The organism is Achromobacter sp. UBA4530, from assembly GCF_002388205.1.
Lineage (GTDB): Bacteria > Pseudomonadota > Gammaproteobacteria > Burkholderiales > Burkholderiaceae_B > Achromobacter > Achromobacter animicus.
The window spans coordinates 226,417-282,956 of sequence record NZ_DGMA01000002.1 but is presented as its reverse complement, the minus strand read 5'-3'; the positions used below and the strand labels follow the sequence as shown (position 1 = coordinate 282,956).

Below are 56,540 nucleotides of genomic sequence, written 5' to 3'. Positions count from 1 at the left end.
CGTTCCAGCCCGTGGCTTGAATTCGTGCGGGCCCAGTCTGGTAACCGGGTCCAAAAAAACGCAAGGCGCGACACGCCTTGCGCTTTATTATCGGACTTAAGCTAGCTCAAAGTGACTAGTCAAATCGAATTCAAACGAAGTCGGCCATCCCCGCCAAGGAAATCAAGTCGCTGATCGAAGCGTCGGCCGACTCGGTGGCGCGCGGCAGCCAGCGGGTGGAACAGGCGAGCGCCACGATGGGAAGCGTGCTGGAATCGGCAGCCACCAGCGCGCCGCTGATGAGCGAGATCGCCACGGCGTCCGGCGAACAGAGCGCGGGCATCGAGCAGATCAACCAGACCGTGACGCATCTGGACGAAGCGACCCAGCAGAACGCCGCGCTGGTAGAGGAGTTTGCGGCGTCTGCCGCCGCGCTGCACGGTCAAGCGGGCGATCTGGCCCGCGCCGTGTCGATCTTCAGGCTGTCTGCAGCCGCTCAGCCGATGCCGGGATAAGGCTCATGGCCCGCCGCAGTTTCGCGCCCAGGTCGCGGCTGGCGGGCATCATCGGCATGCGCAGCTCGTCGGCGATGAGGCCCTGCATGGCCAGCGCGCGCTTGACCGGCGCGGGATTGGGCTCGCTGAACAGCAACCGGATCAGGGGGCGCAATGGGTCGAAGCAGTCGCGCGCGGCCTCGATGTGGCCGGCTTGTGCAAGCTGCATCATCTCGACGAAGCGCTCCGGAAACAGGTGCGCGGCAGCGGGAATGGCGCCGCGTCCGCCCGCCAGGAAGTGATCCAGCAAGGCCAGGTCCTCGCCGCAAAGGGCATTGAGGCGGCCCCGCGCATTCAAGGCGCCCAGCACGGCGGGATTGCATTCCTTGACCGCCCCGAAATTGGGCAGCGCCGCCAGCGCTTCCATGGTTTCGACCGTCATGGCGACACCTGCGCGCTTGGGGATGTTGTACAGGATGATGGGCCGCTCGGTGGCCCACGCGATCTGCCGGTAATGCCACAGGATGCCGGCCTGGGATGGCCCCAGATAGTACGGCGGGGGAACCAGGTAGCCGGCGGGTGCGTAGCGGTCCAGTCGTCGCACCGCGGCGGCCACGCCCCGCGTATCGACGCCGCCCGCGCCCAGCACCAGCGGCAGCGCATGCGCGTCGCTGGCGATGGCTTCGATCATGTCGGTTTTCTCGGGCATGCTGAGCAGGTTGCCCTCGCCGGTGGAACCAAAGAGGACCAGGCCGGCGATGCCGGCGTTGCGGTAGTAGCGGGCCAGCGCCTGTGCGGCGTCCAGGTCCACATGACCGCGGCGCAGGGGCGTCACCAGCGGCAGCCACAGGCCTTCGAATGCGGGTTTGGCAAGGGTGTCCATGGCTCATCGCTCCGTGAGGGCGGCGGCCGGGCGCGCCGTACCGAATTCAGCGCAGGGCAGGCCGCGCATGATCGCGGCCATCATGGCGTCCAGTTCGCCGCGTTCGCATTGCAGTTCGAGGGTGCTTTGGGCGTGCGCATGGTCGACCGACAGCAGGTAGACCCCGATGCGATCGCCCAGTGCGCGGTGCAAGGCCAGCCGCACGTTCAAGGCGTCCAGCGTATCGATGCGCACGGTCAGCGCGATCAGGCTGCATTGCGGCGGCGGCGCGGGCTGGGCAGCAAGGGCGGCGTCGAGGGTGGTCGGGCGGCGGTGCGATCGGGGAATCATGGCGGTGTGGGGGCGGGGCCGAAGACGGCGACCCGCGAATCCGGTGGTTGACGACGATTCCACTATAGGAATGCCGCCGTAAATCCCGCCGATAAATGCGGGGGCGCCGTATAAAAACGGCGTCAACGCCCGCCGCTGTCAGAACGTCTTGGTCACCGACAGGAGGCCCGTGGCGCGGCCCATGTCACGGCCGCGCGTGTTGGTGTAGACGGCACGGTCGGCGTTGGTGTCCAGATAGGCCAGCGAGACCGACAGCCCCTGCCCGAAGTCCTTGGTCACGCCCAGCTTCCAATCCGTGTAGGAGCCGTTATCCACATTGCGCACGATCTGGCGTCCCGCATGGACGTTGACGACGAGACCCCAGACGCCGGTATCGAAGTTGCCCGACAGGTCGAAGTATTGGCTGTACTTGCTGTCGGCAAAGCCGAACAGGTTGGTCAGCGCAAGGGAGTACTTGAACATCACCGGGCCGTAGCCGATGCCGGCGTAGAGTTCGGTGGTGTCGGGGCTGGTGTAGCCGGACGGATAGTCGCCCGGGTAGTAGTACTGCAGCACGCCCAGGTCGACGGGCACGTTGTCCGTGAGGTTGCCCTTGTAGCCGCCGTAGAAGTCCATCTCGACGGGCGCGGACACGTCGCTGTTGCTGTCGTTCAGCCAGCTGATGTTGGAGTTCCAGTTGCCCAGGTAGAAGCCGCTGGCGTGCGTGAGGTCGAAGCCGCCCTGGATGGCGGGCTGGTTGTTGGTCTGCATGAGGCCGCGATAGCGGTACTGGCTGGCGAGCGTGACGTTGGCCGTCAGCGAGTACGGCGATACGGCATCGGCGGCGCTGGGGGCGTCGGCGGCCTGTGCCGCGGGGATGAGGGAAAGCAGCGCCAGCGCGGCGAGGGTGTTGCGGGGCATGTGAAGCCTCCTGGTGTTGAGCGGACCGCAACAATAGGAGGATCGGCATAAAGCGCGAGACAAGACCCGCGCCCTGCGCGTAAAGGGCGCATCAAAAAGCGGGCTTCAAAAGGCGGGCTTTGAAATGGCGTCTATCGAAGCCGGTGTTGAACGCGTTTGCTCAGCCCGCGAAGCGATAACCTACCCCGATCTCCGTCAGCAGGAACACCGGTTGCGCCGGGTCGGCTTCGAGCTTCTGGCGCAGATGGCCCATGTAGATCCGCAGGTAGTGGTTGCTTTCGACGTGGGACGGGCCCCACACTTGCCGCAGCAGCTCACGGTGCGTCATGACCTTGCCGCGATGAGCCAGCAAGGCGGCAAGCAGGCGGTATTCCATGGCGGTCAGGTGCACGTGCTGGCCAGCGCGTTCGACCACGCGCCGCGAGAAGTCCACGCGCACGTCGCCAAACACGATCTCAGCCGCGTTGCCCGCGCCGCCGCGGCCATGCCGGCGCAGCAGCACGCGCAGGCGCGCCAGCAGTTCGCTCACGCCGAAAGGCTTGGCCAGATAATCGTCGGCGCCCGCGTCCAGCGCCGCCACCTTGTCGGCCTCGGCGCTGCGCGCGGACAGCACCAGCACCGGCACCTCGGTCCAGCCGCGCAGCTCGCGGATCAGGGTCATGCCGTCGTCGTCGGGCAGGCCAAGGTCGAGCACGATCGCGTCCGGCTGGCGGGTGCCGGCTTCGATCAGGCCGCGCTTGACCGTGTCGGCCTCGTGCACCACGCAGCCTTCGCTTTCCAGCGCCTGGCGGACGAACCGCCGGATGTTGGCGTCGTCTTCGATGATGAGGACTACGGGCTGAAAATCGAACATGTCGCGGACTCAGGCGGTTTCGGGTTGGATTGAGGGCGGGGCGCCCAGCGGCAGGCTGAAGACGAACTGCGCGCCGCTGGCCTGGCCCGGCGCGTGTTCGACCCAGATGCGGCCGTGATGGGCGGCGACGATGGCTTCGCACACGGCCAGGCCCAGGCCGACGCCGGGCGTGGCGGACTCGCGTTCGCCCCGCGTGAATTTTTCGAAGATGCGGCGCTCGGCGCCCGGCGCGACGCCCGGACCGTTGTCGGTGATGGCCACGCGCATTTCGGCATGGTGCGGCACAGTCGTGTGCGTTGCAGCCGTGTGTGTTTCAGCAGTTTGCGTTGCTGCCGCGTGCACTTCGGCCTCGTGCATCCCGGCCTCGCGTATCCCGTCTTCATGCACGTAGGCATGGATGCGCAACGTGCTGCCGGCGGGCGTGTACTTGGCCGCATTCTCCAGCAGGTTGCACAGCACGCGTTCGATCAGCACGCCGTCGCACTCCACCAGCGGCAGCGCCGACAGGGGCGAAACGTCGACCTTGCGGCCCGCCAGCGGTTCGCGCATGGCCGCCAGCGCGGCGCCGACCAGCTCCTCGATGGATTGCCACTCCATACGCAGCGGCGCGTCGCGGCTTTGCAGCCGCGCCATGTCCAGCAGGTTGACGACCAGCGCGTGCATGCGCTGCGCCTGATCGCGCATGGCGCGCACGGTGTCCTGCACGCCGTCGGGCAGCGCGTGCTGCTGGCGCATCAGCGTATCGGTCATGCCGACCAGGCTGGTCAGCGGCGTGCGCAGGTCGTGCGACACCGCGGCAAGCAGCGAGTTGCGCAGCTTTTCGGATTCCATGCTGACCACGGCCTGCTGCGCGACTTCCACGTAGTGCAGGCGTTCCAGCGCAATGGCGATGAGCGTGGCGTAGGCCTCGACCTGGCGGCGCGTGTCGGGATTCGCGTAGAGGCTGCGGCGGGGGGCATCCAGCACCAGCACGCCCCGCGTGCGCATGGGCGCCTTGAGCGGCAGGTACAGCAACGCGCTGTTCGACAGGGTGGCGGTGCCCGCGCCTGCAGGCTGGCCGTGGTCGTACACCCACTGCGCCAGCGCCGATTCCGGAGCGGTCGTGTCGCCGCTTTCGGGCGAGGCGAGTTTCAAGCGGTCGTCCAGGCCCAGGATGTAAAGCGAGCAGCGCGCGCCGAACGTGGCATGCACGAACGAGCCGGCGAGCGCGACGATCTGCTCGGGCAGCAGGGCGGACGACAGTTCGCGCGCGAATTCGTAGAGGCTGCGCGCATCGGCCTCGCGCTTGACCGAGGCCTGCGCCTGCAGCCGCAGGCCGGCGGTAAGTTGGCCGATCAGCAGCCCCACGCCCAGCAGCACGCCGAAGGTCAGCAGATACTGCACGTCAGACACGGCGAACGACGACAGCGGCTGCACGAAGAAAAAGTCGAACAGTCCCACGCTGACGACGGACGCCAGCGCGGCGGGCCCGCGCCCGTGGCGCAACGCAACTGCGGCCACCGCCAGCAGAAAGAGCATGACGATGTTGGTCTGGTGCAGCGTCGGGAACGCAAGCGCCGACAGCGCCGTGGCCACGGCGCAATAGCACAGCGCCCACGCATAACCCGCCAGCGGCCGCGCCCCGCGTTCGTCATCGGACGGGCGGGCGCGGCGTCCCAGCGTGAACGGGTCGCGTCCGGGCGGCGCCTGCGCGGGCAGGGGTGGCGCGCCCAGCCGGATGATGTCGATCTCCGGGCAGCCGGCGGCCAGCATGTCGGCAAAGCTGTGGCGCCGCCACAGCCATCCCGGCGACATGACGGCGGTAAGCAGCGCGGTCAGCGACAGCCGCAACCGCTGCCAGCCGCCCGCGCGGGTCCGGCCCACGATCGCCTTGGTAATGTTGTGGCGGCGGACGTAGCGGACGACGGCATCGACCATGTCGCCACCCGCCAGCGTTTCGGTGCGCGCGCCCAGCGCGTCGGCGAGCGCCAGGCTGTGCTGCAGCCGCTCGACGTCGGCCGCCGCGGGCGGCGCGGCGCGCGGCGTGTCGATGGTGACGACGTGCAGATCGCAATCGAGCTGCTGGCTCATGCGATGGGCGCTGCGGATCACGTAGTCGGCGTCGGTATCGGACCCGACGCAGGCGACGATGGCTTCGCGCGTGCGCCACACCGAATCTATGGCGCGGTCGCGGCGATAGGCCTGCACGTCGTCGTCCACGTGCTCGGCGGTGCGGCGCAGCGCCAGTTCGCGCAGCGCGATCAGATTGCCCTTGCGAAAGAAATTGCGGGCCGCGTGGCGCGCCTGTTCGGGCAGGTAGACCTTGCCTTCCTTCAGACGGCGCAGCAGTTCGTCGGCCGACAGGTCGACCAGCATGACCTCATCGGCCGCGTCGAACACGTCGTCGGGCACCGTTTCCCAGACGCGCACGCCGGTGATGCTGCCGACGGCCTCGTTCAGGCTGTCCAGATGCTGCACGTTCAGTGTCGTCCAGACGTCGATGCCGGCCGCCAGCAGTTCCTGGATGTCCTGCCAGCGCTTGGCGTGGCGCGAACCCGGCGCGTTGGAATGGGCCAGCTCGTCGACCAGCACGAGCGCGGGGCGGCGCAGCAGGGCGCCGTCCAGGTCGAACTCTTTGAGGGTGTGACCGCGGTAGGCCACGTCCTTGAGCGGCAGGACCGGCAGGCCGTCGAGCAGCGTGGCGGTCTCGCGGCGGCCGTGGGTTTCGACGATGCCGGCGAGCACGTCCGTGCCCTGCGCCGCCTGCGCGCGCGCCGCGGCCAGCATGGCGTAGGTCTTGCCCACGCCGGCCGACGACCCGAAGTACACGCGCAGCTTGCCGCGCTCCGCCTGGCGCTCGGCGGCGTCCAGGGTCTTCAATAGCGCGTCCGGATCGGGACGCTCGCCAGCGATGTCAGCCATGAACGCGCAAGGGAGGGGAGGAAACGGCTGGCAATACTATACGCCGCCGCATCAGCGCGCCACGCGCAGCTTGTCCAGCGCCAGGTTCAGCGTCAGCACGTTGACGGCGGGGTCGCCCAGCACGCCCAGCGACGGGGCGGCGGTGTGCGCCCGGATCAGCGCATCGACCTCGCCACGCGGCAGGTTGCGGGCGCGCGCCACGCGGTCGGCCTGGTACGCCGCGGCCGCCGGACTGATGTGCGGATCCAGCCCGCTGCCCGATGCGGTGATCAGGTCGACCGGAACGGGCGCGGCATTGTCCGGGTCGGCCGCCTTCAGGGCCGCGATGCGCGCTTCGATGGCTTCGGCCAGCGCGGGGTTGCGCGGGCCGAGATTCGAGCCGCCGGAGGCCGCCGCGTTATATGGCATGGGCGCGGTGGCCGACGGGCGGCCCCAGAAGTACTGCGGCGAGGTGAACGATTGGCCGATCCATTCCGAACCGATCACCTTGCCGTCCTGCTGGATCAGCGAGCCGGCGGCCTGGTGGGGAAACACGGCGGACGCGATGCCGGTGGTCAGGAAGGGATACGCCAGGCCGCTGATGAGCGACAGCGCGGCGAAGAGGGTCAGCGCGGGGCGCAGGATGCCGCCTTGGCGCGGCGTGGAGATTGCTGAGTTCATGAGGATTTCCTTTGCGTAGGGGCTTGATCGCGGGCGGGCATCACACCCAGCCCAACGCGGCCAGCACCATGTCGACCAGCTTGATGCCGGCAAACGGCACCAGGAGGCCGCCCAGGCCGTAGATGAGCAGGTTGCGGCGCAGGAGCACCGAGGCGCCCAGCGGGCGGTAGCGCACGCCCTTCAGGGCCAGCGGGATCAGCACCACGATGATCAGCGCATTGAAGATCACGGCCGACAGGATGGCCGAGGACGGCGTGGCCAGCCCCATGATGTTCAGCACGTCCAGCTGCGGATACACCGTGGCGAAGGCGGCGGGGATGATGGCGAAGTATTTGGCGACGTCGTTGGCCACGCTGAAGGTGGTCAGCGCGCCGCGGGTCATCAGCATCTGCTTGCCGATCTCGACGATCTCGATGAGCTTGGTCGGGTTGGAATCCAGGTCCACCATGTTGCCGGCTTCCTTGGCGGCCTGCGTGCCGGAGTTCATCGCCACCGCCACGTCGGCCTGCGCCAGCGCGGGTGCGTCGTTGGTGCCGTCGCCGGTCATTGCGACCAGACGGCCTTCCGACTGGTAGTTGCGGATGAGCTTGAGCTTGGCCTCGGGCGTGGCTTCGGCCAGGAAGTCATCGACGCCCGCTTCGGCCGCGATGGAGGCGGCGGTCAGCTTGTTGTCGCCGGTGATCATCACCGTCTTGATGCCCATGCGGCGCAGCTCGGCAAAGCGCGACTGGATGCCGGGCTTGACGATGTCCTTGAGCTCGACGACGCCCAGCGCGCGGTTGCCGTCGCTGACCATCAACGGCGTGCTGCCGCGGCGCGCAACGTCTTCGGCCAGGCGCAGAGCTTCGGCCGGCACGGTGGCGCCCTGCGCGGCAAGCCAGGCCTGGATCGCGTCGACCGCGCCCTTGCGGATCTGGCGTTCGCCCAGGTCGACGCCGCTCATGCGGGACTGCGCGGTGAACGGCACGAACTCGACGCCGGTCATGCGCGGGGCCGGCGCATGGATGGCCTTGTCCGCCAGCGCCACGATGCTGCGGCCTTCCGGCGTCTCGTCGGCCAACGACGCAAGGCGCGCGGCGTCCGCCAGTTCGCGCGCGGACACGCCGGGCGCGGGCAGGAAGGTGGAGGCCTGGCGGTTGCCGAAGGTGATGGTGCCGGTCTTGTCCAGCAGCAGCACGTCGACGTCGCCGGCCGCTTCGACGGCGCGGCCCGAGGTGGCGATCACGTTGGCGCTCATCATGCGGCTCATGCCCGCCACGCCGATGGCGGACAGGAGGCCGCCGATGGTGGTGGGGATCAGGCAGACCAGCAGCGCGACCAGCACGGTCACCGTGACGGCCGCGCCGCCGCCGGCGGCCGAGACGGCGTACAGCGAGAAGGGCATCAGCGTGACAACGACCAGCAGGAAGACCACGGTCAGGCCCACCAGCAGAATGGTCAGCGCCAGCTCGTTGGGTGTCTTCTGGCGCTTGGCGCCTTCGACCATCGAGATCATGCGGTCCAGGAAGCTCTCGCCGGGATCGGCGGCGATGCGCACGAAGATCCAGTCCGACAGCACGCGCGTGCCGCCGGTGACGGACGAGAAATCGCCGCCCGACTCGCGGATGACGGGCGCGGATTCGCCAGTGATGGCGCTTTCGTCGACCGAGGCCACGCCGGCGATGACCTGCCCGTCGCCGGGCACCGTGTCGCCGGCTTCGACCAGGACGACGTCGCCGCGGCGCAGCAGGCCTGAAGGCTGGCTGACCGCCTGGCCGCGCCATTGCGCGGGGTCGGCATCAGCCGCATCGGCGTCGCGAAAGCCTTTGAGCAGGCGCGCGTCGATGGTGGTGCGCAGGCCGCGCAGCGTGGCCGCCTGCTGCTTGCCGCGGCCTTCGGCCAGCGCCTCGGCAAAGTTGGCGAACAGCACGGTGAACCACAGCCACACGGTGATACCCAGGATGAATCCCGGCGGCGCTTCGGCCTGCCCGCGCAGGGCCATGATCCACAGCACGGTGGTGAGCAGGCTGCCCACGTAGACCACGAACATCACGGGGTTCTTGAGCTGCGCGGCGGGCGACAGCTTGCGCAGGCTGTCGACGATGGCGGGGCCGACCAGCGCGCGGGACCACATGCCGAAGGCGGGCGCCGCCTCGGGGCCGGCTGCGTCAGGCCGCGCCGTGACAGGCTGCGCGCCCGCAGCGGGCGCCCGGGCCACGCTGCCGCCCGAGCTGGTTGTTTCCATTTCAATCTTGGCCATGTTCTTTCCTAGCCTGTTGCATCAGGGTTGCAGGTGTTCCGCGACCGGGCCGAGGGCCAGCGCGGGCACGTAGGTGAGGGCGCCGACCAGCAGCACCGCGCCGATCAGCAGCGTCACGAAGAGCGGGCCGGTGGTCGGCATGCTGCCAGGGCCGGCGGGCAGCCGGCGCTTGGCGGCCAGCGAACCCGCCATGGCCAGCACCGCGACGATCACGGCGAACCGGCCAAACCACATCGCGATGCCCAGCAGCATGTTGTAGAAGGGCGTGTTCGCCGACAGCCCGGCGAAGGCGCTGCCGTTGTTGTTGGCGGCCGACGAGAGCGCGTAGAGGATTTCCGAGAAGCCGTGGATGCCCGGATTGAGCACGCCGGCCTGGCCCGCCGTCACGGACACGGCCAACGCCGTGCCGCCCAGCACGAGCAGCGGGGTGGCCAGGATGACGATGGAAACCATCTTCATGTCGAAGGCCTCGATCTTCTTGCCCAGGTACTCGGGTGTGCGCCCGATCATCAGCCCGGCGATGAAGACGCCCAGGATCGCAAAGGCCAGCATGCCGTACAGCCCCGAACCCACGCCGCCGTACACGACTTCGCCCAACTGCATCAGCAGCATGGGCGACAGGCCGCCCATCGCCGACAGCGAGTCGTGCATGCCGTTCACCGCGCCGCAGGAGGCAGCGGTGGTGACCGTCGCAAACAGCGAGGTGGCGGCGATGCCGAAGCGCGTCTCCTTGCCTTCCATGTTGCCGCCGGGCGTCACGGCCCCGGCCTGGACGGCCATCGGATTGGGCTGCTGCTCGAAGTACGCGGTGGATAGCGCGAAGACGGCAAACAGTGCCGTCATCGCCGCCAGGATCGCGATGCCCTGGCGCCGGCTGCCCACCATCTCGCCGAAGGTGAAGCACAGGGCGGCGGGGATGGCCAGGATCGCCAGCATCTGCAGGAAGTTCGACAGGGGCGTGGCGTTTTCAAAAGGGTGCGCCGAGTTGGCGTTGAAAAAGCCGCCGCCGTTGGTGCCCAGCAGCTTGATCGCTTCCTGCGACGCAACCGGCCCCATGGCAATCGTCTGTGTGCGCGTCGTGACCGGGTCGGTGACCGCCGCGCCGGCTGCGTCCAGCACGGGCTGGCCCTGCGCGTCCAGGCGCGGTGCGTCGTAGCGCACCGCTTCGACCGTCTGTACTTCCTGGTAGGCGCTGAAGTTCTGGATCACGCCCTGGCTGACCAGCGCCACTGCCAGGACCAGCGACAAGGGCAGCAGCACATACAGCGTGCAACGGACCATGTCGGCCCAGAAGTTGCCCACCGTGGCCGAACAGTGCCGCGCCAGTCCGCGGATCAGCGCGAACAGCACGGCAATGCCGGTCGCGGCGGACACGAAGTTCTGCACCGTCAGCGCCAGCATCTGCGTCAGGTAGCTCATCGTGGATTCGCCGGCGTAACCCTGCCAGTTGGTGTTGGCGACGAAGCTGATGGCGGTGTTCAGCGCGGAATCGGGCGACACGGCGCCAAGGCCCGCGGGGTTCAGCGGCAGCAGCCCCTGCACGCGTTGCAGCGCGTAGACGGCGGCAATGCCCACCAGGTTGAAGACCAGCACGGCGGCGGCATAACGCTTCCAGCCCATTTCTGCCTGCGGGTCGATGCCCGCCAGCCGGTAGATGCCGCGCTCGATCGGCCGGCCCCAGGCGGTCAGCCGGGATCGGCCGTCTTCCATGGCGATGCGGATGTAGCGGCCCAGGATGGGCGCGATCGCAAGCAGGACTGCCAGGTACAGGACCAGCAGCCCGACGAATTCGGGGGTCATCAGAATTTCTCCGGTTTGAACAGCGCGACCAGCAGGTACACGAACAGGAATGCGGCCGTCAGGCCGCTCAGCCAGTAGAGCCAGTTCATGGCTGGTCTCCGGCGGACAATGCGTCGCAGAACCGGACAAGGGCCCAAGTCAGCCCGGCCATTACGGTGAAGATGGCGATATAAATGAGATCCACGTTTTTTCTCCCCGGGAGGCTTGCTCCCTTCGAACAGGCCTGCGCGGCAGAAAGCGGACGCGCGCCGGGCAGGCGAGGTGACCCTTCAGGACACCGGCAGGTTACGGAGCGGGGGGTAAAAACGGGGTATAGCTTGGCGAGCGGGGTGTAAACGGCGCGTAAAGATGATCTGGAATGCTGTGGGTTCCATGCCCGGAATCGGGCGCTTCGCGATGCACGGACTTGGACTGCCAGCGCCATCGGCCATGATCACTAACTGAGCACTGCTCAAGTATTAGGCGGTACGATGGGCCGATTTGCCGGAAAAATCCCAATATTTAGTACGGCGACCCCAAAATGCACTCATATGGTGCACGGAATATGTAAATGAATGCTCCGTCTTAGGGCATTCCCCTAGTGTGGCATTCCCGCATCTGGTGCAGAATCTCTTCCCATGCAGGTGAGGAGACAAAGCCCTGCATGGGCAAATACCGGCGGCACCGGTACATAAAAAAAGTAAAGCAGTACTCAAAAAAAGCAAACGCACAACGGCTGGCACCAGGAAGTGCCAGCCGTTGTCGCATAAAAAGCCGGCAAATCAAGCTTCAGGGCTTTTCAAGCGCTGCGTTTGGCGATATTCAGATGGGATCTGCTTATCCACGCTATGCCGCAAACGCGCCTTACTCCGTCCCGGACATACATCACGCCCTACTGGCGCCGCAATCTGCGGCTGATCGTGCTGCTGCTCGCCGTCTGGGCGGCGCTGACTTTCATCCCCTCATACTTCGCACGCAGCCTCTCCTTTGACTTCATCGGTTGGCCCTTCGCCTTCTGGATGGCCGCCTATGGCGCTCCGCTGGCCTACCTGATCATCATCGCCGTCTACGCCCGGGTCATGAATCGCGCCGATGAGCGCGCCGACGAAACCGGGGAGCCGCGCTGATGCCGTTTTTCACCGGAGACACCCCGCAGGAGTTCCGCATCCGGCTGCGGCGCATCTATGTGCTGTACACGGCCGGCTTCGCGCTGATGATCCTGCTGATGGCGCTGGCCGAGATCCTGGGCATGCCGCGCAACTGGATCGGCTATGTGTTCCTGCTGGTCACCGTCAGCCTGTACGCCGGCATCGGCATCGTCTGCCGCACGTCCGACCAGGTCGAGTACTACGTCGCGGGCCGGCGGGTGCCGGCCATCTACAACGGCATGGCGACGGCGGCCGACTGGATGTCGGTGGCATCCTTCATCGGCGTGGCGGGCACGCTGTACCTGACCGGCTACGGGGGGCTGGCCTACATCATGGGCTGGACGGGCGGCTACGTGCTGGTGGCGATGCTGCTGGCGCCGTACCTGCGGCGCTTCGGCCAATACACCATTCCCGATTTCATGGGCGCGCGCTACGGCGGCAACCTGCCTCGGTTGGCCGGGGTCTTCTGCGCCATTCTGTGCTCGTTCACGTATCTGGTGGCCCAGATCTACGGCGTGGGCATCATCACCACCCGGATGACCGGCATCTCGTTCGAACTGGGCATCTTCGTGGCGCTAGGCGGCATGCTGGTGTGTTCGTTCCTGGGGGGCATGCGCGCGGTCACGTGGACGCAGGTCGGGCAGTACATCATCCTGGTGATCGCGTATCTCGTGCCGGTGATCTGGCTGTCGGTCAAGCACACCAACATGCCGTTGCCGCAACTGTCGGGCGGGGCCGTGCTGCAGCAGGTGACTGAAAAAGAGGTCTACCTGCAGAACGATCCTTCGGAGATCGAGGTGCGCAGGATCTGGCAGCAGCGCGCCGACGAAATGGGGCGCCGCCTGCAGGCGCTGCCCGAGTCGTGGACGCTGGAAAAGGACAAGCTGCGCAGCCGGCTGGCCCAGTTGAACGCGGGCGATGCGCCCATGGTCGAGATCCGGTCGGCCGAGCGCGAACTGGCCGCCTATCCGCCGACCGTCGAGGATGCGCGCGCCACGTGGTCGCAGGCCAAGGCGACCTTCGAGGCCCGGGCCGCGCCGCCCACGCCACATGCCGAGCCGTTCCCTGCGAAGGACGCCGAGGAACGCAGCAACATGCGCATCAACTTCCTGGCGATGGTGCTGTGCCTGATGCTGGGCACCGCGGGCATGCCGCACATCCTGATGCGCTCCTACACGACGCCGTCCGTCATTGAGGCGCGCAAATCGGTGTGCTGGTCGCTGCTGTTCATCCTGCTGTTGTATTTCATGGCGCCCGCGCTGGCGCTGCTGGTCAAGTTCGAGATCTATACGCAGGTCGTTGGATCGAACTTCCTCAGCCTGCCCAACTGGGTGCATGCCTGGAGCGCGGTCGACACCAATCTGCTCGACGTCAGCGACATCAACCGCGACGGCGTCGTGCAGCTCAGCGAAATCAGCATGGGGGCGGACGTGGTGGTGCTGGCCATGCCAGAGATCGGCGGGCTGCCTTATGTGATTTCGGGGCTGGTTGCTGCGGGCGGGCTGGCGGCGGCGCTGTCCACGGCCGACGGCCTGTTGCTGACGCTGTCCAATTCCCTGTCGCACGACATGTGGTATCGCGTCGTGTCGCCGCGCATGTCGGCGGCGCGGCGGGTGATGGTGTCCAAGATCCTGCTGCTGGTGGTGGCGTTTGGCGCGGCGTGGGTCGCGGCGCGCAAGCCCGCGGACATCCTGTTCATGGTGTCGGCCGCATTTTCGTTCGCGGCCTCGTCGTTCTTTCCGGCGCTGGTCATGGGCGTGTTCTGGCGGCGCGCGAACAAATGGGGCGCCACACTGGGGATGGCGGCCGGGCTGGCCGTGACGTTCGCCTACATGACGCACACGCATCCGTGGCTGCGGGAATCGGTGCTCGGCATCGCGCGCACGCAGCCGGTGGATCTGTGGTGGGGCATTCAGCCCATCGCGGCTGGGGTGTTTGGCGCGCCGGTGGCGTTCCTGACGATCGTGGTGGTGTCGCTGCTGACGCCGCCGCCCGATCGGGCCACGTTGGCGCTGGTGGACTACCTGCGCAATCCGGACGCGCGCCACCCGCAGCCGGACAACACCTAGGGGGCGGGGCAGGCGGCCGGACTGCGGTCTTGGGGATCGGCGCAGGCGGCCCAGGCGGCGCCGGGCATCGCCTGCAACAGCGTCAGGACCTGACCCGGCGCCCATAGCCATTGCACACCGCCGGGCGCGCGGCCCGCTGCCTTCCAGATACGTTGGCGGGCGTCGGCGCTAAGGTCGAAGCGCCCATTGGCGCCGCTGTTGCCGCTGGCCAGCACGGACGAAGGATCGCGCTTGGCGTCGTAGACATCGGCGTCGCCGCGCGGCTGCACGATGGCCCAGTCGTAGTGATGGGAGTCCAACGCCGGCGGCTGCCAGCCAGCGCCGGGCAGCACGAGGATCGGGTGTTCGCCCTGGATGGCGCGGTATGGCAATGCCGCCTGCGCGCTCAGGCCGTCTTCAGTGTCGCGGACCGGCCGCAGGTAGCGCTGGGCGGCTCCGCCTTTTGCGTCATGCACGATGATCTCGTTCGCCTCGCCGGTTTCGGGCGCGTGGTGGATGGTCCGTAACAGGCGGCCTGCGGCGTCATGCACGTAGCGCACTTGCGGGCGCGTGGCGCCGTCGCAGGCGCCGTCGGCCAGTTCCGCCAGCCAGCCATTGGCGTCGTAACGCAGGCAATGCCGCACCGGGCGATTCTGCCGGCCGTCCCAGGCGCGGGAGCGGAGGTCATAGCCGGTCAGCCTGCCGGCCGCGTCGTAGCGAAAGCGGGTTTCGTTGTCTGGCGGCGGCAGGGCGGGGCCGGGCTGGGCGCGCGCCTCATCCACCGTGTGCGGGCTGTATTGGGCGATGCCGCAAAGATGCTGGCGGCCGTCTACGCCGTGTTCGAAGCGCAGCACGGTGACGCCGATGCGCGCGCCGGGTTCGGCTGCATAGACGGACCAGTCCACGCGTTCGGCCCACAGGACCGGTGTGGCGCGCGGGCCGTCTGGCACCTGGACAGGGGGCAGCCAGCTCCGGATGCGGGAGCCGTCTTTGCCCAGCAACGTGTTGGTGTCGTCGAGCCGGACGTCGGCGACGACGGTCAGCTTGTCGCCCGCGGCCAGCGGCTGGCACAGGGCCAGCGCAAGCCTCGGCGCCGCGGAAAGCGCGGCAAGGGCAAGCAGGTGCAGGACGCAATCAGTTCGCGGCATTGTGCAGCCATGCAACGAGGCCCCACAACTCGGCGCTGACACCGCCCAGCCTCAGCGTCCCGTCGCGCGACTCCATCAGCAGGAAGGGATAGGCCTTGCGCTCGAAGGTGCCGGCGGGCGGCAGTCGGTAGGGGGTGAAGTGGCCGGACGACAGCAGGTAGGTGTTGGTCATGTCGCCCACGTCCACATGCAGATACCAGACGATCAGATCCGTGCCTTTGAACGCGGCATCGGATTCGGGATACGTGCCGCCTTGGCCGGCGGGAATGCCGCTGGCCAGCACGCCCAGGAAGACCGAGCGCGGTCCGTATTGCGGGCGGTAGTCGCCGTCGCCGGATTGGCGGGTGAAGGCCTGCCGGATGAAGCCGGCGGCTCGCGAACCGGGCACCACGGATTTGTCGAACATCGCATCGAGCTGCGCGTCGTTCAACGGGCCCCGCGCGGCGGCCAGCCGGTCCATGTCCTGCGTGAAGACGGTCAGCCAGGCCCGGTAGCGCTTGAGCTCGGCCGCGCGGTCAAAGTCGTGGGCGAATGCGCTGCCGGCGAATAGGCAGGCCAGGCACAGGAAGGCCGCCAGCGCGCGGCGCAACGAGCCCTGCGCGAGGAAGCCCTGCGCCAGGAAGCCCTGCGCCAGGAAGCCCTGCGCCAAAAAGCACCGCGCGAGGACCGCGGCGACGGCCGTCAATGCGAGACGGATTTGGAGAAAACGTTCATCACCACTACTCCGGCGATGATGAGGCCGATGCCAATGAGCGCGGGGGTGTCCAGATGCTGCTTGAACAGCACCGCGCCCACGATGGAGATCAGCACGATGCCGACGCCGGACCAGATCGCGTAGGCAATGCCCACGGGGATCTCGCGCAGGGTCAGCGACAGGAAATAGAACGAGATCAGGTAGCCGAAGACGGTAATGACGGACGGCACCAGCCGCGTGAAGCCTTCGGACCCCTTGAGGGCGCTGGTGGCGAAGATCTCGGCGACGATCGCCACGCCCAGGTACAGCCATTTCATTTGCGCGGACCCTCAGACTGCCGCAGCAGCACCAGCAGGGCGCCCGCGCCGCCTTCGCGTTCGGGGGCCTCGGAAAACGCCATGACCTCGGCCTTCTGGACCAGCCACGTGCGCGCCTTGTCCTTCAGGACCGGCTCCAGGCCTTCCGAGTTGTAGCCCTTGCCGTGCACGATGCGCACGCAGCGGATGCCGTGTTCCTGGCATTCGTCCAGGAACGACAGCAAGGCATGGCGGGCCTGCTCGACGCGCAGGCCATGCAGGTCGAGTTCAGCCCCGGCGCGCCATTGGCCGCGGCGCAGGTTGCGCGCGGTGTCGGGCGCCACATCGCCGCGCACGAAGGCGGTGCCGCCTTCGGACAGCAGATGCGTGATCTCGCCGCCGTCCGAGACACCGGCATCGGCGCGGCTGGGCGTTTCGCCCAGCGCGTTGGCGCGGCGCAGGGCGGGCGCGGGTTCCGCGGGGGGCTTGTGCGTGACGCGTTCCGTGTGCCGGATCGGCGTGACGGACTTCATCGAACGCTTGAACGCCGCCAGATCGTCCTCGGGGGGCGATGCCGCGCGCGCCGGCGCTGCTGCCGCCCGTTGCGGGGCAAGGGCGGCGCGCTCGCGTTCTTCCTGCAGGTCTTTCTTCAGGCGTTTCAGGTCGGCCACGCCGACCTTATTGCCCCGCATTCTCCAACCACCGTTGGGCGTCCAGGGCGGCCATGCAGCCCGTGCCGGCGCTGGTGATGGCTTGGCGGTAGACGTGATCCTGCACGTCGCCGGCGGCAAACACGCCGGGCACCGAGGTCATGGTGGCCATGCCGGACAGGCCGCTCTTGGTGACGATGTAGCCGTCCTTCATCTCGAGCTGGCCCTGGAAGATTTCCGTGTTGGGCTGGTGGCCGATGGCGATGAACGCGCCGGTGACGGCCATGTCTTCAGTCGCGCCGGTGTCCACGTGGCGAACACGCACGCCGGTCACGCCGCTGTCGTCGCCCAGCACTTCTTCCAGCGTGTGGAAGAGCTTGAGCTCCATGTTGCCGTTTTCGACCTTGCTCATGAGCTTGTCGACCAGGATGGGCTCGGCGCGGAACTTGTCGCGGCGGTGGATCAGGGTGACCTTGCGGCAGATGTTGGACAGGTACAGGGCTTCCTCGACGGCGGTATTGCCGCCACCGACCACGACCACGTCCTGGTTGCGGTAGAAGAAACCGTCGCAGGTGGCGCAGCCGGACACGCCGCGGCCCATGAAGGACTGTTCGGACGGCAGGCCCAGGTATTTGGCCGAGGCGCCGGTCGCGATGATCAGGGCGTCGCAGGTGTAGACCTTGCCGGTGTCGCCGGTCAGGGTGAAGGGGCGCTTGGAGAGGTCGACCTTGGCGATATGGTCGAACAGCATTTCCGTGTTGAAGCGTTCGGCATGCTTCTGGAAGCGCTGCATCAGGTCGGGGCCCTGCACGCCATCTGCGTCGGCCGGCCAATTGTCGACGTCCGTGGTGGTCATGAGCTGGCCGCCCTGGGCCAAACCTGTAACAAGAACAGGGTTAAGATTGGCGCGTGCCGCATAGACGGCCGCCGTGTAACCGGCGGGGCCGGAACCGAGTATCAAAACTTTAGCGTGCGTAGGCGTGGACATGGGCAGGTATCTTTAGGGTAACGCCCAATTATAATGAGCCGCATGCCGCGTATCTCGACTGCTTCTCCGCGCGCCTCGCGCAACACCCGCAACGGACCTTCGCCGCTGCAAACGCGCATTTCCGCGCTGTTGCGTGAAGCCCGCTGGATCCTATTTGCCGCCCTGGCGGCCTGGCTTACCCTGGTGCTCGCCACCTGGAGCGCGTCCGACCCTGGCTGGTCGCACTCGGTTCCGGGCGATGTCGTGCGCAACCAGGGGGGACGCCTGGGCGCCTATCTGGCCGACATCCTCCTCTATCTATTCGGTTTTTCCGCCTGGTGGTGGGTCATCCTGCTGCTGCACCGCGTCCGCGCCGGTTATCGGCGGCTGGCCGCGCAGTTGCGCGTCGCCAACAGCAAGCAGCCCGAAGTGCTGCCGCGTGTCCATTGGGAAGAGGGCATCGGCTTCTTTCTGCTGATGGTGGGCTCGCTGGGCATGGAAGCCCTGCGCCTGGCCAGCCGCGGCACGCATCTGCCGGGCGCCTCGGAAACGGCCAGCGGCGCTGGCGGGGTCATCGGCCAGATGCTGGCCGGCCTGATCGGCAGCAGCATCGGCTTTACCGGCGCCACGCTGGCATTCCTGGTCATGCTCGCAATCGGGCTCAGCCTGTTTTTCTCGTTCTCGTGGTTGGCGGTGGCCGAGCGCGTCGGTTCCTGGCTGGAAGGCCTGGTCCGCAAGATGCGCAATTCCTATACGGCGCGTCAGGACCGCAAGGTCGGCGAAGTCGCCAAGGCCGTGCGCACCGAACAGGTCGTGGCCAAGCAGGAAAAGCTGGTCCACGAGCAGCCGGTGCGTATTGAACCGGCCATCACCGTGGTGCCCAAGTCCGAGCGCGTCGAAAAGGAAAAGCAGCAATCGCTGTTCTTCCCGCCCACCGGCGGCGCCGAAGGCGACCTGCCCACCCTCGGTCTGCTTGATCCCCCCCTGAACAACCAGGAAACCGTCTCGGCCGAGACCATCGAATTCACCTCGCGCCTGATCGAAAAGAAGCTGGCCGACTTCGGCGTGTCGGTCACCGTGGTCGCGGCGCAGGCCGGCCCCGTCATCACCCGCTACGAGATCGAACCGGCCACCGGCGTGAAGGGCAGCCAGATCGTCAACCTGGCCAAGGACCTGGCGCGGGCGCTCAGTCTGGTCAGCATTCGCGTGGTCGAGACCATTCCTGGCAAAAACCTGATGGGGCTGGAACTGCCCAATCCGCGCCGCCAGATGGTGCGCCTGTCCGAGATCCTGGGTTCGCAGACCTATCACGCCAGCCATTCCGTCGTGACCATGGCGCTGGGCAAGGATATCGCCGGCAACCCGGTGGTGGCCGATCTGGCCAAGATGCCTCACCTGCTGGTGGCGGGCACGACCGGCTCGGGCAAGTCCGTCGGGATCAACGCGATGATCCTGTCGCTGCTGTACAAGGCCGACGCCTCGCACACCCGCCTGATCCTGATCGATCCCAAGATGCTCGAAATGAGCGTCTACGAAGGCATCCCGCATTTGCTGGCGCCGGTCGTCACCGACATGCGCCAGGCGTCCAACGCGCTGAACTGGTGCGTGGGCGAAATGGAAAAGCGCTATCGCCTCATGAGCAAGATGGGCGTGCGCAACCTGGCCGGCTACAACACCAAGATCCGCGACGCGATCAAGCGCGAGGAGCCGATCCCCAATCCGTTCTCGCTGACGCCCGACCAGCCCGAGCCTCTGTCGCCGCTGCCGACCATCGTGGTCGTCATCGACGAGCTGGCCGACCTGATGATGGTCGTCGGCAAGAAGATCGAAGAACTCATCGCCCGTCTGGCGCAGAAAGCGCGCGCAGCCGGCATCCACCTTATCCTGGCCACGCAGCGTCCCAGCGTGGACGTAATCACCGGTCTCATCAAGGCCAATATTCCGACCCGCATCGCGTTCCAGGTGTCGTCCAAGATCGACTCCCGCACCATTCTTGACCAGATGGGCGCGGAAACCCTGCTGGGTCAGGGCGACATGCTGTACATGCCGCCGGGCACGGGCCTGCCGGTGCGCGTGCACGGCGCGTTCTGCAGCGACGACGAAGTCCATCGCGTGGTCGAGAGCCTGAAGTCGCAGGGTGAACCCAATTACGTCGAGGGCCTCCTGGAAGGCGGTCTGGACGGCGACGGCGCCGAGGGCGCCAGCAGCGTCACGGGCATCGGCGGCGACGCGGAATCCGACCCGATGTACGACCAGGCCTGCGAAGTCGTGCTCAAGCACCGCCGCGCGTCGATCTCGCTGGTGCAGCGTCACCTGCGGATTGGTTACAACCGTGCGGCCCGGTTACTCGAGCAGATGGAGCAATCGGGTATGGTGTCGGCGATGCAATCCAATGGGAACCGCGAGATCCTGGTTCCCGCAGCCGCCGCCCGAGAGGAAGCATGATGAAGACGTTTCGCCACCTGGCCGCTGTTGCGGTCCTGGGCCTGTCGCCGACTTTGGTGCTGGCCGCCAGTGCGCAGGAGCAATTGCGCGCTTTCGTGAGCACGGTCACCTCGGCCACCGGGTCGTTCTCGCAGTACACCGTGAACGATCAGGGCCGGACGCAGCCCGCGCAGACCGGGGTGTTCTCGTTCCAGCGGCCCGGCAAGTTCAAGTGGGCGGTGCAAAAGCCTTATGAGCAGTTGGTGATTTCCGACGGCCGTCAGGTGTTCCAGTACGACCCGGACCTGGCGCAGGTCACCGAGCGCAAGGTCGACGCCGCCATCGGCACGTCGCCTGCGGCCATTCTTTTCGGCTCCGGGTCGCTTGAGCAATCGTTCGACGTATCGGCGTTGCCCGCCAAGGACGGCGTGGACTGGCTGCGCGCCAAGCCGCGCACGGCCGACGCCGGGTTCTCGCGCGTGGACATCGGCATGAAGAACAACCTGCCGGTGCGTGTGGAGCTGCTGGATTCGTTCGGCCAGACCACTCGCGTCGACCTGTCTGGCATTCAGGCCAATCCGCAATTGCCCGCCAAGGAATTCCAGTTCACCGCGCCCAAGGGCGTGGATGTGGTGAAGATGTAGCGCGGTGCTGGCTCCAGCCCAATGCAGAATGCCCGCTGAAAACCGGGCATTTTCTTTTTGACGGCGGAGTCAGACACCTTCCGTTAGCATGCGCCCCGCCGCCGGGCCGCCCCAAGGCGGGGCAGCCCCCTTGGGGGGCAGCTAGACCACGTTAGTGGTCGCGGCGTGGGGGCTCCTATACGCCACGCAATCGACTTCCACTTTCGCATCCACGACCAGACTCGACTGCACGCAGGCACGCGCCGGCGGATTCGCGCCGAAATACTCCTTGAACACCTTGTTGAACGACGCGAAATCCCGCGCGTCGTCCAGCCAGACGCCGCAGCGCACGACGTGTTCGGGACCGTAGCCGGCTTCCTGCAGGATCGCCAGCACCTGCTGGATGGCCTTGTGGCTTTGCGCGACGATGCCGCCTTCGATCACTTCGCCGTTGTCCATCGGCACCTGGCCGGACACATACAGCCAGCCGTCCGCAGCGACGGCGCGGGCGAAGGGCATGTGCGAGCCGCCCTGGCCGGTGCCACCGGCCACGCCGTAGCGGGTGATGCCGTTGTTGTCGGGAGTGGGGGTAGCGCTCATGGGATGGTTCTCCTTGAAGATGTCCGGATGCCGCCGCAGTCAGGCGGCCGAAAGATCGGGGTAAGACTTTCGCAGGTCGCCGCTGCGCGGCAGCCAACGGCCGGCGCGCACGCCGGTGGCCTGGCCCTTGCGGTAGGACAGGACGCCATTGACCCACACCGCCTCGATGCCCGCCGCAGTCTGTACGGGCTCAGCGAAAGTGGCGCTGTCGATGACGGTGTCGGGGTTGAACAGCACCAAGTCAGCGTGATAACCCTCGCGCACGAAGCCGCGCTCGGCCAGGCCGAAGCGGGCGGCAGACAGGCCGGTCATCTTGTGCACGGCCTGGGCCAGCGGAAACAGGCCCACGTCGCGGCTGTAATGACCCAGCACGCGGGGAAAGGCGCCCCACAAGCGCGGATGCGGCATGGGATCGTTCGGCAGGCCGTCTGATCCGACCATCGTGAGGCGGTGCGACAGCACGCGTCGCACGTCGTCCTCGTGCATGTTGTGATACACCGCACCGGCCGGTTGCAGCCGCTTTGCCGCCTCCAGCAAGGTCACGCCCCAGTCGGCCGCGATGGCCGCGAGCTTGCGGCGCGCCTGTTCCGGATGCGGCTCGGACCACGTGATGTCGATGTCGAATTCGTCAGTGACCTGCTTCAGATCCAGCGTCGACGAACTGGCCGAGTACGGATAGCAGTCGCAACCCACGTGCTGCATGCGCCCCGCGTTTTCCAGCGCGAACAGCACCTCTTTCGTGCGGCCCCAGTTGCCGGCCCCCGCGCATTTCAGGTGCGACACCACCACCGGCACGCGCGCATGCAGGGCGATGTCGAAGGCTTCCTGCATGGCCTCCAGGATGGCGGCGAACTCCGAGCGCAGATGCGTCGTGTACAGCGCGCCGAACTCGTCCAACGCCTCGGCCAGCAGCTTGACCTCGGCCGTATCCGCCTCGAACGCCGACGCATAGGCCAGGCCCGTGCTCAGGCCGATCGCGCCGTGCGCCAACGCATCGCGCAACTGTTCGCGCATCGCCAGCACTTCTTCCCGCGTCGCCGCCCGGTCCAGCCGGTCCATGTGATTGCTGCGCAAGGCGGTATGCCCGACCAGCGCGGCCACGTTGACGGCGGGCTGCGCGGCTTCGATGGCGCGGGTGTAGTCGGCAAAGGTGGTGTAGCGGAAGTCCTCGCGCTTGCCCAGCAGGTTCATCGGGTCGGGCGGATCGCCGCGCAGCGTCACCGGCGAGGCGCTGATGCCGCAATTGCCCACGACTACCGTCGTCACGCCCTGCGACAGCTTGGGCAGCATGTCCGGCGTGCGGATGACGTTGGTGTCGTCGTGCGTGTGGACGTCGATGAAGCCGGGCGCCAGCGCCAGGTCGGTGCCGTCGATGATCTGGCGCGCAGGGGCGCCGGGCAGGTCGCCGATGGCGGCAATGCGGCCGCCTTCCAGCGCCACGCTGGCGCGGATTTCCGGGCCGCCGGAGCCGTCCAGAATCCGGACGTTGCCTATGAGGGTGTCGTACATCTTGGTTTCCAGATCAATCGCCCAGCGGCAGGCGGTTCGGCCCGCCGCGGTGCTCGTCCAGCGCCAGCTTGATGCGGCGCAGGCGTTCGCGGTTTTCTTCCTGGTTCAGCATGGCCAGTTCGGTCGACAGCAGGTCGATGGCCAGCATCATCGCGTAGCGCGAGGCGGAGGGCTTGTAGATGAAGTCGGTTTCGTCGGTGCGGATGGGCAGGACGACGTCGGCCAGTTTCGCCAGTTCGGACGAGGCGTCCGTGATGGCGACGATGCTGGCGCGGTACTGCTTCACGATGCGCGCGGCGCCCACAATTTCAGGCGTGAGTCCCGAGGCCGACAGCACCAGCACGGCGTCGCGCTCGTCCAGGGTTGCCGCCACCATGCGCAGCAGCACGGCGTCGCTGTAGACGGCGATGGGATAGCCCAGCCGCACCAGGCGCGACTGCACTTCCTGCGCCAGCACCGCGGATGCGCCGCCCATGCCGAAGACATAGATCATGCGTGCGCCATCGACGATGGACGCGGCCGCTTCGAACAGCTGCTCGGTGAAGGCCGGCAGGTGCGCGCGCAGCGTGCTTTCGATGTCGGCGTAGATGCGGGCGTAAAACGTGCTTTCTTCGGCCGGCGCGCTGGGATCCAGAAAGCGGCTGCCCACCGTGCTGGCCTGCGCCAGCTTCATCTTCAGGTCGCGCGTGTCGTCGCAGCCCACCGTGCGCGCAAAGCGCGAGATGGTGGCGATGCTGACGCCGGCCTTGGCGGCAAGCTGGTCTACCGTGGCGCTGGCGCTCCAGATGATGTCGTCCAGAATGGCGTCGGCCACCTTGCGTTCGGTCACGCTCAATGCGTCCCGCCGACTGCGTATCTGGAAGACGATGTCGCGGATGATGTTCATGTGTGATTCCTGGATCAATTCGGGCGGGCTCAGGCCGCGAGCGCGGGGTCGTCGAGGCGGATGCAGGACACGTAGTGGTCCGCGCTGACGCCGACGGCCGGCGGCACGGCCGCGGCACAGGCGTCGATGGCGTGCGGGCAGCGCGTGCGGAACACGCAGCCGGAAGGCGGGTTCACCGGGCTCGGGATATCGCCCTTCAGGAGGATACGCGAACGCGGGGCGCGCGGATCCGGCACGGGCGCGGCGGATAGCAGGGCGCGCGTGTAGGGATGGCGGGGGCGGGCGTAGACCTCGCTGGTTGGCCCGCGCTCCATGACGCGGCCCAGGTACATCACCACGACGTCGTCGCACAGGTAATCCACCACGGCAAGGTCGTGCGCCACGAACAGCATGGTCAGGCCCAGGTCGCGTTGCAGGTCCTGCAGCAGGTTCAGCACCTGCGCCTGCACCGACACGTCCAGCGCGGATACGGGTTCATCGGCCACGATGAAGTCGGGCTCAACCGCCAGCGCGCGCGCGATGCCGATGCGCTGGCGCTGGCCGCCGGAAAATTCGTGCGGATAGCGGCGGCTGTGGTCCGCATTCAGGCCCACGCGTTCCAGCAGTTCGCCGATCCGCTCGGCGCGGCGGTTCTGCGCCAGCTTGTGCGTGTCCAGCGCCTCGCCCAGGATCTCGGCCACCGTCATGCGCGGATTCAGGCTGGCGTACGGGTCCTGGAACACGATCTGCATGCGGCGGCGCCACGGCAGCATCTGCTTTTCATTGAGCGTGGTGATGTCCTGTCCGTCGAACACGATGCGGCCGGCAGTGGGGGCAAACAGGCGCAGCAACGCGCGGCCGGTGGTGGTCTTGCCGGAACCGGATTCGCCGACGAGGCCGACGATGGTGTTGCGCGGCACGTCGAAGCTCACGCCGTCCACGGCGCGCACGACGGGGGCGTTGCGCGCCTGCGAGGTCGGAAAGTGGACCTTCAGGTCGTCGATGCGCACCAGCGGCTCGGCGGCGCGGGGAGTCGGAATGCTCGTCATATCGGGTTCACCTTGATGCAGCGGGCGCGGTGTTCGGCCTGCACCGTCACTAGGTCGGGAACGCCCGCGCGGCAGTCGTCCGCGGCCAGCGGGCAACGCGGCGCGAACGTGCAGCCTGCCGGCAGCGACAGCACGCTGGGCACGTTGCCGGGAATGGCGCGCAGGCGCTCACCGGATGCCAGCAGCGCGGCGGTCGGCAGACAGGACAGCAGGCCGCGGGTGTAGGGATGCGTGGGCTTTTCGAACAGGTCATAGACGCCGGCGTCCTCGACCACGCGACCCGCGTACATAACGGCCACGCGATGCGCGATCTCGGCCACCACGCCCAGGTTGTGCGTGATGAAGAGGATGCTCATGTTCATCTCGGCCTGCAGGCGGCGCAGCAGGTCCAGGATCTGCGCTTGCACCGTCACGTCCAGCGCCGTCGTGGGTTCGTCGGCGATCAGCACCGCGGGATTGCACGCCAGGGCCAGCGCAATCATCACGCGCTGGCGCATGCCGCCCGACATCTGGTGCGGGTATTCGTTGACGCGGCGGTCGGCCGCCGGAATCTCGACGCGCTCCAGCATCTCGCGGGCGCGCTTCAATGCCGCGGCGCGCGAGCCGCCTTCGTGCTGCAGCACCGCTTCGGCAATCTGGTCGCCCACGGTGTACAGCGGGTTCAGGCTGGTCATGGGCTCCTGGAAGATCATCGCGATCTCGGCGCCGCGGATGCGTTGCAGCGTGGCCGGCGTGGCGTGCGCCAGATCGTGCTGGACGCCCTGGCGGTCGCGGAACAGGATCCTGCCGGCCTCGATGCGGCCGGCCGGTTTGGGCAAGAGCCCCATGATGGACAGGCTGGTCACGGATTTGCCGGAGCCGGATTCGCCGACGATGGCCAGCGTTTCGCCGCGGGCCAGGTCAAAGGTGACGCCGTCCACCGACTTGGCGATGCCGTCGCGGCTGTGGAACCAGGTTTTCAGGCCTTCCACCGACAGCACGATGTCTCGGGTGCTTGCGGTCATGTTTACAGCTCCTTGCGCAGGCGCGGATCGAGAACGTCGCGCAGGCCGTCGCCCACCAGTTGCAGCGACAGCACGGACAGCACGATGGCGATGCCGGGAAAGATCATGATCCAGTCGGCCGAGCCCATGTACTGCTGGCCGGCGTTGATCATGGTGCCCCAGGTCGGAATGTCGGGCGACACGCCCACGCCCAGGAACGACAGGCCCGCCTCGGCCAGGATCGCGTACGCGAAGATGAAGGTACCCTGCACCAGGATGGGAGACACCAGGTTGCGCAGCACGTGCACGGTGACGATGCGCCACGTGGGCACGCCCAGCGCGCGGGCCGCTTCCACGAAGGGCAGCTCGCGGATCACCAGTGTCGAGGCCCGCACGATGCGCGCCAGGCGCGGCGTGTACACGATGCCCAGCGCGATCACCACGTTGACCAGCGACGGCCCCAGCGCGGCCACCAGCGAGATCGCCAGCAGGATGTCCGGGAATGCCATCATCGCGTCGATCAGCCGCGACACGAACTTGTCGGCGGTGCGGAAGAACCCGGCGATCAGTCCCAGCGCAATGCCCAGCACGCTGGACAGGATGACAACGGAAAAGCCCACCATCAGCGACAGCCGTCCGCCGTGGATGACGCGGCTGAAAACGTCGCGGCCGAAGTCGTCGGTGCCGAACCAGTGCGCGGCGCCCGGCGCCTTCAGGCGGTTCATGATGGACAGCTTGAACGGATCGTAGGGGCTGATCCACGGCGCCAGCAGCGCGGCGGCCGCCAGCACGACGATCACGATGAGGCTGATCAGCACCGTCTTGCGCGACACCAGCAGGCGCAGGACCTGCCAGCGGTCCGAGCCGGGATTCATGGAAGTTGCAGTCGTCATGTCGATGGCTCAGTAACGCACGCGGGGGTCGACCACCAGATACAGCAGGTCGATGAACAAATTGATCAGCACATAGATGGCCGCGATGATCAGCAGCGCGCCCTGGATGACCGGATAATCCCGCCGCAGCACGGCCGACACCACCAGGCTGCCCACGCCGGGCAGGCCGAACACGGTCTCGGTCACCACCGCGCCGCTGATGAGCAGCGCCGTGGTCAGGCCCAGCACCGTCAGGATCGGAATCAGCGCGTTGCGCACCGCGTGCTTCAGGATGACCTTGCGTTCCGGCAGGCCCTTGGCGCGCGCCGTGCGCACGTAGTCGTCGCGCAGCACGTCCAGCATGCTGGCGCGGATGAAGCGGGTGATCAGCGCCGAATTCACCAGTCCCAGCACGACCGCAGGCAGGATCAGGTGCGACAGGCGCGTGGCGAGCGAGGCGTCGGGGCCGCCATAGCCGGCCACCGGCAGCCAGCCCAGCTTCACGGAGAACACCTGCATCAGCAGCAGCCCCAGCCAGAAGCTGGGCACGCTGGACGTGAACATCGAGAACGACAGCACCGATTGGTCCAGCGTCGTACCGCGCTTGACCGCCGACAGAATGCCGACCGGCAGCGCGATGGCGCTGGCGATCAATAGCGACATCAGCGTCAGCAGGATCGTCGGTTCGGCGCGGTCAGCCAGCGCCGCCAGCACCGGCTTGTTCATAAAGATGGACTGGCCCAGGTCGCCCTGGAGCAGCTTGCCCAGCCACGACACGTACTGCATCGCCACGGGCTGGTCCAGCCCCAGCTGCGCGCGCAGGGCGGCGATGTCCTGCTGGCTGGCCTGCGGGCCGAGCATCACGGCGGCCGGGTCGCCGGGCGTGAGGCGGATGATGACGAACACGATGGTCGCGACGATGAACATCACGGCCACCAGCCCGACCAGCCGATTCAAGAGATAACGCAACACGGTGGAGTCCTGGAAATCATTCTCGTGGGCGCGAGCGGATCGCGCGGTCTGCGGTGGCGGGCGGCAGCGGCCGCCCGCCAGGGCAGGGGCTTACTTGGCCGCCTTCCAGGCGTTCCAGAAGTACGGCCACGGCACCGCCTGCGTGCCTTGCAGCGATGGCGAGCGCGCAGCCTGCGCGTTGAAGTCGCCCACCTTGATGAACGGCACTTCGTCGTACACGGCCTGCTGCACATCGGCCCAGCGCTTGACGCGCTCTTCCTGCGACCCGGCCTGGTTGAAGGCGTCCAGCACCTGATTGCGGCGCGGCGTGTCCCACCAGCCCGGCGCGTCCTTGGACGGGAAGTCGATCAGCGCGGGTTCAGGCAGGAAGGGGCTGTGGGTAATGAAGATGTCCCACACGGCCGGATCCTGGCGGCGCTGCGTCAGCGTGGCCCAATCCACGACCTGCATGTCCACTGTGAAGCCGGCGGCCTTCAGGTATTCGGCGGCAACCAGCGCCATCTTGTAATGGAACTCGTACTGCTGACTGGTCAGGATGCGGATCTTGCGGTCCTGCACGTTGGCGCTGTCGACAAGCTTCTTGGCCGCCGCGGCGTCGCCCTTGTTGTAGACCTTGCCGCCCAGCGACGTGGCCCACGGGAAGCCTTCCGGATACAGGTCGCCGTTGAGCTTGTAGAAGTTCTTGTCGCCGAACGCGGCGAACAGCATGTCTTCTTCGTTCAGGGCCAGCTGCACCGCCTGGCGCACGGCCTGGTTCGACATGATGCCCTGCTTGGTGTTGAGCACCAGGCGCGGCCAGCCGAAGGGCTTGAGCATGACCGGATCGGAGCGGCCGTTCTTCAGCTTGGGCAGCGACTCCACCGGCAGCGAGTCCACGTAGTCGAACTGGCCTGCCACCGCGCTTTCCACGCGGGTATTGGCGTTGCTGACCGGCACGAAGCGGATCTCGTCCAGGTATTGCTTGCGCGCGCCGCCGTAGCCGTTGGGCTCGCCTTCGCGCTGCTTGTAGCCGTCAAAGCGCACCAGCTGCACGTACTGGTCGGGCACGCGGGCCTTGAGCTGATAGGGGCCGGTGCCGACGAATTCGGTCAGGGACGGCGCGATCTTGCCCTTGGGCATGACGACCGCGGCGCTGTTGTTCATGGCCAGCAGCGCGGTCAGCGGCGCGTACGGTTGCTTGAGCGTGATGCGGATCGTGTTGGCGTCCGGCGCCTCGATGCCGCTGATGATCTTGGCGGCCATCTTGCCGCGCGTGGCGGTCTCGGTCCAGCGCTTCAGCGACGCCAGCACGTCCGACGAATCCATCTTCGAGCCGTCATGGAACGTGATGCCCTGGCGCAGCGGGATCGTATAGACCAGCCCGTCGGCCGACACTTCCGGCATCTTGTCGGCCAGCAGCGGCGTCAGGTTCCACTTGGCGTCAAAGGTGTACAGCGTCTCGAAAAAGTGCTGGGTCAGGATGCCAACCAGGTCGGCCGTGCTGGTCATCGGATCCAGCGTCGGCGGCTCGCCGATGGTGGCGACAGAGATCGTGCCTCCCTTGACCGGCGTGGCACAGAGGGCGGGGGGCGACAAAGCGGTCAAGCCAATTGCGCCGGCCGCGAGCAGGCTCTTCAGCCCACCGCCTCGCCGGGAGGTACGGAAGTTCATGATTCTCTCTCCAGAGGAACAGAAACAGGTTGTCGCGTGAAATCGGATGCGCGCCGGTGCCCGGATGCTGCGGTCCCCTTTGGGCCTGGCGCGGTGCCGCGGGCTGGGGGACTAGAAGAAGGTCTCGGCTACGCCGGTGACGCCGTAGTGCTCGTTCACCAGCAGCACCTGACGCCATTTGTCGAACGTCAGGCAGGGATGCGAAATGTCGAAGGCGATCATGTCGCCGACCTGGATGTCGTCGCCGTCGCTCACCTGCATGAAGGCGTGCTGGTCCATCATCGCGGACAGCTTCCAGTGCGACGGCGCGGCGCCGGGCTGCACCGAGCCGGGCCGGTACAGCAGGGCGGGAGTGGGCAGGCCCGCGTCGAAGGCGGCGTCGCGCTTGCCCATCGCGATGATGGCGCGGCCGGGTTCGGGCAGCGACTGCACGTAGGCCCAGACCTGCAAGGCGGGCTGCAAGCCGGGCTCCATCTTGCGCGCCACCGGGTTCTGCGCATTGATGCGCTCGGCCGCGGTACGGTAGATGCCCACGTCGTGCGACAGGTAGCAACCCGGACGCAGCACCACTTCCAGGGCGCCGCCGATGTCCAGTTGCGAAAATTCCTCGGCGACCACATCGAACCAGGCCGAACCGGCGCCGGAGATGATGGCCGGACCGTTCTTGCGCAGCCGGCCCGCGGCCGCCAGGCCGCGCAGCGCATCGGTGGCGCGGCGCAGAAACGCGCGGATGGCGCCTTCTTCCTGTAGTACGCCTTCGTAGACTTCGATGCCGGCCAGCGCCAGGCCGGGCCAGCGGGCGATCTCGTCGGCCACGGCCTGCAACTGTGCGTCATCGCGCACGCCGGTGCGTCCGCCGGCCGGACCCAGTTCGATCAGCACGGGCAGCACCTTGCCCTCGTCGCCGAAGAACTTGCCCAGTTGCGCGGCGTTGGCGACCGAATCCACGATGCAGAAGAACGTAAAGGCGGGATCCTGCAACAGTCGCGCGATGATGGCCATGTTTGCGCGGCCCACGAGCTGGTTGGCCATCAGCACCCGGCGCACGCCGTGCTGGTAGGCCGCCAGCACCTGCGGCGCGGTGGCCAGGGTGATGCCCCAGGCGCCGTTGTCGATCTGGCGCTTGAACAGCGCCGGGCTCATCGTCGTCTTGCCGTGCGGCGCCAGCTTGACGTGATAGGCCTCCATGAACTGCTGCATCCACTGCAGGTTGTGGCGCACACGCGCTTCGTACAGCACGGCCACCGGCAGGCTCACGTCTTCGTTCAGCAGATTCCAGTTCAGCGCCGCCACGTCGGCCGTGGTACAGGACTCGGGAAACGCGCCCAGGCCTTTGCCGTTCACGTCCAGCGGCGCTGCGGGGGAGGAGGAGTTGGTCATGGCGGCGGTCCGGTATGGAAAATATTTACGTCAAAACTGGTTTTTTTCATTATCGTGAAAGAAATTTACAAGCGGGAGCTAGGAGTTTCCCGTAGCCCCGGCCGCGCCGACGGTGGGAAAATAGGTCCATGCTGCGCGCCCCACAGGGCGCGCCCGTGCTTCGACAAAGGAAAAGCCATGCTGAAAGTCGCCCTGGGCCAGTTCGCCGTCAGCCGCGTCTGGGAAGAAAACGCGCAGGTCTGCGTGGACCTGATGGAACGCGCCCGCGCCGGCGGGGCGGGGCTGCTGGTTCTGCCCGAAGGCATCCTGGCCCGCGACATCACTGACCCGCAGATCGTGCTCAAGGCCGCGCAGCCGCTGGATGGCCCGTTCATCACGCGTCTGCTCGACGCCAGCCGCGGTTCGGACCTGGCCACGATGATGTGCGTCCACGTGCCGACGGGCGAGGGCCGCGTCTGGAACACGCTGGTCACCATCCGCGACGGCCAGATCCTTTCGCAGTACCGCAAGCTGCACCTGTACGACGCCTTCACCATGAAGGAGTCCACCAATGTCACCCCCGGCACCGACATCCCTCCGTTGCTGGATATCGGCGGTCTGCGCGTGGGCCTCATGACCTGCTACGACGTGCGCTTTCCCGAACTGGCCCGCCGGCTGGCGCTGGACGGCGCCGACCTGCTCGTGCTCCCGGCCGCCTGGGTGCGCGGTCCGCTCAAGGAAATGCACTGGGAGGTCCTGGTGACCGCGCGGGCGTTGGAAAACACCTGCTACGTCGCCGCCACTGGCGAATGCGGCGAACGCAATATCGGGTGCAGCATGGTCGTGGATCCGCTGGGGGTGGTCACGGCGCGGGCCGGCGAAGCGCCTGCGTTGGTCTTTGCGGACATTGACCCCGAACGGCTGGCCCATGCCCGCAAGGTCTTGCCCGTGCTGGCCAACCGACGGTTCGGTCCGCCCGAACTGGCGTAGGCCTGGCGTGCTGCCGCCGAGCGGGGCGGCTGGCAGGCAAGGGGGCCGAGCCGGACATGGTGTAATGCAGGCTTGAAATCCTTGCTGTATTCCTTCATCTGCTGCCAATGAGCAACGATCTCTTCGCGGCCGATCCTGCGCATCGGCCTTACGTTCCCCTGGCCGAACGCCTGCGTCCCCGCACCCTGGCCGACGTGGTCGGCCAGTCGCATCTGCTGGGACCCGACAAGCCGCTGCGCGTCGCCTTCGAATCCGGCCGTCCGCACTCCATGATCTTCTGGGGGCCGCCGGGCGTGGGCAAGACCACGCTGGCGCGTCTGATGGCCGACGGCTTTGACGCGCAGTTCATCGCCATCTCGGCCGTGCTTGGCGGCGTGAAGGACATCCGCGACGCCGTGACGGTGGCGCAGATCGCGCAGGGCCAGGGCCGCCGCACGATCCTTTTCGTTGACGAGGTTCACCGCTTCAACAAGGCGCAGCAGGATGCTTTCCTGCCGTATGTCGAAAGCGGGCTGTTCACGTTCATTGGCGCGACCACTGAAAACCCTTCGTTCGAAGTCAATTCGGCCTTGCTGTCACGGGCACGCGTCTACGTGCTGCAATCGCTGACGGCCGAAGAGCTGCAGCAGCTGGTCGACCGCGCCGTGCAGGCGCTCAACGAAGGACAAGACGACGGCGCGGCGATCCGCATCGAACCCGACGCGCGCGAGCAGCTTGCCGCCTGGGCCGATGGCGATGCGCGCCGGCTGATCAGCGCGGTGGAAGTCGTGGCCGAATCGGCGCAGTCCGCCGGACGCGACACGGTGGATGCGGCCTGGCTGGAAATCTCCCTGTCGCAGAACCTGCGGCGCTTCGACAAGGGCGGCGACGCCTTCTACGACCAGATCAGCGCGCTGCACAAGTCGGTGCGCGGCTCCAATCCGGACGCGGCGCTGTACTGGTTCTGCCGCATGATCGACGGCGGCGCCGATCCCAAGTACCTATCGCGGCGCCTGGTGCGCATGGCGGTCGAAGACATCGGCCTGGCCGACCCCCGCGCTACGGACCTGGCGGTGAACGGCGCCGACATCTACGAACGTCTCGGTTCCCCCGAAGGCGAGCTCGCGCTGGCGCAGGCTGTGGTCTACATGGCGTGTGCCGCCAAGTCCAACGCCGTCTACAACGCGTACAACCAGGCCCGCAAGTTCGCGGCGGAACACGGCAGCGCGCCGGTGCCCATCCACCTGCGCAACGCGCCGACCAAACTGATGAAACAGCTGGGCCACGGCAAGGCCTATCGCTATGCGCACGACGAGCCCCACGGCTACGCCGCGGGCGAGCAATATTTCCCTGACGGACTCAAGCCTTCCTTCTATCGGCCGACCGATCGTGGCCTGGAGGCTAAAATCCAGCAGAAGCTGGCATTCCTGCGCGAGCTGGACGCGCAGGAACGCGCCAAGAACCGGTGACGGGCAAAGTCCCGCCACCTTTTTTGCAACCTCACCGACCTCACCATGCTAGACCCGATACTGCTGCGCAAAGACCTGCAAACCGTCGTAGACCGCCTGAAGACCCGCGGCGTCGCCTTCGACACGGAACGGTTCAACGACCTGGAGTCTCGCCGCAAGGCCGTCCAGACCGAGACCGAGTCCCTGCAAGCCCGCCGCAATGCGCTGGCCAAGCAGATCGGCCAACTGAAGGCCAAGGGCGAGGACGCCAGCGCCGTCATGGCGGAATCGCAAGCCGTGCCCGAGCGCCTGAAGCAGCTCGAGGAAGAGCTGGCCGCGCTGCAGCAGCCGCTCAACGACCTGCTGATGTCGGTGCCGAACCTGCCGCACGCCAGCGTGCCGCTGGGCGAATCCGCCGATGACAACGTCGAGGTGCGCCGCTGGCTGCCTGGCGAAGCGGGCGCTGACGGCAACCCGCCTGCGCTGACCTTCGAGGCGCGCGATCACGTGTCGCTGGGCGAACCGCTGGGCCTGGACTTCGACATGGCCGCCAAGCTGTCGGGCGCGCGCTTTTCGTTCATGCGCGGCCCCATCGCTCGCCTGCACCGCGCGCTGGCGCAGTTCATGCTGGACCTGCAAACCGGCACCCACGGCTATACCGAGTGCTACACCCCCTACATCGTCAATGCCTCGACGCTGTACGGCACGGGTCAGTTGCCCAAGTTCAAGGACGACATGTTCGCGGTCTCCAAGGGCGGCGGCGATGACGATCCCAAGGTCGACGACCAGGGCAAGCCGTATGTGCGTGAAGACCAGTACCTGATCTCCACGTCGGAAATCACGCTGACCAGCGTGGCCAGCGGCGCGATCCAGGCAGCCGCCGATCTGCCGCTCAAGCTCACTGCCCACACGCCGTGCTTCCGCTCCGAAGCCGGCAGCGGCGGCCGCGACACCCGCGGCATGATCCGTCAACACCAGTTCGACAAGGTTGAAATGGTGCAGATCACGCAGCCGGACCAGTCGTACGACGCGCTGGAAGAAATGGTCGGCCATGCCGAGCGCGTGCTGCAGTTGCTGAATCTGCCTTACCGCGTCGTGCTGCTGTGCACGGGCGACATGGGCTTTGGTTCGGCCAAGACCTATGACCTGGAAGTCTGGCTGCCGGCGCAAAACACCTGGCGCGAGATCTCGTCGGTGTCCAACTGCGAAACCTTCCAGGCCCGCCGCATGCAGGCGCGTTTCCGCAATGCCCAAGGCAAGCCGGAATACGTGCACACGCTGAACGGTTCGGGATTGGCGGTGGGCCGTGCGCTGGTCGCCGTGCTGGAAAATCACCAGCAGGCCGACGGCAGTGTGCTGATTCCGGAAGCGCTGCAGCCGTACATGGGTGGTATTTCGGTACTCAAGCCCTGATATTGCCGCACGTCCATCGGCCATATGGCTGATAAAAAGACGGAGCCTTCGGGCTCCGTTTTTTTTTATCATTGCCGACATATTCCTGTCGTTTTGGAACGCTATCTTGCTCGCGTGAGTGCTTGATTTTTGATGTGAGCAATTGTGTATTTGGCATAAAAGGGCCGGATAGTTACGGCACAATACACCGGCGTTCTACACGCTTCATTCACTTATATAACAAGGAGTTGTCCATGACTTCAAGAATGATTGGAGATTTTCGTGTGAGATGCTCTGTGGCAAAGGAAGACGAGCAGGGCTATCGGGTGCAAATATGGACCCGCCGAATTGGCGGTACCGCACCCGAAAAATGCTGGACCGTGCCGGGACAGCCGCCCTTCGCTGAATTGCACGAAGCAGAACAGGAAAGCCGTCATCTGTTTCAGGGCATCAATGGTGTGCGTTTCAACGGTGAACCGGAGTTTGCTCATGCGTCCGCATAATGGTTGGTGGCGGGCGTCCAGTGCGCCGCGCCGCTGGATTGATCTCGTTCAGGAATCGCCGCGTTGGGCCGATGAAAAGGCCAAACCGGTATTGCAACAACCGGCCTCGCTGGCCGCAAAACCCGTCCAGGCCCCCGCTGCCTGACAGGTCGTCGCGCGGGGCACCGGACATTGCCCCGACGAAAAAAGGCCACTCGCAAGAGTGGCCTTTGCTTTTTGCCGCCGGGCATATTCAGTGACGGTCGCGCCCATGTCCATGGCCGTGGCCGCGGTAATGGCCGTGGCGGGGCCCCGGGCCTCGCCATTCGCGGCGGTCGTAATAGCGGCCGCCACCGTAATACACCGGCCCCGGGTAAACGACGGGCGGCGCGACATAAACCGGTGCAGGACGGTAATACACCGGCGGGGGCGGTGCGACGTACACCGGCGCCGGCGCCACATAGACCGGTGCGGGGTAGACGACGCCTGGAACACCGATGGAGATACCAACGTCCACGCGGGCCAGAGCGACGCTGGAAATCAGCAGACCTGCGGCACCGACACCTGCAATAAGCCATTTTTTCATCTTGCACCTGCCTGCTGCGAGACGCAGCAAAGTTGAGTATTCGTTGGTGCTATTTTCGGCGGTTTGCGCAAGCTATTCGTAAGCATCCCGGCCGCAATGGCGACAATCCGCAACCGCCCCCTTTTTCAAGCGGGTGCGCCTGCTGCACTGCGGCAGCGGGCGCCCGCTCTGGGGAGTTCGCGATTGAAGTCGATTGAAATAGGATGGAATTAACTGAAGCGGAGGGTTGGAGTTACAGCTGGACACTAACTCCAGGCGTGCAGCCGTACCGGTGTTGTTGCGGCACACCAGCCGGCTAGTAGTCCGACTTGTTGTAAGGCGTCGTCTGGCGGTATTCGACCACCCACACCCAGGGATTGGCCGCCCACGCATGTGCGCCATAACGTTCGCACCACATCAGCGCGAACGCAGTCTGCAGAGGCACGCCCGGCAATAGCGCGGAACTCTGATAAAGCGACTGCGTGCCTTCGGCACGCGCGTCGGCCTCGGTCAGGTTCTGTAGCCGCTGAATGCGTACGCCCACGACGACGGCGCTGGCAAAAGGCGAGCCCGCTTCATCAGCCAGGATGATGGTTTCGCCCGATTTGCCATAGGGGCACCTGACCCAGCTCGAAGTCTTGCGCAATTCGGAAGGCTTATCCGGTGACGGTCCCATGGCCACCCATCTTCCGGAATCCGCGGCGTCCGCATACCAGACCGTAGTGAACTTGGACGGCTGCGGCTTGAGGATGCGCCGGCTTTGCACCTTGGCGCCATCCAGAATGGCTTGCTTGAGCGGTTCGCTGAATTGAAGTAACTGCCGTTTCATGTGCTAGCTGTATCCCTCGCGATGAACGCTTGCGCGCTTATTGCTGTTATGGCCGGGGCCGGCACGTGCCACCTGCTTGAGACTTGCTCAAGCTCCGCATGCGGAGTATGACGTGTCACGACTTACCTGTCAGGTAGGGCGCTTCATATGTGTTGTCTTTTTGAAAACGCCTGGGCGTTATTTGTATACTCGACCAATGACTACCGACCTCCACAATCTCAAGCCCGGTTACTACTGGTACACCATGGCCAACGACCCGCTGGCCGTCATCCATATTCATGAAGACGGCGGCGCCACGCTCATGGGCACGGACTATCGCATCGGCGCCGAAGGCGTCGCCGACATGGTCCGGCAAGGCGAACGTTTCTTCTGGATCGAGCCGCCTCAAGTCTGAGATGGCGGATCTGCTCCTCAAGAACGTCTGCACGGCACAAGGCGAGGGCGTTGACGTCCTGGTGCGCGGCGGCCGCATCCTGCGGATCGGACCGGGTCTCGATGCCGATCCCGGCGTAAACGTCGAAGACGGCGGGGGCGCCTTGCTGCTGCCCGCCCTCATCGAGGGCCACACCCATCTGGACAAGACGACCTGGGGTTCCGCCTGGTACGTGAACAAGGTCGGACCGTCCCTCACCGATCGCATCGACAACGAACGCAACTGGCGCGCCGCCACGGCACATGACGCCGCCAGCCACTCGCACGCATTGGCGCTCGCATTTCTGCGGGCGGGCACGACGCGGATCCGCACCCACGTTGACGTCGACACCGACGCCGGGTTGAAGCATCTGGAAGGCGTGCATGCCACGCGGCAGGCGCTGGCCGGCCGCGTCGAAATCCAGACGGTGGCCTTTCCGCAATCCGGTCTCTTGGCCCGTGCCGGCACGGCCGAGCTGCTGGACCAGGCACTTGCCGGCGGGGCGGACGTGCTGGGCGGACTGGACCCATCCGCCATCGACCGCGACCCCGTGAAATCCCTGGACGTGCTGTTCGGCCTGGCCGACAAGCATGGCAAACCGGTCGACATTCATCTGCACGAACCCGGCGAACTCGGCGCCTTCACGCTGGAGCTGATCCTCGACCGGGTGCAGGCGCTGGACATGAAAGGCAAGGTCGTGATCAGCCACGCATTCTGTCTGGGCGCCCTCGATGCCGCTCGTTTGAACGGGCTGCTTCGGCGGCTGGCGTTGCTGGACGTGGCCCTGCTGACCACCGCGCCGGCGTCGAGGCCAGTGCCCGCAGTGCGGGCCTGCCGCGAGGCGGCCGTGACGCTGTTCGGCGGCAACGACGGCATCCGGGACACCTGGACGCCGTACGGCAGCCCGGACATGCTGGAACGCGCCGCGCTGATCGGGCTGCGCAACGATCTGCGCCGCGACGACGAGATCGAGTGGGCGTTTGAATGCGTGACCCGCGCGGCAGCCCGCGCCTGCGGGTTTGCGGATTACGGCCTGGCCCCCGGCGCGCGCGCCGACCTGGTGCTGGCCGACGCCAGTTGCATTGCCCAAGCCGTGGTGCAGCGCACGCCCCGGCGCCTGGTGGTGTCCAGCGGCGTGGTCGTGGCGCGCAACGGCGAAGACGCCATCGCCTAGCGGGCGCGCTGCGCGGCCGCGGCGCCCAGGCCGAGTTGCGACTCGGCCAATTCCACAAACGCCCGCATCAATTCCGAACGCACGCCGGAGCGCAACCAGATCGCGCCCACCGTCCTGACCGGACAAGGCTCGGGCAGCGGCCAGCGTTTGACGTGCGCGGACGGCGTGCCCGTACAGGCCCAATCGGGCAGCAGCGCGACCCCCAACCCTTCGGCGACCAGTTTGGCAATGGATTCGATGCCGTCCAGTTCAAAGCGGACGCGCGGACGCAGGCTGCGCGCGCGCAGGTAGTCGTCCGCCATCTTGCCGCCCACCACGCTGCGGTCGTAGCAGATATACGGCTCCCGTGCGATGACGGCCAAGGGGTCGTCGACCTTCATGTCGGCGGGGGTGACCAGCACCAGCGGTTCGTGCCGCAAATCGCGCCACGCGCACGTTTTGGGAATGGGAAACAGCGGGTGCACCAGCAGCGCGCCGTCCAGTTCGCCCGACAGCACCTTGCTGTACAGCAGCGTGGTCGGCGCCGGTTCTATGTAGATCTCGATGCCCGGATGCCGGGTCACCCACGTGCGCAGCACCGGCGGCATGATGCCGGTCAAGGCGGTGGGGGTGGCGCCCAGCCGCAAGGGGCCGGCCGGCAGGTCCGTGTCCGACGCGGCCGAGCGCAGGTCACGCACGTCGCGCAGGATGGCGCGCGCGCGTTCCAGGATGCGCACGCCGGCGGGCGTGGGTTTGACCGTGCGGCCCGAGCGCGCAATCAGCGCGCTGCCCACGTCCGCCTCCAGCGCGCGCAACCGCTGCTGCACCGTGGCCGGTGTCAGCCCCTGATGCCGGGCGGCCTGGGCGATGGAGCCGAGTTCCACCACGTGCACATAGGTCTGTAGAAAGCGCGAATCCAAAGCCGCGTGCCCTTCTCGGAAAATGGTTTTTCCATATTCTAAAGATGCGTGAAGATAATTGTTGTTTTCTTTGGTCCGGAGAAGAATACGTCCAGGCGATCAGGCAGCGCGCGGCGCGCCGATCGGTCCAGTCGATTTCACTGCTTTCAAGGAGCCACCCGTGCCCATCATTGAATCCATAGACGTATGCGCCGCGGCGGTGCCTCTGGATAAGGTCACCTCGTTTTCCAACCGTACCGTTTCCACCCGCCACTACGGCCTGGTCAAGGTGCGTTCCACCGATGGCGTAGAAGGTATCGGGTTCTGCTATGTCGGCAGCGCCGGCGGCGCAATCTTCGAGGCCGCCGTCCAGAGCCTCTTGGGTCCCGTGCTGCTCGGCAAGGATTCGCACGCGGTCGAAGGGTTGTGGCAATCCATGTATCAGGAAGCGCTGTTGCAAGGCCGGCAAGGCACGGTGATGCGCGCGTTGAGCGCGCTGGACATCGCACTGTGGGACCTGAACGCTAAGACGGCGGGCCTGCCCCTGCACAAGTTCCTGGGCGCGGTCGAGCTGGAATCCGTGCAGGCCTACGCCAGCGGCGGCTACTACCTCGATGGCAAGACCCCGCAGCATCTCGGCGAGGAAATGGCCAGCTACGTGGCCAAGGGGTTTGGCGCCGTCAAGATGAAGACCGGCCGCCTGTCGCCGCGCGAGGAAGAAGCGCGCCTGAGGGCCGCGCGCGAAGCCGTGGGCCCGGACGTCGAGCTGATGATGGACTGCAATAACGCCTGGCAGGACGTGACGCAGGCCATGCAATACATCCGCCGCTTCGAACAATACGAGCCGTACTTCATCGAAGAACCGTTCGGTCCGGATGACATCGACAGCCACGCCAAGCTGGCGCGCCTGACGCATCTGCCGATAGCCACCGCCGAGATCGGCTACGGCCGCTGGTATCACAAGGAACTGCTGGACAAGGGCGCGGCGGGCATCCTGCAGACGGATGCGGCGGTTTGCGGCGGCATCACCGAATGGAAGCGTATCGCCGCCACCGCAGCCAGCTACGGCGTGGTCGTGTGCCCGCACTGGTTCCACGACGTGCATGCGCCGCTGGTCGCGGCCACGCCCAATGCGCGCTACGTCGAATTCTTCTGGGATGACCAGGTCCTGAACTTCCGCAAGCTGGTCGACCGCCAACTGACCCACAAGCAGGGCCGCGTGATTCTGCATCAGGAGCCGGGTCTGGGGTTCGGCTTTGACGAGCGCATGGTTGAACGCTTCGGCAAGTGGACGCGCGTCGCCCGTTAGGCCCGTCTTCCATTAGGCCCGTCTTCCATTAGGCTCGTCGACCGGCGCCGCGCAAAGGTTGCATACCGTGCACATGCGGCAGCGGCGCCGGTTCATGCAGGCGTAGTACCCGAAGGTCCGCATCCAGGCCGCGTCAGACGGCCGGATGCAACAGCGGCAGGCAGTTCCACATAACCAGTTGCCGGCCGTCGGACCGGCGCGCGAGGAGACAACGATGCAACGTAGGCAATTCATGACCAGCGCCGCGGCGCTGGGGGCGGCCCTTGTGCTGCCGTCGGCGGCGCGGGCGCAGGACATGCCCTCCGGGCCGGTGAAGATCGTGGTGGGGTTTCCCGCGGGCGGCGGCACGGACGTGCTGGCCCGGCTGCTGGGGCAGAAGCTCGGCGTGCTGTGGAATATGCCCGTCATCGTCGAAAACCGCGCGGGTGCGGCGGGCATCATTGCGGCCGAGCAGGTCGCCCGCCAGCCCGGCGACGGCAACACGCTGCTGATGGCGCACGTGAACAGCCATGGCATCGCGCCCGGCCTGCAGCCTAAGCTGGCGTATTCGGTGGACAAGGACTTCACGCCCATCGCGCTGGTCGGCAAGACGCCCACCATTTTGATCGGCGGCGCCAGCCAGCCGGCCAAGACGTTGCCCGAACTCGTCCAGCTATGCCGCGCGCAGCCCGGCAAGATCGTGTTCGGATCTGCGGGCAGCGGATCCGCGCAGCATCTGGCGCTGGAAATCTTCAAGGCGCGCGCCGGCATCGACGTGCTGCACGTGCCGTACAAGGGATCGGCGCCGCTGATGAACGACCTGCTGGGCGGCCACGTGCAATATTGCTTCGAGGGAATGACCACCGCCACGCCGCTGATCCAGTCCGGCAAGGTCATCGCGCTGGCCCAGACGCTGCAGAAGCGTTCCAAGAGCCAGCCCAATGTGCCGACGGTGGCCGAGCAGGGCTATCCGGGATTCGAGGCCAGCATCTGGTTCGGTATGGTCGGCCCGGGCGGTATGCCTGCCGCCATGGTCCAGCGCATGAACCGCGACATCGACCAGGTGCTGGCGATGCCGGACGTGCAGGAGAAACTGGCGCAGGTGGGCGCGGAAGACGGCGGCGGGGGCGTGCAGCGCTTTGCCGAATTCATGAAGAGCGAACAGCAGAAGTACGCGAAGACAATCCAGGACGCGAAGATCGTGGCGGAGGGGTAGCGCTTACCGCGCCTCAGGATCCACCCAGCCCGCCGTCGCCGAGATCGAGCGGGCTTTTTCGCTGAGCAGGCGCGCGGTTTCGGATTCCAGGTCGTCGTCCACCGCGCCGACCGGTCCCATCAGTGTGATGGCGGCCTTCATTTCGCCCAGCATGTCGAAGATGGGCGCGGACAACGACGTGAAATGCGGCAGCAGCGCGTGGCGGCAGCGGCTGATGTGGTGCTTCTGCACTTCGTCGCGAATGGCCTGCACGTCCGCCATCGTGTAGGCATTGCCGGCGGTGCCGCCGTGGCTTTCGGGCACGGATGAGGCCAGCTCCTGTTCCAGCAGCTCGCGGGTCAGCGCATCGGGCAGGTGCGCCAGGAAATTTCGGCCCAGCGCGGACGACAGCAGCGGCATCACCGTGCCCACGCGCAATTCGAGCAGCGGCCGGCTGCGGCTGCCTTCGACGCGGTAGACAATCGTGGGGCCCTTGTTGCCCCACACGCCCAGGAACACCGTGTGACCCGTGGCCGCGGCCACCTCGGCCATGATCGGGCGCGCCGTCGTGAACACGTCGAATTGCTCCAGCGCGGCCAGCCCCAGCCGCAACGCATACGGACCCAGGCCGTAGTGGCCGGTGTCGGCGTGCTGCTGCACCACGCCCACTTTCTGGAAGCTCACCAGGTAGTAGTGGACGTTGGGCACCGTCAGCGCACAGGCGTCCGCGATTTCCTTGAGCGGCATCGGGCGGCCGGTCTTGCGGATGACGTCCAGGATCCGGAACCCCACCTCGATCGACTGGATGCCCCTGCGCGCCGTGGCCGGCGCCTGTTCCGAATTCTTCTCAACCTTGCCGGCGGGCCTTGCCATTGCTGCCTCCACAGTGTGCGTGGCGGCAGTGTAGCAGCGGCCTTTTCCCCGCTTTTCCAGACCGCGCCGGGTTTCCCCTAGCTTTTTCCCGTGCCGGCTTAGCTTTGATAATAGTTAATGCGTACAGCACTATCAATCTAAAACGACAGGGGAAAGCAAGCATGGAAGCAAATGTCGCAATGCCCAGGCTCGACGCCGGGCCGACGCTGAGCCGCAAGGAAGAACGTCAGGTCGTGGTCGCCTCGACGCTGGGCACGCTGTTCGAGTGGTATGACTTTTTCATCTACGGAACGCTGGCTGTCTTCATGAGCCAGGTCCTCTTTCCGCAGGACAACCCCACCGTCGCGCTCTTGGCCGCACTGGGCGCACTGGCCGTGGGCTTCATCATCCGGCCGCTGGGCGCGGTGATGTTCGGCTATCTGGGCGACAAGCTGGGCCGCAAATACACCTTCCTGATCACCGTCGTCATGATGGGCGGCGCCACCGTGCTGATCGGCTGCCTGCCGACCTATGAAACGGCGGGCCACCTGTCCTGGATCCTGCTGCTGACGCTGCGGGTCGTGCAGGGCCTGGCGGTGGGCGGCGAATACGGCGGCGCGGTGATCTACGTTGCCGAACACTGCGAACCGCGGCGCCGGGGGCTCCTGACCGGATGGATCCAGATCACCTCGTCGGCCGGCCTGATCCTGTCGCTGGTCGTCATCCTGCTCGTCCAGGCCTCGATGAGCGCCGAGGACTTCCGCCAGTGGGGCTGGCGTCTGCCGTTCATCCTGTCGATCGTGATGCTGGCCATTTCGATCTACGTGCGCGCCAAGCTGCACGAATCGCCCGTCTTCACGCGCATGAAGCAGCAGAACCGCCTGTCGAAGAACCCGGTCAAGGAAACGTTTGGCCAATGGCCCAGCCTGCGCCTCGTGCTGCTGGCGCTGATCGGCGTCACCGCCGGCCAGGGCGCCACCTATTTCACCGGGCAGTTCTACGTGATGATCTTCCTGCAGCAGGCCGTGCAGCTTGATCAGACCACTGTCTACCGGCTGATCCTGATCGGCTTCATCATCGGCGCGCCGACCTTTGTGCTGTTCGGCTGGCTGTCGGACAAGGTGGGCCGCAAGTGGATCATGATGGCCGGCCTGTTCATCGGCGCCGTGGGTTACCACGCGATGTTCAACGTGCTGCTCAATGCCGGCAATCCGGCGCTGGCGCAGGCCATGCAGACCACGCCGGTCCGCGTGCATGCCGACACCAGCGGCGGCGCGTGCGACTTCGGATTGCAGGCCGCCATGATCGGCAGCCATGCCGACCACAAGAAGGTGTGCGTGCAGGCCAAGAAATTCCTGGTCGGCAAGGGCATCAACTTTGAATATGCCGCGCCGATCCCGGGGCAGGAAATTGCGATGAGCGTGGGCGGCGCCACCGTCAACGGCTTTGACCGCGCCGCCTACGCCAAGGCGCTGACGGCGGCCGGCTATCCGGAGAAGGCGGATCCCGCGCGCATCGACCGCGCCACGATCATCCTGATCCTGGTGCTGATGACGGCCGTCGTCGCGATGGTCTATGGCCCGGTCGCGTCCTATCTGGTTGAATTGTTCCCGGCGCGCATCCGCTACACGGCGCTGTCGTTTCCGTATCACATCGGCGCGGGCATTTTTGGCGGTATCGTGCCCTTTACCGCCACGTACCTGGCGCAGGCCAGCGGCAATATCTTCGGCGGCCTGATGTACCCGGTGGCGGTGATGGTGGTCGTGGGCGTCATCGGCAGCCTGCTGCTGCCCAACACGCGTGCGAAGGCCATCGACGAAGATCCGGCCCACTGACAACAACGAGACAAAAAGGAAGCGAGCATAGATATGTCCATGCAAAAGACCTTCAAGGCCGCCGTCATCCAGGCGGCGTCCATTCCCACCGACAGCATGGCTTGCGCCGAAAAGGCCGCCGCGCTGATCCGGCAGGCGGCCGAGCAGGGCGCCCGGGTACAGGTGTTTCCCGAAGCCTTCCTGGGGGGATATCCCAAGGGCAATTCCTTCGGCGCTCCCATCGGGATGCGCAAGCCCGAAGGCCGTGACGCCTTTGCCGCCTATCATCAGCAGGCCATCCGCCTGGACGGCGAGGAGGTCGCGCTGGTGGCGCAGGCCGCGGCCGACACCGACAGCTTCGTGGTGATGGGCTGCATCGAGGCCGACGGCGGTACGCTGTACTGCACCGTGCTGTATTTCAACGGCCAGGCCGGCCTGGCGGGCAAGCATCGCAAGCTGATGCCGACCGCTGGGGAACGCCTGATCTGGGGTTTCGGCGACGGGTCCACCATGCCCGTCATCGACACCCCCTACGGCAAGATCGGCGCGGTGATCTGCTGGGAAAACTACATGCCCATGCTGCGCATGTACATGTACAGCCAGGGCGTCGCGCTGTATTGCGCACCCACGGCGGACGATCGCGACACCTGGGTGCCCAGCATGCGCCACATTGCGCTGGAAGGGCGCTGCTACGTGCTGACCGCGTGCCAGCACCTGCGCCGCAGCGCCTACCCCGAGGACTTCGAATGCGCGTTGGGCGACGCGCCGGACACGGTCCTGATGCGCGGCGGCAGCGCCATCATCGGCCCGCTGGGCGAGGTGCTGGCCGGTCCGGATTTCTCGGACGAGACCATCCTGTACGCCGACATCGAACCCAACCAGATCCTGCGCGGCAAGTACGACTTCGACGTGTCCGGGCACTACGCCCGCCCCGACGTCTTCCAGCTTCAGGTGGACACCCGCGAAAAGCGCGCGGTCTCGGCTACCGGCGCCGCCGCCGGGCAGCAGGAGGTCTGATCGATGCATTTTGATTTCAACGCCTTGCCGGCGCAGACGGTCTACAACATCCTCACCTCGACCGTCACGCCGCGTCCGATCGCGTGGGTCACCACCGTGTCGGGCAAAGGCGTCGTGAACGCCGCGCCGTTCAGTTTCTTCAACGTGATGGGGCATCAGCCGCCGACGGTCGCGATCGGCCTGATGCGCCATGCTGGCGGGGAATTCAAGGACACCGGCGCCAACATCATCGAGAACGGCGAGTTCGTGGTGAATCTGGTGCCGGAATCCCTGGTCCGCGAGATGAACCAGACCTGCGCCGATTACCCGGCGGACGTGGACGAAATGGCCGCGGCCGGTTTGACCGCGCTGCCCGCCACCCATGTGCGACCGCCCCGCATCCAGGGCAGTCCGGTGTCGCTCGAGTGTGTCAGCCAGGCAACGGTGGTGACCGGTCCGCGACAGATTGTGGTTATCGGGCGCGTGCTGGGCGCGCATGTCGAAGACGCCTATGTGCGGGACGCCGAACGCGGGCATGTGGATACGCCGGCGCTGGGCCTTATTGCCCGCATGCACGGCGGCGGCTGGTACGCGCGCAGTACGGACACCTTCCAGCTTGCGCGGCCGACGTCGCCGACCTGAGTTTCCGCGGCCTTCGGGCCGTTTTTCTTGCCTGGATTTTCCCGTTGATTCGGTCAGCGAAAGCGGCTTTTTTACAACGCTGCCGACGCCTTTAAGGCAATGCGAGGAGGTTGCGTCAATAACGCCTTCATTTCCCCCGATGCCGCCCAAATCCGGACTGCTAGCATCCGTTCGACCGTCGCGAGAACCCTCGAAAATCCGAACTCTCCGCCGGCAATTTCAGACACAACGGACACCATTATTGGGGGCGGATAACCAGGGGCTTGCGAGCATCTGGCTTGAATTGGCGGCGGCGCAATCCCGCCGCCAAGGCATCCGCCCGAGCACGCATTCACACCGCCCTGGAAGTCGCCGGAGGCAGTATGAAAAACATGAAGCTTGGAACCCGCCTTGCGGGTGGTTTCGCCATCTTGCTGGCCATGATCATGGTCATGTGCATTGTCGGGCTGGTCAGCCTGGCCAACATCAACGAATCGGTCGAAACGCTGACGCAGCGATCCCTCACAAAGGAACGCCTGATCAACGACTGGGCGCGCAACATCCAGTCAGGCGTCACCCGGACCACCGCCATCGCCAAGAGTGCTGACGCCAGCCTGGCAGGCTTCTTCGCCGAGGAAGCCGCGGCATCGACCCGCAACTCGTCGGCCTTGCAGCAGAAGATCGAGCCCTTGATCGAAAGCGACGAGGAAAAGGTGCTTTGGCAAGGCATTGGCAAGGCGCGCAGCGAATACCTGCGCACCCGTGACGGCATCTTCAAGGCCAAGCAGGAAGGCAACGTGGACGCCGCCAACAAGATCTTCACGCAGGAGTTCTTGCCAGCGACGCGCCAGTTCATTGACAACATCAATCGCCTGTCCGAATTGCAGCGCGCCGATATCGACGCGCGCGCCGCAGAAATCGAAGCGTCTTACGGCAACGCGAATCTGTGGATGATCGTGATCGGCTCCATCGCGGTGGTCTGCGGCCTCTTAATGTCCGTGCTGTTGACGCGCAGCATCACCCGCCCGCTGTCCGACGCCGTGCGCGTCGCGCGCACGGTTGCGGCAAACGACCTGACCAGCACCATCGTCGTGCGCTCGCGCGACGAGATCGGCCAGTTGATGGCGGCGCTGGAATCCATGAACGCCAACCTGGCCAGCACGGTCGCCCGGATCCGCACCGGCGTGGACAGCATCGCGTCCGCCTCCGGCGAGATCGCGGCAGGCAACACCGACCTGTCCTCGCGCACCGAGCAGCAGGCTGCGTCGCTGGAGGAAACCGCCGCCTCGATGGAGCAGCTGTCGTCTACCGTGAAGCAGAATGCCGACAGCGCCAAGCAGGCCAACCAGCTTGCCGCGGCGGCCTCGGAAACCGCGTCGCGCGGCGGCGCCACTGTGTCCGAAGTCGTCAGCACCATGAACGCGATCTCCGCCAGCTCGGTGAAGATCTCGGACATCGTGTCGGTGATCGACGGCATCGCGTTCCAGACCAACATCCTGGCGCTCAACGCCGCGGTGGAAGCCGCCCGTGCCGGCGAGCAGGGCAAGGGCTTTGCGGTCGTGGCCGCCGAGGTGCGCACGCTCGCGCAGCGCAGCGCGCAGGCCGCCAAGGAGATCAAGGTCCTGATCGAAGACACCGTGCAGAAGATCGGCCAGGGCTCGGGCAGCGCCGAACGCGCCGGCGCGACGATGCAGGAAATTGTTAGTTCGGTGCAACGCGTGACCGACATCATGGGCGAAATCGCGGCGGCCTCGGCCGAGCAGGCGGATGGCATTGAACAAGTCAACCGTGCCGTGTCGCAGATGGACGAGGTGACCCAGCAGAACGCGGCGTTGGTGGAAGAGGCTGCGGCGGCTGCGGGCTCGATGCAGGATCAGTCGGCGGATCTGACGCGGGCGGTGAGCGCATTCAGGTTGCCGGGCGGTGCGGAGCGGGTGTTGGCGGTCGAGGCGGTGTCGTCCGTCCAGGCCGGCGGGTCGCAGGCGTCGTTGCGGTTGGCCGCTTATTGAGCATGCGGCACGGCGTGAATACGCCGTGCAAAGAAAAAAGCCCCTGATTTCTCAGGGGCTTCATTCTTCAATACTTGGCGGAGAGGGTGGGATTCGAACCCACGGTACGGGGATACCGTACGCCTGATTTCGAGTCAGGTACATTCGACCACTCTGCCACCTCTCCGTGGCTGGGTTCCGCATCGGTGAAGTTTCGGTTTAACAAGACTTCACTAAAAGATCCCTGGTCGGAAGGATCTTCGTTGTCGGAGCAGCGAAGCCCGCAATTCTACAGGATTTTTTTCTTTTGTGTAAAGGGGTGAAAAAAAGAACGGGTAAAAGGACCACAGCGGGTTTCATCCGGCTTTCAGCCGGCGCAATCTTTGGCCAGAATTCACCCCATTCCGCCCTCTGCGCATTCCATGGACCTCATCCTCATCCTTCTGCTCGCGGCCGTGCTTTGCGTGCCCATCACGCAAAGACTGGGGCTGGGCGCCATTCCGGGCTACCTGATCGCGGGCGTTCTCGTCGGACCGTCGTGCTTCAAGCTGGTCACGAACGTGGACACGATGATCGGCGTGTCGCAGTGGGGCGTCGTGATGATGCTGTTCATCATCGGGCTGGAACTGTCGCCCAAACGCCTGTGGGCGATGCGCAACGAAGTCTTCATCCTGGGCACCCTGCAGATGCTGGTCTGCGGCCTGCTGCTGGGGGTGGTGTTCGGCGCGGCGCTGCGGCATCTGGCGGGCATGGAGTGGCAGGCGGCGGTGTTGTGCGGTCTGTCGCTGGCGCTGTCGTCCACGGCGGTGGCGCTGCGGTTGCTGGACGAGCGTCAGTTGACCCGCACGCCGCTGGGCCGATCGGCGCTGGGCGTGCTGCTGTTCCAGGACATGGCGGCGATTCCGATGCTGGTCGCGGCCGGATTGCTGGGGTCGGACGGGACCTCCGCACCGTCCTTCAAAGAAGCGCTGGTGGCCGTGGCGGTCGTGGCGCTGGCCTACCGGCTGCGTCTGCTGGGCTGGGCGGCGAAGGCGGAATTGAACGAACTCTTTACCGCCGCGGCGCTGCTGATGGTGGTGGGCGCAGCTCAATTGTTCGACTACGCGGGCCTGTCGGCGGGCCTGGGCGGATTCCTGGTGGGCGTGTTGATGGCCGAGTCGCGCTACCGGCATGAACTGGAAAAAGCGATCGACCCGTTCAAAGGGTTGCTTCTGGGCCTGTTCTTCGTGGCCATCGGCATGTCCATCAACCTCAAGGTCGTGGCCCATCACTGGATGTTCATCTGCGCGGGCGTCGCGGCGTTGCTGGCGGTGAAGGCCGTCATCCTTTATGGATTCGCGCGCTTTCTGGGGCTGCCGCGCTATCACCGGCTGCTGTTTGCGCTGGTGCTGGCCCAGGGCGGCGAGTTCAGCTTCGCCATCTTCAACGAAGCCTGGGACAACCATCTGGTGAACCTGGAGCAGCGCGACGTGCTGTCGGTGATCGTCGCGGTGTCGATGGGCGTGGTGCCGGTGCTGATCAAGGTGCTAGAGCGCGTGCCGGAGAAATACGGCGGCATGGCGGGCCTGCCTGTGACGGACGCGTTGCCGGTCACAGACACTGCGCCGTCTGCCGACGCCGCGCCGTCGTCCTCCTCGGACAAGCCGCCCACCGCTTGACCCCGCAGCGGGTAAGGGCATGGCATGATTGGCGGCTTGCCGGGCAGCTACACTTGAAGCCCGTTTCGTTTCCCCACGCCAGCTCACAGGAGAAAGCTCATGCTCAAAGGAAAAGTAGCGCTTGTCACCGGTTCCACCAGCGGCATCGGCCTGGGTATCGCCACGGCCTTCGCCGAGCAGGGCGCCGATATCGTCCTGAACGGTTTTGGCGACGCGGCCGAAATCGAGAAGCTGCGCGCGGAGCTTGCCGCCAAGCATGGCGTGAAGGTCATCTACGACGGCGCGGATCTCTCCAAGGGCGCCGCTGTGCGCGAGCTGGTCGAAAACACCGTCCGCCAGCTTGGTCGCATCGACATCCTGGTCAACAACGCGGGTATCCAGCACACCGCGTTGATCGAAGACTTTCCGGCCGAAAAGTGGGATGCCATCCTGGCGCTGAATCTGTCCGCCGTGTTCCACGGCACCGCCGCCGCCTTGCCGCACATGAAGAAGCAGGGTTCGGGCCGAATCATCAACATCGCGTCCGCGCACGGCCTGGTGGCATCGGCCAGCAAGTCGGCCTACGTGGCCGCCAAGCATGGCGTCGTGGGATTCACCAAGGTCACGGCGCTGGAAACGGCCGGGCAGGGCATCACCGCCAACGCCATCTGCCCGGGCTGGGTGCGCACCCCGCTCGTCGAAAAGCAGATCACCGCGCTGGCTGAAAAGAATGGCGTGGACCAGGAAGCCGCTGCCCGCGACCTGCTCAGCGAAAAGCAGCCGTCGCTGCAATTCGTGACGCCGGAACAACTGGGCGGCACCGCCGTGTTCCTGGCCTCGGACGCCGCTGCGCAAATCACCGGCACGACCGTCTCCGTCGATGGCGGCTGGACGGCGCGCTAAACAAGGAATTTCTGAATGCTGTTGTTGCTTTCCCCCGCCAAGAAGCTGGACTACGACTCGCCGCTGCACGTCGAGACGCATACCCAGCCGATGTTCGTGGATCAGGCCGCCGGCCTGATCAAGGTCCTGAAGACCAAGACCGCCGAGGACATCTCGGACCTGATGAGCCTGAGCCCGGCCCTGTCCGAGCTGAATGTCCAGCGCTACGCGCACTGGAAGCGCAGCTTCACGCAGGCCAACTCGCGCCAGGCCGTGCTGGCCTTCAACGGCGACGTCTACGAAGGCCTGGACGCCGCCACCCTGTCGGCCAAGCAGCTCGACTGGGCGCAGGAGCACGTTGCCATCCTGAGCGGCCTGTACGGCGTGCTTCGCCCGTTAGACCTGATGCAGCCGTACCGCCTGGAAATGGGCACGCGGCTGGAGAACCCCAAGGGCAAGAACCTGTACGAGTACTGGGGCAGCACCATCGCGGACTACCTGAACGAGCGCCAGGCCGGCCAGAAGTCGCCGGTCGTCATCAACCTGGCCTCCGAGGAATACTTCAAGTCCGTCGATCAGAAGGTCCTGAAGGCGCGGGTGGTGCAATGCGTGTTCCAGGACTGGAAGAACGGCGCCTGGAAGATCATCAGTTTTCACGCCAAGCGCGCGCGCGGCCTGATGGCGCGTTACGCCATCCAGCACAAGGTTGCCAAGCCGGAAGGGCTGCAGGGGTTTGATCTGGAAGGCTACGCGTACGACGCGTCGGCGTCGTCGGCGGACAAGCTGGTGTTTCGCCGCAAGCTAGATTGACGAAGTCGGCGGCGGGGGAAGGTGTCAGACACCTGGTTGGGACCTCGCCCTTTCACAAAAAATGCCGGCCTGGCATCTCCGCCAGGCTGGCATTTTTTGCCCGTCGAATCGACGAACGGCGGCTTACGACGCCGCGGCCGCCACCGGCGGCGCATGCAGCGGATCGGCCAGCGCCTGCAGTTCCTGGCGGATCATGTGCGTGGCCTTGAGCATCTGCTTCACGGGATAGACCAGCGCAGCCTGATCGCCCGCAGTGTCGAACTGCGTGGGCAGGTCCAGCGGCACGCGCGGGCTGTTTTCATCCAGCAGCACGGTCATGCCGTCCAGCGCCTGCCGGACCGGCTCGGGCGTGGCGGGCAGCGCCGCCAGAATCGGAATTGCCGCGGTAATTTGCGAGGCCAGCACGTGGTTCTGGATCAACAGATTGTTCAGCTCCGGCACGTCCACTTGATGCGACTTGGGCTCGCTCATCATGCGGTAGAACGCCTCGGCGAAATTGCTGAAGGCGATGTGCACGTTCTTGCGCGCCAGGCGCCAGGCCAGGTCGGCATCGGTGACGGCGGGCGTGTCGGTGGCAGCCGCGCCCACGGGGGCGCCGTGCGCCTGCATGGCTTCGACGTAACGCAGGCCGGCCAGCAGATACTCGCGGTTGGCGCGGGTTGCGGCCGAAGCCAGCGGCTTCAGGTAACGCGCCTCCCACCACGGCAGGATGTAGCTGCAGACCAGCGCGAGCGCGCAGCCCAGCAGCGTGTCGATGGCGCGTTCGCCGATCACCGACATGGACACGGTGCCCGGCGACACGAAATGGAACACCAGCACCACGAATAGCGTATTGAAAATGGCGCTGGCCATGTAGTTGAGCTGCACCATGCTGTTGCCCATGATGCAGGCGCCCAGCAGGACGGCGAACAGGACGCTGGGCTCGTCGGTCACGTTGAACAGCAGCAGCGCGGCGATGCAGCCGATCAGGGTGCCCATCAGCCGCCAGCCATTGCGCTGGCGCGTCAGCGCAAAGCCAGGCTTCATGATGATGACGATGGTCAGCATGATCCAGTAGTTGTGCGCCGAGAACTCGGGCGATAGCCAGCGGCTGGCCAGCGTCATGGCGATCGCGGCAGCGGCCGTCACGCGCAGCGCATAGCGGAAGTGCGGGGAATCCAGCCGCAGGTTGCTGGTTAAGAGGCCAAAGCGGAATTCCTGGCGCGAAATGAACCGCGTCAGCGACTTGTTGATGCGCAGCACGTCGGTGGGCTTGGCGTCGGGCGAGGCCGCCGTGTGATCGGCCAGCCGGTCCACGATGCGCGCCGAATTGCGCAGGCGCCGCAGCACCTGCACTATCAGCGCCAGCATCTCCGGGTCGCGTTCGCCCAGGCCTTGCTGCTTGAGTTGCTCGATCTCGTACTCGATGGCGCGTAGCTCCGCCTTGGCGCTGCTTCGGTATTGCACCTTGCGACCGCGCGACACGTCCAGCGCGATGCGGTTCAGTTCCAGCGACATCTTCACCAGCGCGTCGCGCATGAACATCAGGCAGTCGTTGCCGGCCAGCGTGCGGCGCAGCGCGGCGTAGTCGGTATGCGTGGCAACCAGCGTGTCCAGCAACTGCAGCATGTCCACGAACATGTTCCAGATCATCACGCGCTGGCGGTCGCCCAGGCCTTTGCCGCGGGGCAGGGCGCGCAGCACCATGTCGCGGGCCGCCTGGTGCTTTTCGGTCATGACGGACTGGCGTTGGATCAGGTTTCGGTAGGCCTCGTCCAGATCGGCGGTTTCGTCGTAGAAGTTTGCGCGCGCGGCCACGTAGTCGGCGGTGGCAAACAGCGCGACGGACATGGCCTGTTGCTCTTCACGCAGCCAGAACAGGCGCGAAAACCCCAGGCTGAACGCCACATAGAACAGCGCGCCGCCCAGCGTGGCGGCGGCATGGGCCAGCACTTCTTGCGGCGCCAGCGGCGAGTGCATGGTCAGCGTCATCAGCAGAAGGCCCGCAAAGCCGATCAGGCCGCCGCGCTTGCCGAACACGGTGAACATCGAATAGACGAAGCACTGCGCAATGACGGCCAGCCAGATCAGCACCGGATGCGAGGACGCCAGCCCCGTGATGATGACGGTGATCGTGCCCAGCGCCGCGCCGCCCAGCATTTCGTTGGTGCGGTGCCGCTGCGGACCGCCCGGCTGGTCGATGATGGCCAGGCATTGCGCACCGAAGGTCGCTACCAGCCCGGTCGTGTAATTGCCGAAGAGGCCGCCCAGCACCAGCACGGGCAACAGCATGCCGACCCCCTGGCGCACCCCTCCGAAGAAGTAGTGGCTATAGAGAAATCGGCGAATGCTGGCAATGCGTAAATCCATGGGCGGCGGCTCGGTTCTGGACGACGCAACAAGTATAGAGAGGGCATCGCGTGTTTTGGGGCCGGATAGTGACCGAACCTTCCACGCAACGGTCGGCAAAAGCCGATTTGCCACCTTTGACGCAACGCGGTAAATTGCTCCACTTGCTTCGGTCTGCCTATCCGATACCGGAGCGTTGATGCGAACGGCCAGGGTCACATCCCAGCCGTTGTGCAGCAAGTCTCACCTGCCGTTGGCCGCGCCACAAGCGTGTGTTGCCAAGGCTTCCATTTCGACCTCCAGCGTCCCCCAGGGGCGTTTGCACTGCGTTCTGTCGAGCGTGTGCCGGGTCGGCAAGGTGTCCGGGTGGCGTGGCTCCGTGAGCCGCTAAGCGCCGGATCATGTTGTCGTAACCGGTATGGGTTCAGTTGCCGCCGTATCCGGGCGCGCAGCAGTCAGGGTTGCAGGGCCGGTTTTGAAAGGAACTACAACATGGAAATGAATGGCGCCGATATCGTCGTGCGCTGCCTGGCCGATGAAGGCGTGGAACACGTTTTCGGCTACCCTGGCGGCGCGGTGCTCTACATCTACGACGCAATCTTCAAGCAAGACAAATTCCAGCATATCCTGGTTCGTCACGAGCAAGCTGCCGTGCACGCGGCCGATGCCTACTCGCGCTCGTCGCAAAAGGTCGGCGTCTGCATCGTGACCAGCGGTCCGGGCGTGACCAATGCCGTCACCGGCATTGCCACCGCCTACATGGACTCCATCCCGATGGTCATCATCAGCGGGCAGGTGCCCACTGCAGCCATTGGCGAAGACGCTTTCCAGGAATGCGACACCGTCGGCATCACGCGTCCCTGCGTCAAGCACAACTTCCTTGTGCGCGACGTGAAGGACCTGGCCGAAACCATGCGCCGCGCGTTCTATATTGCGCGCACGGGCCGTCCCGGTCCGGTGCTGGTGGATATCCCCAAGGACATCACCGTCGCGCAGTGCAAGTACGTGCCGCCCAAGGGCGAGATCTCGATGCGTTCCTACGCGCCCGTCAACAAGGGCCACCAGGGACAGATCAAGAAGGCCGTGCAGATGCTGCTGGCCGCCGAGCGCCCCATGATCTACACGGGCGGCGGCGTCATCCTGTCGAACGCCGCGCCCGAGCTCAACAAGCTCGTGACGCAACTGGGCGCGCCTTGCACCAGCACCCTGATGGGTCTGGGCGGCTTCCCGGCCAGCAGCGGCCAGTTCGTGGGCATGCCCGGCATGCACGGCACGTACGAGGCCAACATGGCCATGCAGCACTGCGACGTGCTGCTTGCCATCGGCGCCCGCTTCGATGACCGCGTGATCGGTAATCCCAAGCACTTTGCGCAGAACGCCCGCAAGATCATCCATATCGACATCGATCCCTCGTCGATCTCCAAGCGCGTGCGCGTGGATGTCCCGATCGTGGGCAACGTCAAGGACGTTCTGGCCGATCTCAGCGCGCAGTTCGAGATCGCCGCCGCCGAGCACAAGCCGGCCTCGCTCGCCAAATGGTGGGACCAGGTCGAGACGTGGCGCGGCAAGGAATGCCTGAAGTTCGCCAACTCGGACGAGGTCATCAAGCCGCAGTACGTGGTGGAAAAGCTCTGGGAAGTGACCGGCGGCGACGCCTTCGTCACCTCGGACGTCGGTCAGCACCAGATGTGGGCCGCCCAGTACTACAAGTTCGACAAGCCGCGCCGCTGGATCAACTCCGGCGGCCTGGGCACCATGGGTGTGGGCCTGCCGTACGCCATGGGCGTGCAGATGGCCAATCCGGGCAAGGACATCGCCGTGATCACCGGCGAGGCCTCGATCCAGATGAACATCCAGGAACTGTCGACCTGCCACCAGTACCGCCTGACGCCCAAGATCGTCTGCCTGAACAACCGGTTCCTGGGCATGGTGCGCCAATGGCAACAGATCGACTACGGCTCGCGTTATTCCGAGTCGTACATGGATTCGCTGCCCGATTTCGTCAAGGTCGCCGAGGCCTATGGTCACGTGGGCTTGCGCATCGAGCGTCCCGCCGACGTCGAACCGGCGCTGCGCGAAGCGTTTGGCAAGCACAAGGAGCGCCTGGTCTTCCTGGACTTCATCACCGACCGCACCGAAAACGTGTGGCCGATGGTCAAGGCCGGCCGCGGGCTGACTGAAATGCTGCTCGGCTCTGAAGACCTGTAAGGAGGCCCCGCAATGAAGCACGTGATTTCCGTCCTCCTCGAAAACGAACCCGGCGCGCTGTCGCGCGTGGTGGGCCTGTTTTCGGCGCGGGGCTACAACATCGAAACCCTGACCGTGGCGCCCACCGAGGATTCCACGCTGTCGCGCATGACCATCGTCACGACCGGTTCGGACGAGGTCATCGAACAGATCACCAAGCATTTGAACCGCCTGGTCGATGTCGTGAAGGTGGTGGACCTGACCGAAGGCGCCCACATCGAGCGCGAGCTGATGCTCGTGAAGGTGCGCGCCGTCGGCAAGGAACGCGAGGAAATGAAGCGCATGGCGGATATCTTCCGCGGCCGCATCATCGACGTCACCGACAAGTCCTACACCATCGAATTGACCGGGGTGCAGGAAAAAGTACAGGCCTTCCTCGAGGCCCTGGACCGCAGTGCCATCCTTGAAACCGTGCGCACCGGCGTGTCCGGCATCGGACGCGGTGAACGGATTTTGAAGATTTGACCGGCCTTCCAGGCCTGCCTCACCCTACATCTGAATCAAACGAATATCCAAATACTGGAATCTGGAGCACAACATGAAAGTTTTCTACGACAAAGACTGCGATCTGTCCCTCATCAAAGGCAAGACCGTTGCCATCATCGGCTACGGTTCGCAAGGTCACGCGCACGCGCTGAACCTGCATGAGTCGGGCGTGAAGGTCATCGTCGGCCTGCGCAAGGGCGGCGCCTCGTGGAACAAGGCCGCCAACGCCGGCCTGGAAGTCAAGGAAGTCGCGGAAGCCGTCAAGTCGGCCGACATCGTCATGATGCTGCTGCCCGACGAGAACATCGCTTCGGTCTACAACAACGAAGTCCACGGCAACATCAAGGCGGGCGCCGCCCTGGCGTTTGCCCA

Annotated in this window: 52 protein-coding genes and 1 tRNA gene (2 of these 53 only partly in view); 24 read left to right on the top strand and 29 right to left on the bottom strand. The window is 65.9% G+C overall.

Annotated elements, in window-relative coordinates:
* Together B2W22_RS01885 and B2W22_RS01880 are read left to right on the top strand one after the other, a co-directional pair.
* On the top strand, positions 1-20 hold the 3' end of the coding sequence (locus B2W22_RS01885; protein WP_414631931.1) for an O-antigen ligase family protein. Its footprint begins 1,252 nt before the window's first position; only the last 20 of its 1,272 coding nucleotides appear in the window; the start codon falls outside the window, past its left edge; the stop codon is at positions 18-20.
* 108 nt (positions 21-128) lie between these two features.
* Positions 129-494 carry a methyl-accepting chemotaxis protein gene (locus B2W22_RS01880; protein WP_349679445.1) on the top strand — a complete coding sequence of 122 codons (366 nt, stop codon included), beginning with the start codon at positions 129-131 and terminating at the stop codon, positions 492-494.
* On the opposite strand, the gene B2W22_RS01875 is transcribed toward B2W22_RS01880, so the two are convergent.
* The 9 genes from B2W22_RS01875 to kdpF form a co-directional block, all read right to left on the bottom strand.
* Positions 457-1,356 (bottom strand): 4-hydroxy-tetrahydrodipicolinate synthase family protein, encoded by a 900-nt coding sequence (locus tag B2W22_RS01875; protein WP_286936017.1) that lies wholly within the window; start codon positions 1,354-1,356, stop codon positions 457-459. The two genes, B2W22_RS01880 and B2W22_RS01875, sit on opposite strands and share 38 nt — an antisense overlap.
* 3 nt (positions 1,357-1,359) lie before the next feature.
* A complete protein-coding gene (locus tag B2W22_RS01870) occupies positions 1,360-1,686 on the bottom strand; it encodes a hypothetical protein (RefSeq protein WP_286936015.1) in 327 nt (108 codons plus the stop codon).
* 138 nt (positions 1,687-1,824) lie between these two features.
* Positions 1,825-2,586 (bottom strand): TorF family putative porin, encoded by a 762-nt coding sequence (locus B2W22_RS01865; protein WP_286936013.1) that lies wholly within the window; start codon positions 2,584-2,586, stop codon positions 1,825-1,827.
* 160 nt (positions 2,587-2,746) lie between these two features.
* On the bottom strand, positions 2,747-3,439 hold the full coding sequence (gene kdpE / locus B2W22_RS01860) for a two-component system response regulator KdpE (protein ID WP_175123145.1): 693 nt from the start codon (positions 3,437-3,439) through the stop codon (positions 2,747-2,749).
* Positions 3,440-3,448: 9 nt separating this feature from the next.
* The gene (locus B2W22_RS01855; protein WP_175123144.1) at positions 3,449-6,340 is read right to left on the bottom strand and encodes a sensor histidine kinase; all 2,892 of its coding nucleotides are present in this window, start codon (positions 6,338-6,340) and stop codon (positions 3,449-3,451) included.
* Positions 6,341-6,391: 51 nt separating this feature from the next.
* Positions 6,392-7,000, bottom strand: a complete 609-nt coding sequence (kdpC, locus tag B2W22_RS01850) for a potassium-transporting ATPase subunit KdpC (RefSeq protein ID WP_175123143.1) — start codon at positions 6,998-7,000, stop codon at positions 6,392-6,394.
* A gap of 40 nt (positions 7,001-7,040) precedes the next feature.
* Positions 7,041-9,239, bottom strand: coding sequence for a potassium-transporting ATPase subunit KdpB (gene kdpB / locus B2W22_RS01845; RefSeq protein ID WP_286936011.1), 2,199 nt, complete (start codon positions 9,237-9,239; stop codon positions 7,041-7,043).
* Between the two features lie 21 nt (positions 9,240-9,260).
* Entirely contained in the window at positions 9,261-11,039 is a 1,779-nt protein-coding gene (gene kdpA, locus B2W22_RS01840) for a potassium-transporting ATPase subunit KdpA (protein ID WP_286936010.1), read from the bottom strand.
* The gene (gene kdpF, locus B2W22_RS01835; protein ID WP_175184142.1) at positions 11,039-11,128 is read right to left on the bottom strand and encodes a K(+)-transporting ATPase subunit F; all 90 of its coding nucleotides are present in this window, start codon (positions 11,126-11,128) and stop codon (positions 11,039-11,041) included. The genes kdpA and kdpF overlap by 1 nt, the downstream gene beginning before the upstream one ends.
* A gap of 738 nt (positions 11,129-11,866) precedes the next feature.
* Between kdpF and B2W22_RS01830 the strand changes: the two genes are divergently transcribed.
* A complete protein-coding gene (locus B2W22_RS01830; protein ID WP_286936009.1) occupies positions 11,867-12,145 on the top strand; it encodes a DUF4212 domain-containing protein in 279 nt (92 codons plus the stop codon).
* A complete protein-coding gene (locus tag B2W22_RS01825; RefSeq protein ID WP_175123139.1) occupies positions 12,145-14,235 on the top strand; it encodes a sodium:solute symporter family protein in 2,091 nt (696 codons plus the stop codon). The genes B2W22_RS01830 and B2W22_RS01825 overlap by 1 nt, the downstream gene beginning before the upstream one ends.
* Here the strand turns inward: B2W22_RS01825 and B2W22_RS01820 are convergent.
* Genes B2W22_RS01820 through trxB form a run of 5 tightly spaced genes read right to left on the bottom strand, consistent with a single transcriptional unit; the run spans position 14,232 to position 17,990 of the window.
* Positions 14,232-15,362, bottom strand: coding sequence for a hypothetical protein (locus B2W22_RS01820; protein WP_286936008.1), 1,131 nt, complete (start codon positions 15,360-15,362; stop codon positions 14,232-14,234). The two genes, B2W22_RS01825 and B2W22_RS01820, sit on opposite strands and share 4 nt — an antisense overlap.
* Positions 15,349-16,047, bottom strand: a complete 699-nt coding sequence (locus B2W22_RS01815; RefSeq protein ID WP_286936007.1) for a hypothetical protein — start codon at positions 16,045-16,047, stop codon at positions 15,349-15,351. Before B2W22_RS01815 ends, B2W22_RS01820 begins: the two co-directional genes overlap by 14 nt.
* Positions 16,044-16,373: a DMT family transporter gene (locus B2W22_RS01810; RefSeq protein ID WP_056568656.1), complete on the bottom strand. Its 330-nt coding sequence runs from the start codon at positions 16,371-16,373 to the stop codon at positions 16,044-16,046. The genes B2W22_RS01815 and B2W22_RS01810 overlap by 4 nt, the downstream gene beginning before the upstream one ends.
* Complete coding sequence (locus B2W22_RS01805; protein ID WP_175184144.1) at positions 16,370-17,044, bottom strand: Smr/MutS family protein; 675 nt, start codon at positions 17,042-17,044, stop codon at positions 16,370-16,372. The genes B2W22_RS01810 and B2W22_RS01805 overlap by 4 nt, the downstream gene beginning before the upstream one ends.
* The gene (gene trxB, locus B2W22_RS01800) at positions 17,031-17,990 is read right to left on the bottom strand and encodes a thioredoxin-disulfide reductase (RefSeq protein ID WP_056321357.1); all 960 of its coding nucleotides are present in this window, start codon (positions 17,988-17,990) and stop codon (positions 17,031-17,033) included. The genes B2W22_RS01805 and trxB overlap by 14 nt, the downstream gene beginning before the upstream one ends.
* A gap of 42 nt (positions 17,991-18,032) precedes the next feature.
* Here trxB and B2W22_RS01795 point away from each other — a divergent pair, with 42 nt between their 5' ends.
* Both B2W22_RS01795 and lolA read left to right on the top strand, forming a co-directional pair.
* The gene (locus tag B2W22_RS01795) at positions 18,033-20,414 is read left to right on the top strand and encodes a DNA translocase FtsK (protein WP_175123135.1); all 2,382 of its coding nucleotides are present in this window, start codon (positions 18,033-18,035) and stop codon (positions 20,412-20,414) included.
* Positions 20,414-21,037: an outer membrane lipoprotein chaperone LolA gene (gene lolA, locus B2W22_RS01790; RefSeq protein ID WP_286936022.1), complete on the top strand. Its 624-nt coding sequence runs from the start codon at positions 20,414-20,416 to the stop codon at positions 21,035-21,037. The genes B2W22_RS01795 and lolA overlap by 1 nt, the downstream gene beginning before the upstream one ends.
* 141 nt (positions 21,038-21,178) lie before the next feature.
* On the opposite strand, the gene B2W22_RS01785 is transcribed toward lolA, so the two are convergent.
* The 9 genes from B2W22_RS01785 to B2W22_RS01745 form a co-directional block, all read right to left on the bottom strand.
* A complete protein-coding gene (locus B2W22_RS01785) occupies positions 21,179-21,616 on the bottom strand; it encodes a RidA family protein (protein WP_175123134.1) in 438 nt (145 codons plus the stop codon).
* Between the two features lie 39 nt (positions 21,617-21,655).
* The gene (locus B2W22_RS01780) at positions 21,656-23,125 is read right to left on the bottom strand and encodes an N-acyl-D-amino-acid deacylase family protein (RefSeq protein WP_286936006.1); all 1,470 of its coding nucleotides are present in this window, start codon (positions 23,123-23,125) and stop codon (positions 21,656-21,658) included.
* Positions 23,126-23,138: 13 nt separating this feature from the next.
* Positions 23,139-24,011 (bottom strand): MurR/RpiR family transcriptional regulator, encoded by an 873-nt coding sequence (locus B2W22_RS01775; RefSeq protein ID WP_175123132.1) that lies wholly within the window; start codon positions 24,009-24,011, stop codon positions 23,139-23,141.
* A 29-nt stretch (positions 24,012-24,040) separates the two neighbouring features.
* Positions 24,041-25,039 carry an ABC transporter ATP-binding protein gene (locus B2W22_RS01770; RefSeq protein WP_175184148.1) on the bottom strand — a complete coding sequence of 333 codons (999 nt, stop codon included), beginning with the start codon at positions 25,037-25,039 and terminating at the stop codon, positions 24,041-24,043.
* Positions 25,036-26,043, bottom strand: coding sequence for an ABC transporter ATP-binding protein (locus tag B2W22_RS01765; protein ID WP_286936005.1), 1,008 nt, complete (start codon positions 26,041-26,043; stop codon positions 25,036-25,038). The genes B2W22_RS01770 and B2W22_RS01765 overlap by 4 nt, the downstream gene beginning before the upstream one ends.
* Before the next feature lie 2 nt (positions 26,044-26,045).
* Positions 26,046-26,915: an ABC transporter permease gene (locus B2W22_RS01760; RefSeq protein ID WP_056568629.1), complete on the bottom strand. Its 870-nt coding sequence runs from the start codon at positions 26,913-26,915 to the stop codon at positions 26,046-26,048.
* A gap of 9 nt (positions 26,916-26,924) precedes the next feature.
* Positions 26,925-27,866, bottom strand: coding sequence for an ABC transporter permease (locus tag B2W22_RS01755; RefSeq protein WP_175184149.1), 942 nt, complete (start codon positions 27,864-27,866; stop codon positions 26,925-26,927).
* A 90-nt stretch (positions 27,867-27,956) separates the two neighbouring features.
* The gene (locus tag B2W22_RS01750) at positions 27,957-29,516 is read right to left on the bottom strand and encodes an ABC transporter substrate-binding protein (protein WP_286936004.1); all 1,560 of its coding nucleotides are present in this window, start codon (positions 29,514-29,516) and stop codon (positions 27,957-27,959) included.
* A 111-nt stretch (positions 29,517-29,627) separates the two neighbouring features.
* On the bottom strand, positions 29,628-30,896 hold the full coding sequence (locus B2W22_RS01745) for an amino acid deaminase (protein ID WP_175184151.1): 1,269 nt from the start codon (positions 30,894-30,896) through the stop codon (positions 29,628-29,630).
* A 177-nt stretch (positions 30,897-31,073) separates the two neighbouring features.
* Here B2W22_RS01745 and B2W22_RS01740 point away from each other — a divergent pair, with 177 nt between their 5' ends.
* The 4 genes from B2W22_RS01740 (at position 31,074) to B2W22_RS01725 (ending at position 35,187) form a co-directional block, all read left to right on the top strand.
* Positions 31,074-31,865 carry a deaminated glutathione amidase gene (locus tag B2W22_RS01740; protein ID WP_175123127.1) on the top strand — a complete coding sequence of 264 codons (792 nt, stop codon included), beginning with the start codon at positions 31,074-31,076 and terminating at the stop codon, positions 31,863-31,865.
* A 107-nt stretch (positions 31,866-31,972) separates the two neighbouring features.
* Complete coding sequence (locus B2W22_RS01735) at positions 31,973-33,313, top strand: replication-associated recombination protein A (RefSeq protein WP_056568621.1); 1,341 nt, start codon at positions 31,973-31,975, stop codon at positions 33,311-33,313.
* A gap of 45 nt (positions 33,314-33,358) precedes the next feature.
* Positions 33,359-34,705, top strand: coding sequence for a serine--tRNA ligase (serS, locus tag B2W22_RS01730; RefSeq protein ID WP_286936003.1), 1,347 nt, complete (start codon positions 33,359-33,361; stop codon positions 34,703-34,705).
* A gap of 233 nt (positions 34,706-34,938) precedes the next feature.
* Complete coding sequence (locus tag B2W22_RS01725) at positions 34,939-35,187, top strand: hypothetical protein (RefSeq protein WP_175123125.1); 249 nt, start codon at positions 34,939-34,941, stop codon at positions 35,185-35,187.
* A gap of 232 nt (positions 35,188-35,419) precedes the next feature.
* On the opposite strand, the gene B2W22_RS01720 is transcribed toward B2W22_RS01725, so the two are convergent.
* Both B2W22_RS01720 and B2W22_RS01715 read right to left on the bottom strand, forming a co-directional pair.
* On the bottom strand, positions 35,420-35,752 hold the full coding sequence (locus B2W22_RS01720; RefSeq protein ID WP_218344881.1) for a virulence factor: 333 nt from the start codon (positions 35,750-35,752) through the stop codon (positions 35,420-35,422).
* Positions 35,753-36,047: 295 nt separating this feature from the next.
* The gene (locus B2W22_RS01715) at positions 36,048-36,560 is read right to left on the bottom strand and encodes an ASCH domain-containing protein (protein WP_175123123.1); all 513 of its coding nucleotides are present in this window, start codon (positions 36,558-36,560) and stop codon (positions 36,048-36,050) included.
* A gap of 196 nt (positions 36,561-36,756) precedes the next feature.
* Here B2W22_RS01715 and B2W22_RS01710 point away from each other — a divergent pair, with 196 nt between their 5' ends.
* Positions 36,757-36,954, top strand: a complete 198-nt coding sequence (locus tag B2W22_RS01710) for a hypothetical protein (RefSeq protein WP_056568607.1) — start codon at positions 36,757-36,759, stop codon at positions 36,952-36,954.
* Position 36,955: 1 nt separating this feature from the next.
* Positions 36,956-38,146 carry an amidohydrolase family protein gene (locus B2W22_RS01705; RefSeq protein WP_286936001.1) on the top strand — a complete coding sequence of 397 codons (1,191 nt, stop codon included), beginning with the start codon at positions 36,956-36,958 and terminating at the stop codon, positions 38,144-38,146.
* On the opposite strand, the gene B2W22_RS01700 is transcribed toward B2W22_RS01705, so the two are convergent.
* A complete protein-coding gene (locus B2W22_RS01700; RefSeq protein ID WP_175184155.1) occupies positions 38,143-39,045 on the bottom strand; it encodes a LysR family transcriptional regulator in 903 nt (300 codons plus the stop codon). The genes B2W22_RS01705 and B2W22_RS01700 overlap by 4 nt on opposite strands.
* Before the next feature lie 160 nt (positions 39,046-39,205).
* On the opposite strand from B2W22_RS01700, the gene B2W22_RS01695 reads away from it, so the two are divergent.
* Positions 39,206-40,333 carry a mandelate racemase/muconate lactonizing enzyme family protein gene (locus B2W22_RS01695; RefSeq protein ID WP_286936000.1) on the top strand — a complete coding sequence of 376 codons (1,128 nt, stop codon included), beginning with the start codon at positions 39,206-39,208 and terminating at the stop codon, positions 40,331-40,333.
* 214 nt (positions 40,334-40,547) lie between these two features.
* Positions 40,548-41,528 carry a Bug family tripartite tricarboxylate transporter substrate binding protein gene (locus B2W22_RS01690; protein WP_175137231.1) on the top strand — a complete coding sequence of 327 codons (981 nt, stop codon included), beginning with the start codon at positions 40,548-40,550 and terminating at the stop codon, positions 41,526-41,528.
* Positions 41,529-41,531: 3 nt separating this feature from the next.
* Here the strand turns inward: B2W22_RS01690 and B2W22_RS01685 are convergent, their stop codons facing one another.
* On the bottom strand, positions 41,532-42,380 hold the full coding sequence (locus B2W22_RS01685; protein WP_175123119.1) for an IclR family transcriptional regulator: 849 nt from the start codon (positions 42,378-42,380) through the stop codon (positions 41,532-41,534).
* Positions 42,381-42,541: 161 nt separating this feature from the next.
* On the opposite strand from B2W22_RS01685, the gene B2W22_RS01680 reads away from it, so the two are divergent.
* The 4 genes from B2W22_RS01680 (at position 42,542) to B2W22_RS01665 (ending at position 47,799) form a co-directional block, all read left to right on the top strand.
* Positions 42,542-44,194 carry an MFS transporter gene (locus B2W22_RS01680; protein WP_191577666.1) on the top strand — a complete coding sequence of 551 codons (1,653 nt, stop codon included), beginning with the start codon at positions 42,542-42,544 and terminating at the stop codon, positions 44,192-44,194.
* A 33-nt stretch (positions 44,195-44,227) separates the two neighbouring features.
* On the top strand, positions 44,228-45,190 hold the full coding sequence (locus B2W22_RS01675; RefSeq protein ID WP_286935998.1) for a carbon-nitrogen hydrolase family protein: 963 nt from the start codon (positions 44,228-44,230) through the stop codon (positions 45,188-45,190).
* A 3-nt stretch (positions 45,191-45,193) separates the two neighbouring features.
* Positions 45,194-45,811, top strand: a complete 618-nt coding sequence (locus B2W22_RS01670) for a flavin reductase family protein (RefSeq protein ID WP_175123116.1) — start codon at positions 45,194-45,196, stop codon at positions 45,809-45,811.
* A gap of 371 nt (positions 45,812-46,182) precedes the next feature.
* Positions 46,183-47,799: a methyl-accepting chemotaxis protein gene (locus B2W22_RS01665; protein WP_281359591.1), complete on the top strand. Its 1,617-nt coding sequence runs from the start codon at positions 46,183-46,185 to the stop codon at positions 47,797-47,799.
* A gap of 75 nt (positions 47,800-47,874) precedes the next feature.
* Here B2W22_RS01665 and B2W22_RS01660 read toward each other — a convergent pair.
* Positions 47,875-47,965, bottom strand: a tRNA-Ser gene (locus B2W22_RS01660).
* Between the two features lie 235 nt (positions 47,966-48,200).
* On the opposite strand from B2W22_RS01660, the gene B2W22_RS01655 reads away from it, so the two are divergent.
* From B2W22_RS01655 to yaaA, 3 genes are all read left to right on the top strand, one after another.
* Positions 48,201-49,436 (top strand): cation:proton antiporter, encoded by a 1,236-nt coding sequence (locus B2W22_RS01655; protein WP_175184160.1) that lies wholly within the window; start codon positions 48,201-48,203, stop codon positions 49,434-49,436.
* Positions 49,437-49,535: 99 nt separating this feature from the next.
* The gene (locus B2W22_RS01650; RefSeq protein WP_175137238.1) at positions 49,536-50,318 is read left to right on the top strand and encodes a 3-hydroxybutyrate dehydrogenase; all 783 of its coding nucleotides are present in this window, start codon (positions 49,536-49,538) and stop codon (positions 50,316-50,318) included.
* Between the two features lie 15 nt (positions 50,319-50,333).
* Positions 50,334-51,107 carry a peroxide stress protein YaaA gene (gene yaaA / locus B2W22_RS01645; protein WP_175184162.1) on the top strand — a complete coding sequence of 258 codons (774 nt, stop codon included), beginning with the start codon at positions 50,334-50,336 and terminating at the stop codon, positions 51,105-51,107.
* Between the two features lie 123 nt (positions 51,108-51,230).
* Here the strand turns inward: yaaA and B2W22_RS01640 are convergent, their stop codons facing one another.
* Entirely contained in the window at positions 51,231-53,456 is a 2,226-nt protein-coding gene (locus B2W22_RS01640; protein ID WP_175123111.1) for an FUSC family protein, read from the bottom strand.
* Between the two features lie 417 nt (positions 53,457-53,873).
* On the opposite strand from B2W22_RS01640, the gene B2W22_RS01635 reads away from it, so the two are divergent.
* The 3 genes from B2W22_RS01635 to ilvC all read left to right on the top strand — a co-directional run.
* Complete coding sequence (locus tag B2W22_RS01635; RefSeq protein ID WP_279971975.1) at positions 53,874-55,643, top strand: acetolactate synthase 3 catalytic subunit; 1,770 nt, start codon at positions 53,874-53,876, stop codon at positions 55,641-55,643.
* Positions 55,644-55,655: 12 nt separating this feature from the next.
* A complete protein-coding gene (gene ilvN / locus B2W22_RS01630) occupies positions 55,656-56,147 on the top strand; it encodes an acetolactate synthase small subunit (RefSeq protein ID WP_006223608.1) in 492 nt (163 codons plus the stop codon).
* Between the two features lie 73 nt (positions 56,148-56,220).
* Positions 56,221-56,540, top strand: the beginning of a protein-coding gene (gene ilvC / locus B2W22_RS01625; protein ID WP_056568560.1) for a ketol-acid reductoisomerase. Its footprint extends 697 nt past the window's final position; the window shows 320 of its 1,017 coding nt (coding positions 1-320); it begins with the start codon at positions 56,221-56,223; its stop codon lies off the right edge, out of view.

Coding starts and splice junctions, on each gene's coding strand:
- B2W22_RS01875 (WP_286936017.1), bottom strand. CDS start 1,356: ATGGACACCCTTGCCAAACCCGCATTCGAAGGCCTGTGGCTGCCGCTG.
- B2W22_RS01870 (WP_286936015.1), bottom strand. CDS start 1,686: ATGATTCCCCGATCGCACCGCCGCCCGACCACCCTCGACGCCGCCCTT.
- B2W22_RS01865 (WP_286936013.1), bottom strand. CDS start 2,586: ATGCCCCGCAACACCCTCGCCGCGCTGGCGCTGCTTTCCCTCATCCCC.
- kdpE (WP_175123145.1), bottom strand. CDS start 3,439: ATGTTCGATTTTCAGCCCGTAGTCCTCATCATCGAAGACGACGCCAAC.
- B2W22_RS01855 (WP_175123144.1), bottom strand. CDS start 6,340: ATGGCTGACATCGCTGGCGAGCGTCCCGATCCGGACGCGCTATTGAAG.
- kdpC (WP_175123143.1), bottom strand. CDS start 7,000: ATGAACTCAGCAATCTCCACGCCGCGCCAAGGCGGCATCCTGCGCCCC.
- kdpB (WP_286936011.1), bottom strand. CDS start 9,239: ATGGCCAAGATTGAAATGGAAACAACCAGCTCGGGCGGCAGCGTGGCC.
- kdpA (WP_286936010.1), bottom strand. CDS start 11,039: ATGACCCCCGAATTCGTCGGGCTGCTGGTCCTGTACCTGGCAGTCCTG.
- kdpF (WP_175184142.1), bottom strand. CDS start 11,128: ATGAACTGGCTCTACTGGCTGAGCGGCCTGACGGCCGCATTCCTGTTC.
- B2W22_RS01830 (WP_286936009.1), top strand. CDS start 11,867: ATGCCGCAAACGCGCCTTACTCCGTCCCGGACATACATCACGCCCTAC.
- B2W22_RS01825 (WP_175123139.1), top strand. CDS start 12,145: ATGCCGTTTTTCACCGGAGACACCCCGCAGGAGTTCCGCATCCGGCTG.
- B2W22_RS01820 (WP_286936008.1), bottom strand. CDS start 15,362: ATGCCGCGAACTGATTGCGTCCTGCACCTGCTTGCCCTTGCCGCGCTT.
- B2W22_RS01810 (WP_056568656.1), bottom strand. CDS start 16,373: ATGAAATGGCTGTACCTGGGCGTGGCGATCGTCGCCGAGATCTTCGCC.
- B2W22_RS01805 (WP_175184144.1), bottom strand. CDS start 17,044: ATGCGGGGCAATAAGGTCGGCGTGGCCGACCTGAAACGCCTGAAGAAA.
- trxB (WP_056321357.1), bottom strand. CDS start 17,990: ATGTCCACGCCTACGCACGCTAAAGTTTTGATACTCGGTTCCGGCCCC.
- B2W22_RS01795 (WP_175123135.1), top strand. CDS start 18,033: ATGCCGCGTATCTCGACTGCTTCTCCGCGCGCCTCGCGCAACACCCGC.
- lolA (WP_286936022.1), top strand. CDS start 20,414: ATGAAGACGTTTCGCCACCTGGCCGCTGTTGCGGTCCTGGGCCTGTCG.
- B2W22_RS01785 (WP_175123134.1), bottom strand. CDS start 21,616: ATGAGCGCTACCCCCACTCCCGACAACAACGGCATCACCCGCTACGGC.
- B2W22_RS01780 (WP_286936006.1), bottom strand. CDS start 23,125: ATGTACGACACCCTCATAGGCAACGTCCGGATTCTGGACGGCTCCGGC.
- B2W22_RS01775 (WP_175123132.1), bottom strand. CDS start 24,011: ATGAACATCATCCGCGACATCGTCTTCCAGATACGCAGTCGGCGGGAC.
- B2W22_RS01770 (WP_175184148.1), bottom strand. CDS start 25,039: ATGACGAGCATTCCGACTCCCCGCGCCGCCGAGCCGCTGGTGCGCATC.
- B2W22_RS01765 (WP_286936005.1), bottom strand. CDS start 26,043: ATGACCGCAAGCACCCGAGACATCGTGCTGTCGGTGGAAGGCCTGAAA.
- B2W22_RS01760 (WP_056568629.1), bottom strand. CDS start 26,915: ATGACGACTGCAACTTCCATGAATCCCGGCTCGGACCGCTGGCAGGTC.
- B2W22_RS01750 (WP_286936004.1), bottom strand. CDS start 29,516: ATGAACTTCCGTACCTCCCGGCGAGGCGGTGGGCTGAAGAGCCTGCTC.
- B2W22_RS01745 (WP_175184151.1), bottom strand. CDS start 30,896: ATGACCAACTCCTCCTCCCCCGCAGCGCCGCTGGACGTGAACGGCAAA.
- B2W22_RS01740 (WP_175123127.1), top strand. CDS start 31,074: ATGCTGAAAGTCGCCCTGGGCCAGTTCGCCGTCAGCCGCGTCTGGGAA.
- B2W22_RS01735 (WP_056568621.1), top strand. CDS start 31,973: ATGAGCAACGATCTCTTCGCGGCCGATCCTGCGCATCGGCCTTACGTT.
- serS (WP_286936003.1), top strand. CDS start 33,359: ATGCTAGACCCGATACTGCTGCGCAAAGACCTGCAAACCGTCGTAGAC.
- B2W22_RS01725 (WP_175123125.1), top strand. CDS start 34,939: ATGACTTCAAGAATGATTGGAGATTTTCGTGTGAGATGCTCTGTGGCA.
- B2W22_RS01720 (WP_218344881.1), bottom strand. CDS start 35,752: ATGAAAAAATGGCTTATTGCAGGTGTCGGTGCCGCAGGTCTGCTGATT.
- B2W22_RS01715 (WP_175123123.1), bottom strand. CDS start 36,560: ATGAAACGGCAGTTACTTCAATTCAGCGAACCGCTCAAGCAAGCCATT.
- B2W22_RS01710 (WP_056568607.1), top strand. CDS start 36,757: ATGACTACCGACCTCCACAATCTCAAGCCCGGTTACTACTGGTACACC.
- B2W22_RS01705 (WP_286936001.1), top strand. CDS start 36,956: ATGGCGGATCTGCTCCTCAAGAACGTCTGCACGGCACAAGGCGAGGGC.
- B2W22_RS01690 (WP_175137231.1), top strand. CDS start 40,548: ATGCAACGTAGGCAATTCATGACCAGCGCCGCGGCGCTGGGGGCGGCC.
- B2W22_RS01685 (WP_175123119.1), bottom strand. CDS start 42,380: ATGGCAAGGCCCGCCGGCAAGGTTGAGAAGAATTCGGAACAGGCGCCG.
- B2W22_RS01680 (WP_191577666.1), top strand. CDS start 42,542: ATGGAAGCAAATGTCGCAATGCCCAGGCTCGACGCCGGGCCGACGCTG.
- B2W22_RS01675 (WP_286935998.1), top strand. CDS start 44,228: ATGTCCATGCAAAAGACCTTCAAGGCCGCCGTCATCCAGGCGGCGTCC.
- B2W22_RS01670 (WP_175123116.1), top strand. CDS start 45,194: ATGCATTTTGATTTCAACGCCTTGCCGGCGCAGACGGTCTACAACATC.
- B2W22_RS01665 (WP_281359591.1), top strand. CDS start 46,183: ATGAAGCTTGGAACCCGCCTTGCGGGTGGTTTCGCCATCTTGCTGGCC.
- B2W22_RS01655 (WP_175184160.1), top strand. CDS start 48,201: ATGGACCTCATCCTCATCCTTCTGCTCGCGGCCGTGCTTTGCGTGCCC.
- B2W22_RS01650 (WP_175137238.1), top strand. CDS start 49,536: ATGCTCAAAGGAAAAGTAGCGCTTGTCACCGGTTCCACCAGCGGCATC.
- yaaA (WP_175184162.1), top strand. CDS start 50,334: ATGCTGTTGTTGCTTTCCCCCGCCAAGAAGCTGGACTACGACTCGCCG.
- B2W22_RS01640 (WP_175123111.1), bottom strand. CDS start 53,456: ATGGATTTACGCATTGCCAGCATTCGCCGATTTCTCTATAGCCACTAC.
- ilvN (WP_006223608.1), top strand. CDS start 55,656: ATGAAGCACGTGATTTCCGTCCTCCTCGAAAACGAACCCGGCGCGCTG.